Source organism: Bacillus vallismortis, from assembly GCF_004116955.1.
GTDB classification, from domain to species: Bacteria; Bacillota; Bacilli; order Bacillales; family Bacillaceae; genus Bacillus; species Bacillus vallismortis.
On sequence record NZ_CP026362.1, the window covers coordinates 3,685,343 to 3,743,013 of the forward strand.

Annotated in this window: 57 protein-coding genes and 5 pseudogenes (1 of these 62 cut by a window edge); 44 read left to right on the forward strand and 18 right to left on the reverse strand. The window is 44.1% G+C overall.

What is annotated here, in order from left to right:
* Nucleotides 1-461 carry the 5' portion of a gluconate operon transcriptional repressor GntR gene (gene gntR, locus BV11031_RS19515; protein WP_121641595.1) on the reverse strand. Its footprint begins 271 nt before the window's first position, so only the first 461 of its 732 coding nucleotides appear in the window; the start codon lies at nt 459-461; its stop codon lies off the left edge, out of view.
* A gap of 194 nt (nt 462-655) precedes the next feature.
* Here gntR and BV11031_RS19520 point away from each other — a divergent pair, with 194 nt between their 5' ends.
* Together BV11031_RS19520 and BV11031_RS19525 are read left to right on the forward strand one after the other, a co-directional pair.
* On the forward strand, nt 656-1,804 hold the full coding sequence (locus tag BV11031_RS19520) for a glycerate kinase (protein ID WP_129550888.1): 1,149 nt from the start codon (nt 656-658) through the stop codon (nt 1,802-1,804).
* A 93-nt stretch (nt 1,805-1,897) separates the two neighbouring features.
* Entirely contained in the window at nt 1,898-2,929 is a 1,032-nt protein-coding gene (locus tag BV11031_RS19525) for a polysaccharide pyruvyl transferase family protein (protein ID WP_129550889.1), read from the forward strand.
* A 38-nt stretch (nt 2,930-2,967) separates the two neighbouring features.
* On the opposite strand, the gene BV11031_RS19530 is transcribed toward BV11031_RS19525, so the two are convergent.
* The gene (locus BV11031_RS19530; RefSeq protein WP_129550890.1) at nt 2,968-4,545 is read right to left on the reverse strand and encodes a Na+/H+ antiporter; all 1,578 of its coding nucleotides are present in this window, start codon (nt 4,543-4,545) and stop codon (nt 2,968-2,970) included.
* Nucleotides 4,546-4,779: 234 nt separating this feature from the next.
* On the opposite strand from BV11031_RS19530, the gene BV11031_RS23090 reads away from it, so the two are divergent.
* A complete protein-coding gene (locus BV11031_RS23090) occupies nt 4,780-5,064 on the forward strand; it encodes a hypothetical protein (RefSeq protein WP_241739791.1) in 285 nt (94 codons plus the stop codon).
* A gap of 257 nt (nt 5,065-5,321) precedes the next feature.
* Here the strand turns inward: BV11031_RS23090 and BV11031_RS19540 are convergent, their stop codons facing one another.
* A complete protein-coding gene (locus BV11031_RS19540; RefSeq protein WP_129550891.1) occupies nt 5,322-6,392 on the reverse strand; it encodes an SDR family oxidoreductase in 1,071 nt (356 codons plus the stop codon).
* Between the two features lie 128 nt (nt 6,393-6,520).
* Between BV11031_RS19540 and yxaF the strand changes: the two genes are divergently transcribed.
* The 3 genes from yxaF (at nt 6,521) to BV11031_RS19555 (ending at nt 9,507) form a co-directional block, all read left to right on the forward strand.
* Complete coding sequence (gene yxaF / locus BV11031_RS19545) at nt 6,521-7,096, forward strand: transcriptional regulator YxaF (protein ID WP_129550892.1); 576 nt, start codon at nt 6,521-6,523, stop codon at nt 7,094-7,096.
* 81 nt (nt 7,097-7,177) lie between these two features.
* A complete protein-coding gene (locus BV11031_RS19550; RefSeq protein ID WP_129550893.1) occupies nt 7,178-8,191 on the forward strand; it encodes a quercetin 2,3-dioxygenase in 1,014 nt (337 codons plus the stop codon).
* Nucleotides 8,192-8,298: 107 nt separating this feature from the next.
* The gene (locus BV11031_RS19555) at nt 8,299-9,507 is read left to right on the forward strand and encodes a DUF418 domain-containing protein (RefSeq protein ID WP_129550894.1); all 1,209 of its coding nucleotides are present in this window, start codon (nt 8,299-8,301) and stop codon (nt 9,505-9,507) included.
* A gap of 30 nt (nt 9,508-9,537) precedes the next feature.
* Here the strand turns inward: BV11031_RS19555 and BV11031_RS19560 are convergent, their stop codons facing one another.
* Nucleotides 9,538-9,993, reverse strand: coding sequence for an RDD family protein (locus BV11031_RS19560; protein ID WP_129550895.1), 456 nt, complete (start codon nt 9,991-9,993; stop codon nt 9,538-9,540).
* 232 nt (nt 9,994-10,225) lie between these two features.
* Here BV11031_RS19560 and BV11031_RS19565 point away from each other — a divergent pair, with 232 nt between their 5' ends.
* The gene (locus tag BV11031_RS19565; RefSeq protein ID WP_129550896.1) at nt 10,226-10,642 is read left to right on the forward strand and encodes a DUF5391 family protein; all 417 of its coding nucleotides are present in this window, start codon (nt 10,226-10,228) and stop codon (nt 10,640-10,642) included.
* An 82-nt stretch (nt 10,643-10,724) separates the two neighbouring features.
* On the opposite strand, the gene BV11031_RS19570 is transcribed toward BV11031_RS19565, so the two are convergent.
* Together BV11031_RS19570 and BV11031_RS19575 are read right to left on the reverse strand one after the other, a co-directional pair.
* A complete protein-coding gene (locus BV11031_RS19570; protein ID WP_129550897.1) occupies nt 10,725-11,195 on the reverse strand; it encodes an RDD family protein in 471 nt (156 codons plus the stop codon).
* A gap of 204 nt (nt 11,196-11,399) precedes the next feature.
* Nucleotides 11,400-12,737: an aldehyde dehydrogenase family protein gene (locus BV11031_RS19575; RefSeq protein WP_129550898.1), complete on the reverse strand. Its 1,338-nt coding sequence runs from the start codon at nt 12,735-12,737 to the stop codon at nt 11,400-11,402.
* 141 nt (nt 12,738-12,878) lie between these two features.
* Between BV11031_RS19575 and BV11031_RS19580 the strand changes: the two genes are divergently transcribed.
* Nucleotides 12,879-14,021 (forward strand): TetR/AcrR family transcriptional regulator, encoded by a 1,143-nt coding sequence (locus BV11031_RS19580; protein WP_129550899.1) that lies wholly within the window; start codon nt 12,879-12,881, stop codon nt 14,019-14,021.
* A 700-nt stretch (nt 14,022-14,721) separates the two neighbouring features.
* Here the strand turns inward: BV11031_RS19580 and BV11031_RS19590 are convergent.
* The gene (locus BV11031_RS19590) at nt 14,722-15,543 is read right to left on the reverse strand and encodes an SDR family oxidoreductase (RefSeq protein ID WP_129550901.1); all 822 of its coding nucleotides are present in this window, start codon (nt 15,541-15,543) and stop codon (nt 14,722-14,724) included.
* A 117-nt stretch (nt 15,544-15,660) separates the two neighbouring features.
* On the opposite strand from BV11031_RS19590, the gene BV11031_RS19595 reads away from it, so the two are divergent.
* The gene (locus tag BV11031_RS19595; protein WP_129550902.1) at nt 15,661-15,915 is read left to right on the forward strand and encodes a hypothetical protein; all 255 of its coding nucleotides are present in this window, start codon (nt 15,661-15,663) and stop codon (nt 15,913-15,915) included.
* A gap of 164 nt (nt 15,916-16,079) precedes the next feature.
* Complete coding sequence (gene htpG / locus BV11031_RS19600) at nt 16,080-17,960, forward strand: molecular chaperone HtpG (protein ID WP_129550903.1); 1,881 nt, start codon at nt 16,080-16,082, stop codon at nt 17,958-17,960.
* Between the two features lie 37 nt (nt 17,961-17,997).
* Here htpG and BV11031_RS19605 read toward each other — a convergent pair whose 3' ends face one another.
* The 3 genes from BV11031_RS19605 to BV11031_RS19615 all read right to left on the reverse strand — a co-directional run bounded on the left by BV11031_RS19605 (nt 17,998) and on the right by BV11031_RS19615 (nt 20,695).
* Nucleotides 17,998-19,383, reverse strand: coding sequence for a sugar porter family MFS transporter (locus BV11031_RS19605; RefSeq protein ID WP_129550904.1), 1,386 nt, complete (start codon nt 19,381-19,383; stop codon nt 17,998-18,000).
* Between the two features lie 107 nt (nt 19,384-19,490).
* A complete protein-coding gene (locus BV11031_RS19610; protein WP_240467633.1) occupies nt 19,491-19,979 on the reverse strand; it encodes an HPP family protein in 489 nt (162 codons plus the stop codon).
* Between the two features lie 137 nt (nt 19,980-20,116).
* Complete coding sequence (locus BV11031_RS19615) at nt 20,117-20,695, reverse strand: CGNR zinc finger domain-containing protein (protein WP_129550905.1); 579 nt, start codon at nt 20,693-20,695, stop codon at nt 20,117-20,119.
* Between the two features lie 94 nt (nt 20,696-20,789).
* Between BV11031_RS19615 and BV11031_RS19620 the strand changes: the two genes are divergently transcribed.
* A complete protein-coding gene (locus BV11031_RS19620; protein WP_129550906.1) occupies nt 20,790-21,221 on the forward strand; it encodes a hypothetical protein in 432 nt (143 codons plus the stop codon).
* 128 nt (nt 21,222-21,349) lie between these two features.
* Here the strand turns inward: BV11031_RS19620 and BV11031_RS19625 are convergent, their stop codons facing one another.
* The 3 genes from BV11031_RS19625 to iolR all read right to left on the reverse strand — a co-directional run bounded on the left by BV11031_RS19625 (nt 21,350) and on the right by iolR (nt 23,644).
* Entirely contained in the window at nt 21,350-21,664 is a 315-nt protein-coding gene (locus tag BV11031_RS19625; protein WP_121641573.1) for a DUF2628 domain-containing protein, read from the reverse strand.
* A 237-nt stretch (nt 21,665-21,901) separates the two neighbouring features.
* Entirely contained in the window at nt 21,902-22,834 is a 933-nt protein-coding gene (locus BV11031_RS19630; RefSeq protein ID WP_129550907.1) for an aldo/keto reductase, read from the reverse strand.
* A 54-nt stretch (nt 22,835-22,888) separates the two neighbouring features.
* Complete coding sequence (gene iolR, locus BV11031_RS19635) at nt 22,889-23,644, reverse strand: myo-inositol utilization transcriptional regulator IolR (RefSeq protein WP_121641571.1); 756 nt, start codon at nt 23,642-23,644, stop codon at nt 22,889-22,891.
* 417 nt (nt 23,645-24,061) lie between these two features.
* Here iolR and iolA point away from each other — a divergent pair, with 417 nt between their 5' ends.
* The 10 genes from iolA to fba all read left to right on the forward strand — a co-directional run bounded on the left by iolA (nt 24,062) and on the right by fba (nt 35,366).
* Nucleotides 24,062-25,525: a methylmalonate-semialdehyde dehydrogenase gene (iolA, locus tag BV11031_RS19640; protein WP_121641570.1), complete on the forward strand. Its 1,464-nt coding sequence runs from the start codon at nt 24,062-24,064 to the stop codon at nt 25,523-25,525.
* A 74-nt stretch (nt 25,526-25,599) separates the two neighbouring features.
* Complete coding sequence (gene iolB, locus BV11031_RS19645; RefSeq protein ID WP_129550908.1) at nt 25,600-26,415, forward strand: 5-deoxy-glucuronate isomerase; 816 nt, start codon at nt 25,600-25,602, stop codon at nt 26,413-26,415.
* Between the two features lie 23 nt (nt 26,416-26,438).
* Nucleotides 26,439-27,416 (forward strand): 5-dehydro-2-deoxygluconokinase, encoded by a 978-nt coding sequence (iolC, locus tag BV11031_RS19650; protein WP_121641568.1) that lies wholly within the window; start codon nt 26,439-26,441, stop codon nt 27,414-27,416.
* Nucleotides 27,417-27,448: 32 nt separating this feature from the next.
* Entirely contained in the window at nt 27,449-29,362 is a 1,914-nt protein-coding gene (iolD, locus tag BV11031_RS19655) for a 3D-(3,5/4)-trihydroxycyclohexane-1,2-dione acylhydrolase (decyclizing) (RefSeq protein WP_129550909.1), read from the forward strand.
* A gap of 15 nt (nt 29,363-29,377) precedes the next feature.
* Nucleotides 29,378-30,271: a myo-inosose-2 dehydratase gene (gene iolE, locus BV11031_RS19660; protein ID WP_129550910.1), complete on the forward strand. Its 894-nt coding sequence runs from the start codon at nt 29,378-29,380 to the stop codon at nt 30,269-30,271.
* Between the two features lie 14 nt (nt 30,272-30,285).
* Nucleotides 30,286-31,602 carry an MFS transporter gene (locus tag BV11031_RS19665; protein ID WP_129550911.1) on the forward strand — a complete coding sequence of 439 codons (1,317 nt, stop codon included), beginning with the start codon at nt 30,286-30,288 and terminating at the stop codon, nt 31,600-31,602.
* 22 nt (nt 31,603-31,624) lie between these two features.
* Nucleotides 31,625-32,659, forward strand: coding sequence for a bifunctional inositol 2-dehydrogenase/D-chiro-inositol 1-dehydrogenase (gene iolG, locus BV11031_RS19670; RefSeq protein ID WP_129550912.1), 1,035 nt, complete (start codon nt 31,625-31,627; stop codon nt 32,657-32,659).
* Between the two features lie 20 nt (nt 32,660-32,679).
* On the forward strand, nt 32,680-33,549 hold the full coding sequence (locus BV11031_RS19675; protein WP_129550913.1) for a sugar phosphate isomerase/epimerase family protein: 870 nt from the start codon (nt 32,680-32,682) through the stop codon (nt 33,547-33,549).
* An 87-nt stretch (nt 33,550-33,636) separates the two neighbouring features.
* Nucleotides 33,637-34,473, forward strand: coding sequence for a 2-keto-myo-inositol isomerase (gene iolI, locus BV11031_RS19680; protein ID WP_129550914.1), 837 nt, complete (start codon nt 33,637-33,639; stop codon nt 34,471-34,473).
* 20 nt (nt 34,474-34,493) lie between these two features.
* Nucleotides 34,494-35,366 carry a class II fructose-1,6-bisphosphate aldolase gene (gene fba / locus BV11031_RS19685; RefSeq protein WP_129550915.1) on the forward strand — a complete coding sequence of 291 codons (873 nt, stop codon included), beginning with the start codon at nt 34,494-34,496 and terminating at the stop codon, nt 35,364-35,366.
* A gap of 43 nt (nt 35,367-35,409) precedes the next feature.
* On the opposite strand, the gene BV11031_RS19690 is transcribed toward fba, so the two are convergent.
* The gene (locus BV11031_RS19690; RefSeq protein ID WP_129550916.1) at nt 35,410-36,375 is read right to left on the reverse strand and encodes an iron-hydroxamate ABC transporter substrate-binding protein; all 966 of its coding nucleotides are present in this window, start codon (nt 36,373-36,375) and stop codon (nt 35,410-35,412) included.
* A 176-nt stretch (nt 36,376-36,551) separates the two neighbouring features.
* Here BV11031_RS19690 and BV11031_RS19695 point away from each other — a divergent pair, with 176 nt between their 5' ends.
* Nucleotides 36,552-36,950, forward strand: coding sequence for a hypothetical protein (locus BV11031_RS19695; protein ID WP_039074979.1), 399 nt, complete (start codon nt 36,552-36,554; stop codon nt 36,948-36,950).
* 42 nt (nt 36,951-36,992) lie between these two features.
* On the opposite strand, the gene BV11031_RS19700 is transcribed toward BV11031_RS19695, so the two are convergent.
* Complete coding sequence (locus tag BV11031_RS19700) at nt 36,993-37,346, reverse strand: hypothetical protein (protein WP_121643673.1); 354 nt, start codon at nt 37,344-37,346, stop codon at nt 36,993-36,995.
* A gap of 249 nt (nt 37,347-37,595) precedes the next feature.
* The gene (gene cotNE, locus BV11031_RS19705; RefSeq protein ID WP_129550917.1) at nt 37,596-37,964 is read right to left on the reverse strand and encodes an inner spore coat protein CotNE; all 369 of its coding nucleotides are present in this window, start codon (nt 37,962-37,964) and stop codon (nt 37,596-37,598) included.
* A gap of 114 nt (nt 37,965-38,078) precedes the next feature.
* Between cotNE and BV11031_RS19710 the strand changes: the two are divergent.
* The 3 genes and pseudogenes from BV11031_RS19710 (at nt 38,079) to yidA (ending at nt 39,890) form a co-directional block, all read left to right on the forward strand.
* Nucleotides 38,079-38,488: pseudogene (locus BV11031_RS19710) on the forward strand (DUF3255 family protein).
* Complete coding sequence (locus BV11031_RS19715; RefSeq protein ID WP_129550918.1) at nt 38,478-39,038, forward strand: hypothetical protein; 561 nt, start codon at nt 38,478-38,480, stop codon at nt 39,036-39,038. The pseudogene BV11031_RS19710 and the gene BV11031_RS19715 overlap by 11 nt, the downstream one beginning before the upstream one ends.
* A 39-nt stretch (nt 39,039-39,077) precedes the next feature.
* Entirely contained in the window at nt 39,078-39,890 is an 813-nt protein-coding gene (gene yidA / locus BV11031_RS19720) for a sugar-phosphatase (RefSeq protein WP_129550919.1), read from the forward strand.
* A 31-nt stretch (nt 39,891-39,921) separates the two neighbouring features.
* On the opposite strand, the gene BV11031_RS19725 is transcribed toward yidA, so the two are convergent.
* Together BV11031_RS19725 and BV11031_RS19730 are read right to left on the reverse strand one after the other, a co-directional pair.
* A complete protein-coding gene (locus BV11031_RS19725) occupies nt 39,922-40,899 on the reverse strand; it encodes a PA5033 family protein (protein WP_121643669.1) in 978 nt (325 codons plus the stop codon).
* A 19-nt stretch (nt 40,900-40,918) separates the two neighbouring features.
* Nucleotides 40,919-41,791 (reverse strand): PA5033 family protein, encoded by an 873-nt coding sequence (locus BV11031_RS19730; protein WP_129550920.1) that lies wholly within the window; start codon nt 41,789-41,791, stop codon nt 40,919-40,921.
* Between the two features lie 369 nt (nt 41,792-42,160).
* Here BV11031_RS19730 and BV11031_RS19735 point away from each other — a divergent pair, with 369 nt between their 5' ends.
* From BV11031_RS19735 to BV11031_RS19840, 19 genes and pseudogenes are all read left to right on the forward strand, one after another.
* A complete protein-coding gene (locus BV11031_RS19735; RefSeq protein ID WP_129550921.1) occupies nt 42,161-42,988 on the forward strand; it encodes a DUF1206 domain-containing protein in 828 nt (275 codons plus the stop codon).
* A gap of 134 nt (nt 42,989-43,122) precedes the next feature.
* A complete protein-coding gene (gene deoR / locus BV11031_RS19740; protein WP_121643666.1) occupies nt 43,123-44,064 on the forward strand; it encodes a DNA-binding transcriptional repressor DeoR in 942 nt (313 codons plus the stop codon).
* 105 nt (nt 44,065-44,169) lie between these two features.
* Nucleotides 44,170-44,841: a deoxyribose-phosphate aldolase gene (deoC, locus tag BV11031_RS19745; protein ID WP_039074988.1), complete on the forward strand. Its 672-nt coding sequence runs from the start codon at nt 44,170-44,172 to the stop codon at nt 44,839-44,841.
* Nucleotides 44,842-44,933: 92 nt separating this feature from the next.
* On the forward strand, nt 44,934-46,115 hold the full coding sequence (nupC, locus tag BV11031_RS19750) for a nucleoside permease NupC (protein ID WP_121643664.1): 1,182 nt from the start codon (nt 44,934-44,936) through the stop codon (nt 46,113-46,115).
* A 28-nt stretch (nt 46,116-46,143) separates the two neighbouring features.
* On the forward strand, nt 46,144-47,445 hold the full coding sequence (locus BV11031_RS19755; protein WP_129550922.1) for a pyrimidine-nucleoside phosphorylase: 1,302 nt from the start codon (nt 46,144-46,146) through the stop codon (nt 47,443-47,445).
* Between the two features lie 401 nt (nt 47,446-47,846).
* Nucleotides 47,847-48,047 carry a hypothetical protein gene (locus BV11031_RS19760; RefSeq protein ID WP_240467602.1) on the forward strand — a complete coding sequence of 67 codons (201 nt, stop codon included), beginning with the start codon at nt 47,847-47,849 and terminating at the stop codon, nt 48,045-48,047.
* A 73-nt stretch (nt 48,048-48,120) separates the two neighbouring features.
* The gene (gene abnB, locus BV11031_RS19765) at nt 48,121-49,539 is read left to right on the forward strand and encodes an arabinan endo-1,5-alpha-L-arabinosidase AbnB (protein WP_129550923.1); all 1,419 of its coding nucleotides are present in this window, start codon (nt 48,121-48,123) and stop codon (nt 49,537-49,539) included.
* A 305-nt stretch (nt 49,540-49,844) separates the two neighbouring features.
* Nucleotides 49,845-50,210, forward strand: a complete 366-nt coding sequence (locus tag BV11031_RS19770) for a YwqH-like family protein (protein WP_129550924.1) — start codon at nt 49,845-49,847, stop codon at nt 50,208-50,210.
* An 11-nt stretch (nt 50,211-50,221) separates the two neighbouring features.
* Nucleotides 50,222-50,491, forward strand: coding sequence for a YwqI/YxiC family protein (locus BV11031_RS19775; RefSeq protein ID WP_129550925.1), 270 nt, complete (start codon nt 50,222-50,224; stop codon nt 50,489-50,491).
* A 19-nt stretch (nt 50,492-50,510) separates the two neighbouring features.
* On the forward strand, nt 50,511-52,208 hold the full coding sequence (locus BV11031_RS19780) for a ribonuclease YeeF family protein (RefSeq protein ID WP_129550926.1): 1,698 nt from the start codon (nt 50,511-50,513) through the stop codon (nt 52,206-52,208).
* 13 nt (nt 52,209-52,221) lie between these two features.
* Complete coding sequence (locus tag BV11031_RS19785) at nt 52,222-52,491, forward strand: hypothetical protein (RefSeq protein ID WP_014665976.1); 270 nt, start codon at nt 52,222-52,224, stop codon at nt 52,489-52,491.
* Between the two features lie 324 nt (nt 52,492-52,815).
* Nucleotides 52,816-53,201 (forward strand): annotated as a pseudogene (locus tag BV11031_RS19795) (hypothetical protein).
* 311 nt (nt 53,202-53,512) lie between these two features.
* Nucleotides 53,513-53,804 (forward strand): annotated as a pseudogene (locus BV11031_RS19805) (contact-dependent growth inhibition system immunity protein).
* Nucleotides 53,794-53,988, forward strand: coding sequence for a hypothetical protein (locus tag BV11031_RS19810; protein WP_129550927.1), 195 nt, complete (start codon nt 53,794-53,796; stop codon nt 53,986-53,988). The pseudogene BV11031_RS19805 and the gene BV11031_RS19810 overlap by 11 nt, the downstream one beginning before the upstream one ends.
* A 10-nt stretch (nt 53,989-53,998) precedes the next feature.
* Nucleotides 53,999-54,331 (forward strand): Imm8 family immunity protein, encoded by a 333-nt coding sequence (locus BV11031_RS19815; RefSeq protein WP_206702276.1) that lies wholly within the window; start codon nt 53,999-54,001, stop codon nt 54,329-54,331.
* Nucleotides 54,332-54,637: 306 nt separating this feature from the next.
* Nucleotides 54,638-55,720 (forward strand): annotated as a pseudogene (locus BV11031_RS19820) (T7SS effector LXG polymorphic toxin); the annotation flags it as partial.
* 129 nt (nt 55,721-55,849) lie between these two features.
* Nucleotides 55,850-56,062, forward strand: a pseudogene (locus BV11031_RS19825) (HNH/endonuclease VII fold putative polymorphic toxin); the annotation flags it as partial.
* Nucleotides 56,063-56,075: 13 nt separating this feature from the next.
* Complete coding sequence (locus BV11031_RS19830) at nt 56,076-56,555, forward strand: hypothetical protein (protein ID WP_180298660.1); 480 nt, start codon at nt 56,076-56,078, stop codon at nt 56,553-56,555.
* Nucleotides 56,556-57,020: 465 nt separating this feature from the next.
* Nucleotides 57,021-57,533, forward strand: coding sequence for a DUF2247 family protein (locus BV11031_RS19840; protein ID WP_206702275.1), 513 nt, complete (start codon nt 57,021-57,023; stop codon nt 57,531-57,533).
* Nucleotides 57,534-57,671: the final 138 nt, after the last annotated feature.

Here is a 57,671-nt window from a genome sequence, read left to right on the forward strand (position 1 = left end):
TGGTCGATAGCTCGGATAATCGTTTCATGAAACAGCACGTCTTGAAATGAAAATTCATCTACGTCCTCGTATTTGATGGAGACTTTCATCATTTCAAGTATTTTACTGAGGTCCTTGACTAAGGGCTCAATGTCGATTTTGACAAGCCGTTCAAAGACAAATGTTTCTAATAGTAAACGCACATCATAAATTTCTGTGATTTCCTTCTCAGTTAACCCAATTGCGACCGCTCCCATTCGTTCTAAGCGGATGATTTTTTCGGATGCGAGTATTTTTAACGCTTCGCGAACCGGCGAACGGCTTACTGAAAACTCGGTGGCGATCGTATTTTCTGATAAAATGGTACCGCTTTCAATCAAACCTGAAATAATTCGCATTCTCAGCTCGTATGCGATACGAACACCGGTTGACGCTTTTGAGAGCCATTTTGCGGGATACAACAGGTCTTTGGAGTCTAGCATACATTCACCTTCCTCACTCAAGAAGTATACTTGTATACAAGTATGATAACGCGATTTTTTCATTTATGCAAACACTTTCATTTCTAATTTTTATTAAATTTTCACCATAATGGATGTCATGTATTTCCAAATCCGATATGATACATTGGAGATAGAACGTGTAAGTGAATCATGTATTGAAAGAGGCGATTTGAATGAAAATCATCATTGCACCGGATTCATTTAAGGAAAGCTTATCAGCTCTGGAGGCCGCTGATGCGATAGAAAGAGGTTTTCAATCGGTATTTCCTGGCGCCGATTACAGGAAACTGCCGATGGCGGATGGCGGAGAGGGCACCGTTCAGTCTCTGGTTGATGCCACAACCGGATGGATTAAAGAACAGGTTGTCACGGGGCCGCTGGGAGAACCGGTGGAAGCGTTTTTTGGCATGATGGGAGATGGGAAAACAGCAGTGATTGAAATGGCTGCCGCCTCAGGGCTTCATCTCGTGCCTGTTGAAAGGCGCAATCCGCTCGTCACGACAACAAGGGGGACGGGAGAATTAATGGCAGCGGCTCTTGACGCGGGCGCAGAGCATTTGATGATCGGGATCGGCGGAAGCGCAACGAATGACGGAGGAGCCGGGATGATTCAAGCGTTGGGCGGAAGGCTTCTTGATGAATCAGGCCGTGAGATTGGGCCCGGGGGCGGCGCGTTATCTCAACTCGCATCACTCGATATCAGCGAGCTTGATCCCAGATTGGAGAATGTCAAATTGGAGGTCGCCTGCGACGTGGACAATCCATTAACAGGGCCAAAAGGGGCTGCGGCTGTTTTCGGGCCGCAAAAAGGCGCGACAGAAGATATGGTGGATGTGCTGGATCAGAACTTGGCCCATTTCGCGGATGTGGCAGAAAAAGCGCTTGGGACAACATCCAGAGAAATAAAGGGCGCCGGCGCAGCAGGCGGTCTCGGGTGGAGCTTGCTGGCTTTTCTTGATGCTGATTTGAAAAGAGGCATTGATATTGTCCTGGAAGCGGTTGATTTTGCAGATGAAGTTCAGGATGCGGACCTTGTGATTACCGGTGAGGGGCGAATCGACAGCCAAACGATTTACGGGAAGACACCGATCGGCGTAGCCAAAGCGGCTAAATCATACGATGTGCCTGTCATTGGCATAGCGGGATCAGTCTCACGAGACAGTGATGCCGTCTATCAGCACGGAATTGATGCGCTTTTCAGCATCGTTCCCGGCGCCGTGCCTCTTGAAGACGCGGTTGAACATGCCGCAGAATACATGGAAAGAACGGCGCGGGACATTGCCGCAGCCATCAAATTGGCGAAAACGATGTTTCTGATATAGCCGGCGCACATGCCGATGCATAGCCACCCTCCTTTTGGGGTAGAGACAGTTAACTACACAATGAGGCAATCATCCCAGAAGGAGGACGACGACATGACGGTACAAGAAATCAAAGGTAAGAAACTCGTAAAAGGCATTGCGCCAAATGTAGAGCCAGAAGCCCTGTTACATGATAAACGAAAAGTATTTTTATTTGGTTCCCCGAGTTACACAAACATTGGAGACCAAGCGATTGCGTATGCGGAAGAGAAATTTATCAAAAATCATTTTCCGTATTATGAATATATTGAAATTATGGATTATGCGACAGATGAGGGCATTGAACTGGTGAAGGAGATCATCCGTGAAGACGATATTGTCTGCTTTACCGGCGGAGGCAATTTAGGAAACCTGTATCTCGATATTGAGGAAGACAGAAGGAAAGTCTTCTCGGCGTTTAAGGACTACAAATCGATTTCTCTGCCGCAATCTGTTTATTTTGAAGACACAGAGGAAGGAAATAAAGAAAAGAAAAAAACACAGGATGCGTATCATCAAAATCCTAACTTAACGATAGCCGCGCGTGAGACGCAAACACTGGATGTGGTGAAAGAGACCTTCGACTCCAATGTGATCTTTACCCCGGACATGGTGCTTTCCTTGGATATTGTGCCGAGAGAGCTTGAGCGGGACGGCGTTCTCTTTATTTTAAGAGCGGATAAGGAGAAAGTGACCGACGAAGATTTTATTTCACAGATGAGAAAATGGGCAAAAAAAACAACCTATACGGAGCGTACTGATACGGTGCTGGATACGGTTGACACCATCGATTACGCCGATCGCGAGAAGCATTTTATGGAGATGCTTGACCGCATCGGATCCAGCAAATTGGTGGTCACTGACCGCCTTCACGCGATGATTTTCTCGATTATCACCAAGACACCTTGCCTCGTCTTTGGGAACAGCTACGGCAAAGCCAAACATTCGTACCGTGATTGGCTCGAAAGCTTAAATTTCATTGAATACACGGATCAACAAGATATAAAGGAACTGGAGCGCATGATTGACCGGCTGCTTCAAGCAGAACCGAATGACGTTGATGTTTCGAAGGATTTTCAGCCGCTGATTGATTTTTTCAAATCATAAAAGAAAAAGCAGACTGATGGCAGTCTGCTTTTTTTGCGTTAGTGATCCTCTTCCAACCGAACGATTTCATCAATGATACGCGCTTGCTCTTGTTCAGCCACTTCGTTTGAGATAATATCTTCCTTTGATAAGTTCTCGATCGCTTGGTATTGGGCGTATAACGCATGTTTTTTCAAGATGGTTTGCTGTTTGTTTTTGAGTTCCGGATAGGCTTCGAATAATTGGTTTGTTTGTTGATGCAGCTGGCTGACCTCTTCTTTGTACTGGTCTGTCAGTTCCCTGGAGACAGCTTCGTGAATCAGCAAATTGTGTTTGACTTGCTGGACTTCCTGGATAGCGGTTTCTAGCCGGTGCCCCTTTGCAAGCAATGTCTCATATTCCTGATTGCCTTCTTCCTTTTGATTCACGCCTAATCGTTCCAGAAGCGGCTTGATCGTGAGCCCCTGAACAACAAGAGAGAACAAAACGACACTGAAGGCGAAAATCAGAATGTCTTCACGCCCCGGGAAGTCTCTCGGCAGGCTCAGTACGAGTGCAATAGACAGAGAGCCCTTCAGCCCGCCCCAATTGATGGTATGCTTCCATGTCACCGGAAATTTTTTGATAAAGGCCAGACTGATATAGACGGCGGCACTTCGGGCGATGAGCACAATGACAATGGCCATAATCGCCAAACCCCATTTGTCAGTCAGGTCAATTCTCGTGATTTCAAGTCCCACCATTAAAAAGACAAGGGAGTTCGCGAGCAAGGCGGCGACGTCCCAAAAGTTATTAATATTCAGCTTGGTCGTCGGGCTCATGCCGATTTTTGCCCCGTAATTGCCGAAAATAAGCGCGGCGACTACGACAGCGATTACGCCGGAAGCACCTGCCATTTCCGCCAATAAAAATGAACTGTAAAACAGAATGATACTAAAAATAATTTCTAAAGGATAATCATCAAAATACTTGGTGAGCTGGGAAAAGACAAATCCTAGAGCGCCTCCGATGATAAGGCCGAGAGAAATGACTTTGACAAACTCCCACAAGCCTAAACCAGCGCCTTGGATACCGAGATCCAAATAAGTCATCAAGTAAAAAGCGGAAATATTGAACAGCACAACCGCCAGCCCGTCATTGAACAGGCTTTCTCCTTCAACGACAATCGACAGCTTTTTCGGCGCGCCGACGCTTTTGAAAATGGACAGCACACTGACTGGGTCTGTCGCACTCATCAGCGCGGCAAACACAAATGCCGCCGGAATGGCTAAATGCATCAGCCACATGGAAGAAAAGCCGACGATCAGAAACGAGATGAGCGTGCCGCCGAAGGCCAGCGCTAGAACGGGACGCTTATTTTCTCGCAAATGGGAAAAGGGCAGCTTCAGCGCCGCTTCTCCTAATAAAGCCGGCAAGAACAGCGTAATGATGACGAAGTTAAAGACTTCGCCCTCAGTGATAAAATCTTTCAGCGGTTCAAAAAGCGGAATATGTACAAGTCCAATGATCGTTCCGACAATCACGAGCGCTATCGGATAAGGCTGCTTGCACTTCTTGGCAATCGCAGTGATCCCTGCTGCAATCATAACCAGCAAAAAACCGAGTTCGAAAATATGATGCAAATCTAAGTGCTCCATTAGAACCTCCTTTTGTGAATTGTAGAACTAACACATTACCCTCATTTTGTCATTTGTAATCATATCATATGTAAAACAGCCCTTTGCCAGTCTGCAGAAAAGCAAAAAAGCAGGCAAACGGCCGGCTTTGGTTGTTTATTCTATAAGCCAATGGAATTGACTATACTCACTCGATACATGGGAACGAACGTATCAAGTCTAGTATAATCATAAAATAAAAAAGGGTGAAAAACCATGTCGTTTTCCAAAAAAACACTTTTTGTTGGCGTAATTATAGTATTTTTAATAGGAATTGTTTACTTTCATCATAAAAATTCAAATTCTAATCAATCATCAGTTAAATCTTCTGGAGGGGATCATCGCGTGAACATAGATGAAAAAAATGAACAACAAAAGGCAGAAGAATACGCTGAAAACATGAAGCCAAAAATAAAGGAAAAACTGAAAAAAGACGATATCCATCATTTTGTTAATGGTATACATTTAATAACGATGTCTCAATCAGTCCAATGGGAATGATCGAACTAACAGGGTAGGTAAACAACAATCCTGAAAAATTCTCATTCGATGTCTCTTTGAGATATGGAACTGATAAAGTAGATTCCATAGGTTATGATAAAGACTTAGCGGACCGATTTGAAAACTGGGATGATTTTGATAAAGAGGTCAAAGAAGACTTTTTAAATAGTTTATCGAAAGAAGAACGAGAACAATATTTAAAAGACATAGGGGAATAAAATAAACAGGCAAAACGCCTGTTTATTTTTGTGATCGGTTTACTTTCTCCTCTTCGATATCCCCCAAGCCACCAGTCCGGCAACGACTGCAGCCGATACAATCGGTCGTTTTGTGGCTTTCGCGTAATAGCTTCTTGACCGCATCCATCCTTTGTTTGTGCCCCTGTCATGCATGCCGTATCCCGCTTCATAAAGCGCGCTTTCTTCACGCGGTTTGGACGGTCTTTCGGCATGCTGGCTGTGGTACATGATTTTTTCCATTAGTTTGTCGGTCAGCCGGGGGAAAAGAGCGCCCAGCATGGCGATGGCTTTTGCCTGTGATCCGATGTACATGTCGCGCTTCGGGTGTTCAGCTGCAAACAGGATGGCTTCGGCGACCGCTTCCGGCGGGTAGATCATCGAGCGGTAATGAGCCGGCTGTTTGTCGAGGTAGCTGTGAGCATGCTCGTTGTAGGGCGTGTCAATTCTGCCAGGATGGATGAGCGTAACCGAGACGGGTGCCTGTTCTTTTTCAAGCTCCATCCGGATGCTTTCCGTCCAGCCGTGAAGCGCAAATTTGGCTGACGCATATGTGGATTGAATGACAGTTCCTCTGTCGCCAAATAGGCTGCCTACATTGATGAGTGCGCCCGGTTCGCCTCTATTGGTATAGTGTTTGACTGCCGCTCTTGTACCGTAAACAGGCCCCCAGAAGTTTGTGTCGTACATGCGCTTCATGTCTTCAACAGTGACATCCATGGCGTGTCCGAAAATCGAGACGGCGGCATTGTTGACCCATGTGTCAAAACGGCCATATGTGCTGATCGCGGTTTCTGCGATGCGGTTCACGTCTTCCTCTTTTCCGACATCCGCTTTCACCCATATCGCTTCATGCCCTTTTTCCTCTAATTTTTCAGTGAGTTCCTTCAAAGCCTCATCATTTCGAGCTGCCGCCACAACCTTTGCGCCTTTTTCAGCTGCCATTCGTGCCGTGACAAGGCCGATCCCGCTCGTAGCGCCGGTAATGACGATCACTTGATCCTTGAGTTTTTTCAGTTTAAGCTTCGTTTTCATGCCTGTGTTTTGTTGTTCAAGTCTTTCTGTATTCGTGACTGAATAATCGTTTGTCATTGAGATCCCTCCTAGACGCTGTTTTTCTACATTTACCCTATCCGGGAGGGTCTTACCCTTTTTGACAATCACAGGGTTCTTTTTTATATTATATAAGTCGCTTTACCATACCTAGGAGGGAATGTTTTATGACTAGCAGAGGAGATTCACGTGAAAAAATTCTTCACACGGCGTCACGTCTGTTCCAGCTGCAAGGATATCACGCGACGGGTTTGAACCAGATTGTGAAAGAAAGCGGTGCTCCGAAGGGATCGCTTTATCACTTTTTCCCGAACGGCAAAGAAGAATTAGCGATTGAAGCGGTTACATATACAGGAAAACTGATTGAATATCTGATACAGCAAAGCATGGATGAAACCTCTGATCCAATAGAAGCGATTCAGCAATTTATCAAAAAAACAGCCAGCCAGTTTGACAATACACAAAGCATTCAAGGCCTTCCGGTTGGTTTGCTGGCGAGTGAGACTGCGTTAATCAGTGAACCGCTGCGGACGGTTTGCATGAAGGTGTTTAAAAGCTGGGAAGCTGGTTTTGCCAGAAAACTAATGGAAAACGGATTTGCAGAAGAAGAAGCAAATCAGCTCGGAATGCTGGTCAATACGATGATTGAGGGCGGTATCATGCTTTCGTTAACGAATAAAGACAAAACACCCCTTCTTCTCATCGCCGATCAAATTCCAGTGCTTGTGAGAAAAAAAGGGTAGCATTTTGTTATCCTTTCTCCTACAATTATATAGAACGGTCTAGTTATATATGAAGACTGGTTTAAACTGGAGGAACGATTGATGAAAACATTACGTGAACATTCATTGCCAAAAGAAAAAATGCCATATTTGCTCCGCAACGGAGAAGGCGAGCGCTATTTGTTCGGCAGACAGGTTGCCACGGTGATGGCGAATGGGAAGAGCACAGGCGATCTATTTGAGATCGTGCTGCTTTCCGGGGGAAAAGGAGATGCTTTTCCGCTCCACGTCCACAAGGACACACATGAAGGGATTCTCGTTTTGGACGGGAAGCTTGAGCTGACGATTGATGGAGAACGCTATTTATTAGTATCAGGCGATTATGCGAACATTCCAGCCGGAACACCGCACAGCTACCGGATGCAGAGCCACAGAACGCGACTGGTGTCTTACACGATGAAAGGAAATGTGGCGCACATGTATTCCGTGATTGGAAATCCATATGCTCACGTTGAACATCCGCCGCACGTAAGCGAAGAGGTGTCAAACGAGCGATTTGCAGAAGCAGCCGCTGAGGCGGACATTGCATTTCTGGATGAAGAGAAGCCTGCCGGTGCGGCGAAATTAGCGGAACGTACAGAGCTTCCGGATGGAGCTGTTCCATACGTGCTTGAGTCTGGAGAAGGCGACCGCCTATTGACGGGAGATCAGCTTCACCGCATAGTGGCTGCACAAAAAAATACAGAAGGCCAGTTTATCGTCGTCGTATCAGACGGCCCTAAAGGCGACCGAATCGTTGATCACTACCATGAACATCATACAGAAACATTTTATTGCCTAGAAGGGCAGATGACGATGTGGGCAAATGGCCAAGAAATCCAGCTGAGCCCTGGAGATTTTCTGCATGTTCCTGCGAATACGGTTCACTCCTATCGTTTGGATTCCCATTACACAAAGATGGTGGGCGTATTGGTTCCTGGCTTATTTGAACCGTTTTTCCGGACGCTAGGTGAGCCGTACGAAGGCCACATCTTCCCAAGTGAGCCTCGGGCTCTGCGCTTTGATCGTGTGTTGCAGAATATCGAAGCACTAGATTTAAAGGTAATGAAACCATAAAGATGACAAGATTGTAAGATTTCCATACCTGCCTGACATCTAAATCGATGTTTCCGCGCTCCTCTTTTTTATACCCTTAAGGTACAGAAAAAAGGAGCGTGATGGCTATGTCTTCATTACATCCGATTTCGGCAAATGAACGGATTGGCGTGCTTGATGTGCTAAGGGGAATAGCGATTTTCGGCATCTTATTTGTCAATCTGGCACATTTCAGTTATCCGGATATGTATTTGTCGATGCTTGGGAAAGAGAACTTTTTTACGGAAAAGTGGTCAAAAGCCGATTTTGCAGTAGCAGACATACTGACATTCTTCATCCAAACAAAGTGTATTTTATTGTTTTCCTTTTTATTTGGATTTGGCATGGTTGTTATGAGGGAGAGGACAGAAAGCAAAGGGAAACGATTTGTTCCGTTATATGCGAGAAGGTTAACGGCGCTTCTCTTTTTTGGGACGATTCATGCCCTTTTGATATGGGACGGTGACATTTTGATGGAATACGCCCTGCTCGGCTTTGTCCTGCTCTTATTTCGGAAAGCAACGCCGAAAACACTGTTGATATGGGCGGTCTCTTTGTATCTTTTGTTTACGGTCCCGTTCATTTTGGCAAACTTTTATCAATCTAATGGACAGGAAGGGGCAGAAGCTGCAGTTCACCAGGCACAGCAAGCGCTCCATGTTTACGGAAGCGGCAGCTTGAAGGAGATTGCGGAACAGCGGATTCGTGATCGTCTCGTTTACATGTCTTCGAATGGCATGCTTACGTATAACCCGATCAGCTTTTTCTTTGCATCCATTCCTTATTTCAGCATGTTTTTGCTGGGAGCTGCGGCGGCGAAGTCACGCTATTTGCACGAGCTCGGAAAGCATCGCAAAGGATTAAAAAGAGTGTGGATGGCTGGGTTAGTCATCGGCATCAGCGCCCATGTTGTGTACAGTGTAACGGATAGGGAAGTGTTTTTGCTGATTGGCGCGCCTTTTCTCATGTTTTTCTATATCACAACAGTTGTCTATCTTTATCATAAAACAAGAGTGAAAGCCGTGCTGCAATCTTTCTCCGCTGTTGGACGGATGGCACTTACCAATTATCTGATGCAGTCTATCGTGTGTACGTGGATATTCTATCATTACGGCTTGGGGCTGTACGGGAAAGTGTATCCTGCTGCTGGCGTATTTTTGACGATTGCGGTTTGTGCCGTTCAAACGGTCTTCAGCCATCTGTGGCTTCGTTTGTTTAAGATGGGGCCGTTTGAGTGGCTGTGGAGAAGCGCTGCGTATTTGTCGTGGCAGCCTATGGTAAAAAAAGCAAAAGTCTAGACTCCTATTGGCGTCTAGACTTTTTTTCTTTTATTTATACACGACACGTGTTTTGCAAATGATGTCATGCAGGCCTTTTTTCTCTCCAAAACCGATCATGATAAATCCAATATAAAAGATGATTCCAGATAAGATATAGGCGAAGTAACGGCCGATTGCCTGTCCGACAGAAACCCGTTCGCCTTGTTCATTGACCACTTTCAAGCCAAGAATTTTTTTGCCGAGTGTGCCCTGCATTTTAGAAGCTGTAAGCAGACCGTAATATAACACACAGATGATGAGCATGATCAGCATGGTAGGCAAAAATGCGAACGTCATGTATTTCACGAGATACTCCTCTTCTGTCATGTATGGGTCTGTTGCCACAGATCCAGCTATAAACACGCTATTGATAATAAATAGAATAATATAACTAGGAACAGATACAATAATGCCATCGATAAAATAAGCTAAAAAACGAATCCAAAATCCTGCTGGTTTTTCCATGTATTTTTCTCTCTCCTTTGAATTAATCTGGAATAGTATACTTTGAAAAAATAACATATGCAATATGATATGGTGATAAAATCCTGATATGCCTGAAAAATGAGTCTTTTATCCTCTGTTTTTTACTATATGAATATCCCGGTAAAATCTAAATTGATTGTATATTGAATTCACCAGCTGGATAACCCATAATAAAAAAGGATAATATTTCTATTCGAGGGGGAGGAGTTTGATGTCTAGAAAAAAAAGCGTGGCGATCATGACAGTCATTTCTGCTTTTCTTTTCTGCGCTATGATTGCTGCGGCTTCACTTTCGCCGCTGTCCGAAACGGGCGGGGCGGCCAATCAGTTCAACTCAGTCGGCATGTGGTCAGCTATTGGTATGGTCCTTGTGTTGTACTTCATTCCTTTTCTCATTTATATGCTTGGAGTAGATGCGATGAGGTATGTCATGGCGGTGCTTTGCGCCTTTGGGCTGCTGATTCACTTGTCTACGGCCGGTTTTATCTTGCTGTTTGGCCTATTCAGTGAAGATCTCCTTTCTGAGGTGATCTTTGTGATTGGAGTTTGTCTCGCTGCGGCAGCTGTCAATGTTATTTGGTTTGTGGCTGCATTTCGTTCAGATTCTAAAAAAGCTGCCATTTTCTAAACGAGTAGAGTGAACATGTCATAGCGGTCGCAAAAAATTAGAAATTCAGGCTGGCGAGGACAACTCGGCAGCCTGTGTTGGGTTAATCAATCCTATATTTATTTTGATAAATAACCTTTGTCCCGCAAATATAATCGTGCAATGCCAGTTTAGCGGGGAAGGCCGCCATGATGAAACCAATATACAGGATCCTTGACAATGCGTAGGCAAAGAAACGACCGAAGCTGTGCCAAAAAGAAATACGTTCACCATATTGATTGACAACGATGATGCCCATGAGTTTTTTTCCCAGTGTTGCTTGCATGTGTGATGAAGTCAGCACACTATAGTAAAGAATACAGGCGAGCAATATGATCGCAAAAAGGGGTATTGTACCAAATATCAACATATAGAATTGATATTGAGCTTCTGTCATATGTGTCCCTGCCGCATCAATGAGAGGCATTACAATAAGGACGTTAATAAGAGACATAATAAAAATGAATATCGATAGTATCAGTCCATCAATAATAGCGGCGGCTGCCCGTATCCAAAATCCAGCTGGTTTTTCCATGTATAAAATTCTCTCCTTTGAAGTTTTCTGGGATATTATACGTGAGGGGCTGTGTGGTTTCAATGAGATATACTAGAGGAATTTGGTCTTGTAGCGAAAACGGTATTTTATGACTATTCATTTCTTCTATTTTCCTTTTTTATTTAGGTTAATAGGGTGATAAAAAAGAGAATCTGCAAGATCATGCAGATTCTCTTCACATCATTATTTAACAGCTTGAATCAATACACCCTTCTCATGAGAAAATGCTTTGAATCCGTATACCCCATGATAGGAGCCGATTCCGCTTGTGTTGACGCCGCCGAATGGCAGGTTGACGTCGCTGAAGTGAACGACAACATCGTTGATGGCTGCGTTGCCTGAAGTCGTATGCTGAAGCACGTTGTCGATCAGGTCTTGGTTGTGGCTGAATACATAAAGCGCAAGCGGTTTATCGCGGTCATTTACGTAATCGATCACCTCGTCGATGTCTTCATAGTTCATCATCGGCAGGATTGGTGCGAAGATTTCCTCCTGCATGATTTTCATGTCAGGCGTGACGTTTTTCAAAACGGTCGGCGAGATCGTGCGGTCGCTGGCATCAAAGACACCGCCGAAGACGACTTCCGCCCCTTTTTCAATGGCGTCGTCGAACAGGTCTTTGACGCGGTTGAAGTTGCGGTCATTGACGATCTGCGTGAATTTGCTGCGGTCTGGGTTACGATCATCCTCCATAAATCCCGTGTTGACGATTGTTTGTAAAATCCCTGCGAACTTGTCCTGCACGTCTTTTTTAATGAACAAATAATCAGGTGCGATGCAGGTTTGGCCGGCGTTTACAAATTTTCCGACGGCGATCTTTTTCGCTGCGTCCATGAGATCGTATTCACTGTCAATGATTGTCGGGCTCTTGCCGCCAAGCTCAAGTGTGACAGATGCCAAGTGTTTGGCAGCCGCTGTCATGACGATTTTTCCGACATTTGTGCTTCCGGTAAAGAAAATGTGGTCGAACGGCTGCTCTAGTAGCTCGGTTGCCACCTCAACCTCTCCTTCAAAAATCGCGACTTCTTTTTCGTCAAAAGCGTCTCGAATGACTTTTGCGGCTATGTTGCTTGTGTTCATCGTAAAATCAGACAGCTTCACTATCGCGCTGTTACCGGCTGCAATCGAAGCAGCCAGCGGCGCCATCGTCAGCATAAACGGATAGTTCCACGGTCCGAGGATGAGTGTGACGCCTTTTGGCTCGTACAGGAGAATCCCATTCGCCTCGGGGCTTAACGATGAACCGACTTCTTTAGGTGCCATCCATTTCTCCAGATTGTTCATATTATCTCTAATCGCTTTTTTTGTTCCTTCGATTTCCGCTTTTTTGACCTCGTGATATGGTTTGCGGACGTCTTTGCGGATCGCTTCGATGATGTCTTCCTCATGGGCGATGACAGAATCTAAAAAGCGCTGAAGCTTTTCTCTGCGCTGTTCCGCTGTTGAAGCGCGCAATGCTTTTTGCTGTTTTTTCTGAAGCTGAAAGACACGCTGAATGTCGTCTTTAACTTGCTGTTCCATTGTAAAATCCCCCTCATTTGCTTTCTTCTATTCTCGGACCTATTATAAAGTGGTACCTTTTCTGTAAGAAAGACAACGGTGAACCATCTATACGTTACCGTACATATATAAATCATCTGTCTAATGATCGGAGGTGTCTCTTTGCCGGAATCTGCTGAGGCTCAAATCAAACAGGCGCTGCTGTCTCTACTGGAAGAAAAAGATATTCAACAGATTACAATGAAAGAAATTGCCGAGAAGGCCAAAGTGAGCCGCGGGACGCTCTACCTTTATTATGAAGATAAGTTTTCAATCATCGAGGACGTGATTGAAGACATGAAGGAGGGGCTGGGTCAAGCGCTATATAAGGCTTTCAAGCATATGGATACCCTCCATTTGAACAAAAAACGGCAAACGGTGCATCCGACCCTGTCCTTTGTTCACGAGCATCGATCCTTTTTCCGTACGATGATGAACAGAGAACATGTTCATCGTTTTTTTAAGGATGTGTTTCAGCAGGATATCCTGCTCGCTCCGATCCATGTGAACTTGACGCCGATCGAACGGGACATTTACGGACATTACCGGGCTTTGTACACGTACGCGATTATTCGGTATTGGCTGAATGAAGATGCGGGCGCGACTCCAGAAGCGATCAGCCAAAAGGTATGGGAGCTCGTTTCTCAGAAGCGGTTTTATTGGCTGTTTGGACAGGCTGTGGCAGGGGAACGGCAGGAGAACAAGCAAATCGACAGGCGGGTGGTGCGAACGAGAGAGGCGCTGCAGAAGGCTTTGCTGGACGTATTGGCGGAGAAAAAAGATTACGCAGCCATCACGATTTCGGATATTACCCGTAAAAGCAACCTCCGCCGCGCAACCTTTTATGATCACTATGCCAGTAAAGAGGAATTGCTGCAAACTATGATTCAGCAATCATGCGCGGAGATCATAGACCACCTGACGATTGCCTCCAGTCCGAGCGGGCTTTCCTTAGAGGAAGCGGAGGAGGCGCTTGCCAGCTTGCTTTCTGCTTTATCAAACATGCCTATTGTCCATTTTCTCAATCGGGACAGGGGCGTACCCCATGTGATAAGCGATATGTTCAAAGCGCTGGAATCGTTTTACCTGCATCAGCAGACTGACATTCATGCAGAGAAAAAACTTCACGCCTATTATGTATCCGCGATGATTATCGGGCTGATTTTGTATCGGCTTGATGAAGGAAGGGCGCATGCGCCGGAAGTGCTGGTGAGGGAATTTTTGCAGTTTTTGGATGTGAAGAAGTATAAGGTGGTCTTGCTGTAAACGAATCGAACTGGATATTAGCCCGGATACTCAGTCCGGGCTCTGTGTCGTTGTGTGACTTGGCTTGGTCTTTTGAATTTCTTTCTTTTCCTTCAAGGTGTACTTTAAAAAGAGAAGGGCCAAAAGAAATAGAGCAATGTTCACCAACCAAGATGTCCAGCTTGCAGTAGGGTCTAAAATTGAATTGAGCGAGTGAAGGATAGAAGAAAATGACAAAATGAGAAATAATAGTTTGTTTTCAGACATAAATGACGTACCTTTCTATATGGAAAATGTGATGTTTTAAACAATCAATAGCTGCCTCCACATTTTATCCTGCAAGATTTTATTTTAGTATTAATTTGAAGTTTCGGGGCTTTTAGCTCGCCTATATAAAAAAAGTGCAAAGTTAAAATAGATAAGATATAAAGCAAGATTAAAAATACCTAAATCAAAAAGGCAAGAAAGAGAAATGCTAATGAAGCCTCCTAAAATGATATAGATAAATAGCAATTTCATTCTAACAACTCCCAATAAATTCTAAATCCATTGTAGGATAGGATCGACAATATGTAAAATATATAGAGTAAGGCAGTCTGTTTTTTTCTGCAGGAGAGCGAAAAAAGATTGAGGAATGATGAAGAGGGAGCTTATCCTAGTGATTAAGGAAAAGCTCCCTTTTATGATTGATATTTGATCATTGATAATGCGCAGACTATGTTTATTTCGTTTCTTCCTTCCACTTCTCATCAATCAGCATCTTCCCAGGCCATGTGTACGCCATGATGCCGCCGTCTGCGGTGATGTCTTCGCCTGTGACGTATGAGCTGTCGTCAGAAGCGAGGAACAGCGCCACCGTTGCCATTTCCTTCGGCTGGCCGAGACGGCCGAGCGGCGTGATCCATTTGTTGGCTTCGCGGAATGTTTCGCCCATTTCCTGTTCCTTGGTGCCTGCTAATTTGTCAATCAACGGGGTTTCGATCGTTCCCGGTGAGATGGAATTGACGCGGATGCCGTCTCTTGCGTAATCAATTGCCATCGCTCTTGTCAGGTTGGTGATGCCGCCTTTTGCCGCGTTGTAGCCAGAGCGGTCGAGGTCAGCGGCCCGGCCTGACATGGAGGATGTATTGATGATGGAGCCTCCTTTTTCGAGCATGAGCGGAATCAGGTATTTGCTGCAAAGGAACGTGCCGCGCAGATCGACGGCGATAATGCGGTCAAACAGGTCAACGGGATATTCGTGCACTTTTCCGCCTTCCTGGTCAACCCCGGCGTTATTAAACAGAATATCAATTGTACCGCAGGTGTCTTTGATTTGATCAGCAAATGCTTTCACGCTGTTTTCATCTGACACATCAAGGAGAAAGGCGTCCGCCTGTCCTCCCTCTTGTCTGATCGCTTCAACTGTTTCTTCCATTTGATCTGCATTGATGTCTCCGATTATCACACGCGCGCCTTCATTGGCAAAAACCTTTGCCGTCGCTTGCCCAATGCCTGTCGCGGCGCCTGTGATGACTGCGGTTTTGTTTTCCAGTCTTCCCATGATACGAGTCCTCCTTTTTTTATTTGTCTTCCCGCTCTGTGCAGTGATAAACATGCGGGAAAACAACTGCCAACATATGTTAGAATGGGTTAGAAATTGTTGGGAGGTTTATATGTTTTGAAAGTACAGCATAAGAAGGAGCTCAAGTTTTATTGCTTCATCACAATTCCGTCTGCGTTTGTTGTGCTGACTGTCATCTCTTTTCTATTCAAAGAGATTACGTTTCCAGTTACAGCAAGCGCATTTCTGAATGCTTCATGGCATAATCTATTGTTTCTGATACCGTTCGGTTTGTTTTTCTATCCGGTGCATATATGGATGAAGCGGGAGTTTGGCCGCTGGAATGGCGCAGCCAAAAAGAGAGGGTCATGACCTCTCTTTTTTTGACAATAAATAGTGAAAGTGCTGCTAAATCATGTTAAATTTACATATATATGCATCTGGCAATCTAATTGACAATTGTCATCTTATATGATAAATAGATGCTGAAAAGAGTTTACCTAACACAACTACATATCAAAAAGGAGCGATCTAGAGTGGCAAAAAAAGAGTTTAAAGCAGAGTCCAAACGACTGCTGGATATGATGATTAACTCCATTTATACTCAAAAAGAAATTTTCCTGCGTGAGTTAATCTCCAATTCGAGTGATGCGATTGACAAAATCTATTACAAAGCGCTGACAGACGATGCGCTTACGTTTGATAAAGACAGTTACTACATAAAGGTCGCGGCTGACAAAGATGCGAGAACATTAACGATATCCGATACAGGAATCGGGATGACGAAGGACGAGCTTGAGCAGCATCTCGGCACAATTGCGAAAAGCGGTTCCCTTGCGTTTAAAAAGGAAAACGAGCTGAAAGACGGCCATGACATTATCGGCCAATTCGGTGTCGGTTTTTACGCGGCGTTTATGGTTGCCGATGTCGTGACGGTCATCAGTAAGGCGCTCGGCAGCGAAGAGGCGTATAAATGGGAGTCAGCGGGTGCAGACGGCTACACGATTGAACCGTGTGAAAAGGATTGTGTCGGTACAGACATCATCCTGACAATCAAAGAGAACACAGAAGATGACAGCTATGACGAGTTTTTGGAGGAATACCGTTTAAAAGCAATCATCAAAAAGTACTCCGATTTCATTCGCTATCCGATCAAAATGGATACAACCATTAATAAGCCGAAGGAAGACAGCGAGAATGAATTTGAAGAGGTGCAGGAAGAACAGACCGTCAACAGCATGGTGCCGATCTGGAGAAAAAACAAAAGCGAGCTGACAGATGAGGACTATGAAAAATTCTATGCTGAAAAGCATTACGGATTTGATAAACCGCTCTCACACGTTCATATCAGTGTGGACGGCGCCGTTCGCTACAACGCGATTCTATTTATCCCTGAAAACATGCCGTTTGACTATTATTCCAAGGAATATGAGAAAGGCTTGGAGCTGTATTCCAATGGCGTGCTGATCATGAACAAATGCGCGGACCTGCTTCCAGACCACTTCAGCTTCGTGAAGGGGATGGTCGATTCTGAGGATCTGTCACTGAACATTTCCAGGGAAATGCTGCAGCATGACCGCCAGCTGAAGCTGATCGCGAAAAACATCAGCAAAAAAATCAAAAGCGAGCTGCAAAGCCTGCTCAAAAAAGACCGTGAGAAATACGAGACATTCTACAAATCATTCGGCAGACAGCTGAAATTCGGCGTGTATAATGATTTTGGAGCGAATAAAGATCAATTGAAAGACCTCTTATTATTCTACTCTTCGAAAGAGAAAAAACTGGTCAGCCTAGATGAGTACGTATCGAGAATGCCTGAGGAACAGACATACATTTATTACGCGACCGGTGATTCCTACGATCGCATTGAGAAATTGCCGCAAACGGAAATGGTAGCGGACAAAGGATATGAAATCCTCTACTTCACTGAGGACATCGATGAGTTTGCGATTAAAATGCTGGCATCTTATCAGGAAAAAGAATTCAAATCCGTATCGAGCGGAGACCTTGGCATCGACACGGAGGAGGATCAAAAGCAGTCCGAGGAAGAGGAAAGCAAGTACAAAGATCTGTTTGAGGAAATGAAAAACATTTTGTCAGATAAAGTGAAAAACGTCAAAATCTCAAAACGCCTCAAATCACATCCGGTCTGCCTTGCTGCGGACGGCGAAGTGACAATCGAGATGGAAAAGGTGTTAAACGCGATGCCGGACAGCCAAAATGTACAGGCGGAAAAAGTGCTGGAAATCAACCCGAATCACGAGGTGTTCAATACGCTGCAAGACGCGTTTGAACAAGATAAAGAGAAGCTGAGCCTGTACACAAACCTTCTGTATAATCAGGCGCTTCTCATCGAAGGCCTGCCGATTCAGGATCCAGTGGAATTTACGAACAACATTTGCAAGGTTATGGTGTAACTAAGAAAGGAATCGCCCTCTGGGACGATTCCTTTTTTTATAATGTACGCTCATTCAGCACTTGGCTTTGCGTGCTGTTCTTCTTTTTAAACCGTTGTTTCAGGCTGGCTTCAATTTCCTCCAAGCTTTTCCCTTTGGTTTCAGGAACCATGTAGAAGGCGAAGAAAAATGATAGCAGGCAGATCACTGAAAAAATGGTAAAGACCCATGCGATGCCCATGGCGCTGAGCATCAGCGGGAAGACGAGCGACACGATCAGGTTGGTTGCTGATAAGACCAATGTTGTAAAGCCTGTTGCGGCCCCGCGCACTTTGGATGGGAAGAGCTCAGGCATCAGAACCCATACAACCGGTCCCCATGTTGCCTGATAAAATACGATATAGACGCCGAGAAACACGACAGTCAGCCACGCTGTTGATGTAGAGAGACCCAGTGTCAGGAGCACAGCTGCTAGTGCGGCCAAGCTCAGTGTAATGCCGACGCTTCCCCAGATCAGGAGCTTCTTGCGCCCGACACGGTCAATTAAGATCATGGCGGCGATACACATGATGACGTTGAGGATGCCGATCCCCATTGTGCCGAGTACTGATGCCGATGTGCCGAGACCGGCCTTCGTAAAGATAGTCGGCGCGTAGTAAATGACTGTGTTAATGCCGACGGCCTGCTGGAAAATGGCAAGACCGACGCCAATCAAAAGCATGGGGCGAATCCATTTTGCTTTCAGTAAGCCGAGTGTCGTTTCCTTTTTCTCTGCTTCCCCTTGCTTCATCTCCGCCAATTCCATTTCAATATTCTTGGGATCATGAGTGATGTTCATGATCCGTCTCGCTTCATCTTCACGCCCGCGTTTCACGAGCCATCTTGGTGATTCAGGCATAAATGCGATCCCGATTAATAAAAGCACGGCAGGTACGGCTGCCAGCCCTACCATCCAGCGCCACGCTTCAAATGGCGTGAACAGATAGTTTACGATATACGCTAATAAAATACCGGTAACAACCATTAAGTTGTTCATTGTACCGAGTGTCCCGCGAATTTTCGTTGGTGCCATTTCTGACAGGTACACGGGTACAAGCGCCGTTGAACCGCCGACGGCCAACCCGAGAACCACCCGAGACGCAATCAGCATGCCGATCGTTTGAGAAAACGCGCAAGCGAGCGCGCCAATAATGAAAATGATGGAAAGGACAAATACAACTTTTCTCCTGCCCCAGCGATCTGAGCATGTGCCGCTTAAAGCAGATCCGAAAATCGCGCCAAGAAGCAGCATACTGACGACCAGTCCCTCGGTCAATGTCGTTAGGGGAATGTCGTTGTTGATAAACAGCAGCGCTCCAGAGATGACGCCCGTATCGTAACCGTAAAGCAGCCCTCCTAAAGCGCCGAAAAAGTAGATCATATATTTCCTTATGTCTTTCTTCACAAATGTTCCCCCTCAGTTGTTGAGCCAATAAGCACCTCATATATGTTTAACAAAGTTAATAAATGAGTACCCTTTTCCTATCTGATTTGAAACATTTGTTTTGAACATTAAAGCCAAAATGCGGGATACTGGCGATTTTTGCGTAAGTTATTGATAACAAGAGCGATGATCACGATGATAACAGATCCAATAAGTACGGGAAATACTAAATAGCTCCAAGCATACGCCCCTTGAATGACAACAATCGGATCTGCACCGGCAGGAGGATGAGTGGTTTTGGTCAGCATCATCAAGCAAATGGCAAGCCCTGTGCCCAGTGCAAAGGTCCATGGATGGGCCCCGAATACCTCAAAGACAACAATCCCTGTAAGTGCAGAAATAAAATGGCCGCCAATCACATTTCTCGGCTGTGATAATGGAGCATTCCAAGCGCTGAATACGAGCACACAGCTTGCTCCAAAAGGTGCCATTAACCATAGGCTTGAGGTATAAGCGGTCAACGAGGAAAGCGCCAGTATAGTGATAAATCCTCCTATAAGCCCTGTCACAGCATCTTTGCCGTTTACCTGTAAAGGTGTTTTTCCTTTTCCTTTCATTTTCAAAAAGTAGTTGTTTTCCAAATGAATCCCTCCAGTATGTATAGAATAATAGTTGTAAATTAACCTGTCAATTTTGTTTTTAATGGTTAGTTTGTTTGTGGCAATAAAAAACCCATTCACTGGGGAACGGGTTTTCACTCATTATTGATCTTTTTCTGATGGCGCGAGACCTTTTGCCTGTTGCCGCATATTTTCATGGAGCACCATTTTCGCCTTCCTGTTTTATCAAGAAAGAGCAAAATGCATTTTTCGTTTGCGCACCGTTTCAGCTGTTGGATTTCTTTTGTATGAATCAGCGATAATGCGTCGTAAGCGATAAGCGATAAAATAGAGTGATCGAGTGTTCCATTCGGAATGCGGGCAAGCTTGTCCTCTATGAGTTGATAAGAAAATGGAGCGGCGGCAATTTGATCTTGCAGAAAAGAGATAAAAGCTTGGGAAGGTTCACTGCCCTCGGCGATACGCTCAAAGTGTTTTCTCAGCTCAGCGCGGAATTGATGAATCCGCTGCAACACGAGAGAACCGTGTTCTTGGACTTGCTGTAACGTAAAAGAATGGAGAAAAGGAGCTGTTTCTCCCATTTGGTCAAACCATTCCATCAAATGAGTTGCTGACTGGATGAGGTCGTGCCGTTTATCATAGCTTATGATTTCAGTATTCACGAGATCGAGAGAAAGGTTTTGTGTGATCAGAGGGAATTGAGTATTTGCCATTGTAATCATTCCTTTCAACATCATTGTAAGCGCCAAAAGCTTTTTCACGCAAGGATATGAGAAAAAGGAGGCTTTTCTATGTTGAAAAAAGCAAATGCTTAAGAAAACGTTTAGCAGCCAATTGGCTTTTTTGCCACATATCAGTATTCAGGAATTTCACCAGCCTGATTCAGAATCATTCGTTTTTTACTTAACAGCTGAACGACAAGAAGAGAGATCGGTGGAAGAAGTCTTTCATTTATTGATGGAGAGAGAAGCGTATGCGGAAGAAGGCTGGGAATGGAACAGAGCGGCGTTAGAGAAAAACAGAGATGCTGTAAGGACTAAAATACTGGAACCGGTGATAGAGCATGGGGTCTTTTCGGAAATCGATGGAGTTTCTGTTTTACAGCGAATTCTTGCTTTTGGCCATAAAGGCATTCAACTTGATGAGCAGCTGTTTACAGACGAAAGCAGACATGTCGTCATCTATGATGAATGGAATTTGTTCGTAGTGTTTGGATATGAAGGGACGACAGCTTATTGATATACGTGGTTTACAACAGCATAGAGAGATGTTCTTGTGATTGTCATATGCGAAATCGTTTTGGCTTGTTCTTCGATGAGGAACCGGCATGAAAAAACCTTACTCCTCATGGGGTAAGGTTTTCATTCTTATGCTGCAGGTGTGACGATTTGATTTCTTTCTAAAATCGCTTGGGATTCTTCGTTTGCCGGGCGGTATCCCTTTTCAATGAGTTCTTTTATGTAGAGCTTGTTATAAATAAATGAGAAAACAATGCCGCTGACCCAGCCGCCGATTCCTAACGTAAATGAGCCAAGAACGACAGAAATAATAAACATGATGGCAGCCCATTTTAAATCACCGCGGAATAACGCAGGGAAAAACCCGAAGAAGAAAGTCGTCCAGCTAAATCCGACTTTTACTTCCTTTGTCAGTCCGCCTTCATTTTTCAGCAAAACCTTCATCGTATTCAACCTCTTCTCTAAGATGATAGTTGTAAGCAGAATGAAAAAAATAAGACAATAGAAAGATTGCAATGTGCATTTTCTGCTCAACAATTCCTATCATACTATGACTTTAGGGAAAAAGTAACTTCAATTTTTAAAAAATGAAAAAAACGATTGTGTAAATCCATTTCAGTTTAAATATGGAAATTCATAATAAAATAAACCCGCCTTCAAACGTGAAGGCGGGTTTATTTATTATGAGAACAGCTTATCAATAAATGAAATATCTTCTTGAGAAAGCGTGACGTCGGCTGTTTTGATGTTATCAACCAGCTGATCGGCGCGTTTTGCTCCTGGGATTAAAATATCAATTTCCGGTCTTGCCAAATACCAAGCCAATACGATGTGCGGGATGTCAACGTTGTGCTTTTCGGCAATTGGCGCAAGCTTGTTGACCTTTCTGATATTTTCTTTGAAACGCTCGCCCTTGAAGTGTTCCTGTTCGTTTCGCAGGTCTCCTTCAGGGAACGTTGTATCTTCTGTATACTTTCCTGCCAGTAATCCTGATACAAGCGGGAAGTAAGGGATAAATGAAATATTATGCTCCTTCGTGTACGGGAAGAATGTCTTTTCCGCTTCACGGTTTAACAGGTTGTATTCGCCTTGCAAGACATCTACCAAGCCGCCTCTGTTAGCTTCTTTCAGCTGCTCTAAAGAGAAGTTGGATACACCGATGGAGCGGATTTTTCCGGCCTGCTTCATCTCATTCAGCGCGTTGACCGCTTCATCTTTCGGCGTATGTTCGTCCGGGAAGTGAATGTAGAACAAATCGATATAATCCGTATTCAAACGCTTCAGGCTTTCATCAACTGATTTCTTAAGGAATTCTGGTGAATTATCAAAGACAAAGTCATTTCCTTGTTTTCTGTGTGCCGCTTTCGTCGCGATGACCACATCTTCACGTTTGAATTCGCTTAGCACTTCACCAATTAATTCTTCGGAACGGCCAATCCCATAAATGTAAGCGGTGTCTAACATGGTCACGCCATTACGGATCGCCTCGCGCACCAATTCTTTTCCGGTTTCTTCATTCAGGTTCGGGTAGAGGTTATGTCCTCCGACAGCATTTGTTCCTAATCCGATAGGGAATACCTGCAAGTCTGATTTTCCGAGCGTAGCTTTTTTCATGATCTGCCTCCTAGAATAAAATGGATCAAAGACTCTCAACATCATTGTAACGTGTTAGGCCAGATGAATGCCGATTTGGTGCTCATTGCAGTACTGTGTGTACTCGTCATCTAATGGCTGGGATGTCACAATGCAATGTAGCCTGTCAAACGGCGCATACGTCAAAAGCGTTGATGTTCCGAATTTAGAATGGTCAGCCAATAAATACACTTCTTTTGCTTTTTCCGAAATCCTTTTTTTAATTTCGTACTCCAGCAGATCCGAATTCGTCAATCCGTGTGTCAGCGTTGTTCCGGTTGCGGACATAAACGCTTTGTTGATATTGTACTTATCAAGCATAGCCGGGTCGTCCATGCCGACAAAGGAGCGCGTTTTTCTCTTATAGTTGTTTCCGATAATGATTAAGTTGATATTCTTTAAAGCTGATGCCGCATTGATAATGTCCAAACTGTTGGTTAGAATGGTGACATTTTTGGAAGGATCAAGCGTATCGAGAATAGACTTTGTTGTTGTTCCTGAATCAATGAAGATTAAATCATGATCTTCAATAAAACGTGAAGCATAATGGGCGATTTTTGTTTTTTCATCTTGATGCTGAATGGTGCGATTTTCAAAAGGAACCAATGCGGTTTTTTCAATAGATGTTACGCCGCCGTATACTTTTTCAATCGCACCCTTTTCCGTTAGCTTGTTGATATCACGTCTGACTGTGTTTTTAGAGACATTAAACACTTGGCACAGCTCATCTAAGGAAACAGTGCCATGCGATAAAATGTACTCCTCCATTTCCTGAATCCGCATCAGTTTCATATAAATAAACTCCTTCTTGAATCTTTACGTAACATAAATATATAATAAAACCCAAGAGTTGATCAATAGTTGGTTAAAAAATGATAACATTGGTGTATATCTTTTGCAAGATTCGACGGGCTTCTCGTTACTCTATTTAGTAGTTAAAAGATTAGTATCATAAAAATAATGAAAAAATTTAGTGTTTATGATTGACTTATGGGTATTATGCGATTAGAATATAACCAAGAAATGACCAAAAAGTAACCTGTTTTGCATGAAATGGTTGCTTGTATCTAACATTGCATCGCCATTTATTTTTTTGGTTTTTATGAAAGCGTTTAATTCTTGGCTTGCTGAAACAGTGGATATTGATATGAATCTATCCTGAACCATCCATACAAGTGTATGTGTTTACTAATGAAGGAGGCAATAAGAATGGCAGAAATCAGAAAATTAAAAAACTATATCAACGGTGAATGGGTTGAAAGCAAAACAGATCAATACGAAGACGTTGTGAATCCGGCAACGAAAGAAGTGCTTTGCCAAGTGCCGATCTCTACAAAAGAGGATATTGAGTACGCTGCGCAAAAAGCGGCTGAGGCATTCCAAACATGGTCAAAAGTGGCGGTTCCGCGCCGTGCCAGAATTCTATTTAACTTCCAGCAGTTGCTTTCTCAGCATAGAGAAGAACTTGCTCATTTGATTACCATTGAAAATGGCAAGAACACAAAAGAAGCGCTGGGAGAAGTGGGACGCGGAATTGAAAACGTTGAGTTCGCGGCTGGAGCGCCTTCCCTGATGATGGGCGACTCGCTTGCTTCCATCGCAACGGACGTTGAAGCGGCAAACTACCGCTACCCAATCGGAGTAGTCGGCGGAATCGCGCCATTCAACTTCCCGATGATGGTTCCTTGCTGGATGTTCCCAATGGCAATCGCACTCGGAAACACATTTATTTTAAAACCATCTGAGCGGACGCCGCTGTTAACAGAGAAATTGGTTGAGCTGTTTGAAAAAGCGGGCCTTCCGAAAGGGGTATTCAACGTCGTATACGGTGCGCATGACGTGGTGAACGGCATCCTCGAGCATCCTGAAATTAAAGCGATTTCATTCGTAGGCTCCAAGCCGGTCGGCGAATACGTCTACAAAAAAGGAAGCGAAAACTTAAAACGCGTTCAATCTTTGACAGGAGCGAAGAACCATACGATTGTCCTGAACGATGCGAATCTCGATGATACGATCACAAACATCATCGGAGCAGCCTTTGGTTCTGCCGGTGAACGCTGCATGGCTTGTGCGGTTGTAACGGTTGAAGAAGGGATCGCTGATGAATTTATGGCGAAGCTTCAGGAAAAAGTGGCTGACATTAACATCGGAAACGGCCTTGATGACGGCGTATTCTTAGGACCGGTTATTCGCGAAGACAACAAGAAACGCACACTCAGCTATATCGAAAAAGGTTTGGAAGAAGGCGCGAGACTCGTATGTGACGGACGTGAAAATGTGTCTGACGAAGGCTACTTTGTCGGCCCGACGATCTTTGACAATGTCACGACAGAGATGACGATTTGGAAAGATGAAATTTTTGCTCCGGTCTTATCGGTTATCCGCGTGAAAAACCTGAAAGAAGCGATCGAAATTGCCAATAAGTCTGAGTTTGCGAACGGTGCCTGCCTGTTCACTTCCAACTCAAACGCAATCCGCTACTTCCGTGAAAACATCGATGCGGGAATGCTCGGGATCAACCTGGGTGTGCCGGCTCCAATGGCGTTCTTCCCATTCTCAGGCTGGAAGTCTTCATTCTTTGGAACGCTGCATGCGAACGGAAAAGACAGCGTCGACTTCTATACGCGTAAAAAAGTGGTAACGGCAAGATATCCAGCACCTGATTTCAACTAAATGACGAACAGCCGAACGGCGTCCATGTGCGCTGTTCGGGCTCATTCTTACAATAGAAAGAGGAGGGCTTCACTATGAGTTATTTATTGCGTAAGCCGCAGTCGAATGAAGGCTCGAATGGGGTCAAGCTGGTGCACGAAGTAACGAAATCCAATTCTGATCTCACCTATGTAGAGTTTAAAGTGGTAGATCTCGATTCCGGTTCCAGTTATGCAGAAGAGTTGGAAAAACAGGAAGTCTGTATTGTAGCGGTTACGGGGAAAATCACTGTGAGCGATCATGAGTCGACCTTTGAGAATATCGGCACACGTGAAAGCGTATTCGAACGGAAACCGACAGACAGCGTCTATATTTCTAATGACCGTTCATTTGAGATCACAGCGGTCAGCGACGCAAGAGTGGCGCTGTGCTATTCACCGTCGGAAAACCAGCTTCCGACAAAGCTGATCAAAGCGGAAGACACCGGAATTGAGCATCGCGGGAAGTTTTCAAACAAACGTACTGTTCACAACATTCTTCCGGACTCCAATCCTTCAGCTAACAGCCTTTTAGTAGTTGAAGTCTATACGGACAGCGGCAACTGGTCCAGCTATCCGCCACATAAACATGACCAAGACAACTTGCCGGAAGAATCTTTCTTAGAAGAAACGTACTATCATGAGGTAGATCCGGGACAGGGCTTTGTGTTTCAGCGTGTATACACAGATGACCGCTCCGTTGACGAGACAATGACCGCGGAAAATGAAAACGTTGTCATTGTTCCTGCGGGATACCACCCGGTAGGCGTTCCGGACGGATATACATCCTACTATTTAAATGTCATGGCAGGGCCGACGCGGAAATGGAAGTTTCATAACGAACCGGCGCATGAGTGGATTTTAGAACGCTAACAAGTGAGGAGTGGCTGTTTACGATGAAGTATATATTCAATGAAGAGAAGGCTTTTGATATTGTTGCCATCGGCCGGGCATGTATTGATTTGAACGCAGTGGAATACAACCGCCCAATGGAAGAAACGATGACGTTTTCGAAATACGTCGGCGGTTCACCTGCGAATATCGCAATCGGCAGCGCGAAGCTTGGCTTAAAAGCGGGATTCATCGGCAAAATTCCAGATGACCAGCATGGAAGATTCATAGAGTCCTATATGAGAAATACCGGTGTTGATACAACACAAATGATTGTGGATCAAGATGGCCATAAAGCGGGCCTTGCATTTACAGAAATCCTCAGCCCAGAAGAATGCAGCATCTTAATGTATCGCGATGATGTGGCGGATCTTTATCTTGAGCCTTCAGAGGTAAGCGAGGACTATATCGCAAATGCGAAAATGCTGCTTGTTTCCGGTACAGCGCTCGCCAAAAGCCCATCACGGGAAGCGGTGTTAAAAGCTGTTCAATACGCGAAAAAGCATCAGGTCAAAGTGGTGTTCGAGCTGGATTACCGCCCGTATACGTGGCAGTCAGCTGATGAAACAGCCGTTTACTATTCTTTGGTCGCCGAGCAGTCTGATGTCGTCATCGGCACACGCGATGAATTTGATGTAATGGAAAACCGCACAGGCGGAAGCAATGAGGAATCCGTCAACCATTTATTTGAGCATTCAGCCGACCTCGTTGTCATCAAACACGGCGTCGAAGGCTCTTACGCATACAGCAAATCCGGCGAGGTATTCCGCGCCCAAGCGTACAAGACAAAAGTGCTGAAAACCTTTGGAGCCGGTGATTCTTATGCATCAGCCTTCATCTATGGCCTTGTCAGCGGAAAAGATATCGAAACGGCATTGAAATACGGCAGCGCTTCAGCCTCCATTGTGGTGAGCAAGCACAGTTCGTCAGAAGCGATGCCGACTGCGGAAGAAATCGTACAGCTTATTGAAGCACAGTCATAATTGAAAAAGATCGAGTAAAGGTGGGATCGTTTGTGGGTCAGAAAATTCGCTTAACAACAGCACAAGCGCTGATTAAATTCTTAAACCAGCAGTACATCCATGTAGATGGAAGGGAAGAGCCTTTCGTTGAAGGGATTTTCACGATTTTTGGTCATGGAAACGTACTGGGGATCGGGCAGGCGCTTGAGCAGGATGCAGGCCATTTGAAAGTTTATCAAGGGAAAAATGAACAAGGAATGGCGCATGCCGCAATGGCGTACAGCAAGCAAATGCTGAGAAGAAAAATATATGCGGTCTCTACATCCGTCGGACCGGGAGCTGCCAACTTAGTGGCGGCGGCCGGCACTGCATTGGCAAACAATATCCCGGTTCTCTTAATTCCGGCAGATACATTTGCGACAAGACAGCCAGACCCTGTACTGCAGCAAATGGAGCAAGAATACAGTGCGGCGATTACAACAAACGATGCATTGAAACCTGTATCGAGATACTGGGACCGCATTACGCGCCCTGAGCAGCTGATGAGCAGTTTGCTGCGCGCGTTTGAAGTCATGACTGATCCGGCAAAAGCAGGTCCGGCAACGATTTGTATTTCTCAGGATGTTGAAGGGGAAGCGTACGACTTTGATGAAAGTTTCTTCGTCAAACGGGTTCACTATATTGATCGCATGCAGCCGAGCGAGCGCGAGCTTCAAGGTGCGGCGGAGCTGATCAAAGCCAGCAAGCATCCTGTGATCCTCGTCGGCGGAGGCGCAAAATACTCCGGTGCGCGCGATGAATTGGTCGCCATTTCTGAAGCGTATCACATTCCGTTAGTTGAAACGCAGGCAGGAAAGTCGACCGTTGAAGCTGATTTTGCGAACAACCTCGGCGGAATGGGCATCACAGGTACACTTGCGGCAAATAAAGCGGCCCGCCAAGCTGATTTGATTATCGGTATCGGCACAAGATACACGGATTTTGCGACATCCTCTAAGACCGCTTTTGATTTTGATAAAGCGAAGTTCCTGAACATCAATGTCAGCCGAATGCAGGCGTATAAACTCGATGCGTTCCAAGTGGTAGCGGATGCGAAAGTGACGCTTGGCAAACTGCACGGTCTGCTTGAAGGCTATAAGAGTGAATTCGGCTCAACGATCAAGGAGCTGAAGGACGAATGGCTCGCTGAACGCGAACGCCTCAGCAAAGTGACGTTTAAACGGGAAGCGTTTGATCCGGAAATCAAACATCATTTTTCTCAAGAGGTTCTAAATGAATACGCTGACGCGTTGAATACAGAGCTTCCGCAAACAACGGCATTGCTGACCATCAACGAGACGATTCCAGAGGACAGCGTGATCATCTGTTCAGCAGGCTCCCTTCCAGGAGATTTGCAGCGCCTGTGGCATTCTAATGTTCCGAATACGTATCATCTGGAATACGGGTATTCCTGCATGGGCTATGAAGTGTCCGGGACACTGGGCCTGAAACTGGCCCACCCTGACAGAGAGGTGTATTCCATTGTCGGAGACGGCAGCTTTCTAATGCTTCACTCCGAGCTGATTACGGCGATTCAGTACAACAAGAAAATCAATGTGCTGCTCTTTGATAACTCTGGTTTTGGATGTATCAACAACTTGCAAATGGATCATGGCAGCGGCAGCTACTATTGCGAGTTCCGCACAGATGACAACCAAATTTTGAATGTTGATTACGCAAAAGTTGCGGAGGGATACGGCGCGAAAACCTACCGTGCAAACACAGTAGAGGAGTTAAAAGCGGCGTTAGAGGATGCGAAGAAACAGGACGTATCAACGTTAATTGAAATGAAGGTTCTGCCAAAAACAATGACGGACGGCTATGACAGCTGGTGGCATGTCGGCGTGGCAGAAGTGTCTGAACAAGAAAGTGTTCAGAAGGCATACGAAGCAAAAGAGAAAATGCTGAATTCTGCGAAGCAGTATTAGGGGGGAGGCTCATCGATGGGCAAAGATAAGATCCTGTGGGGCATTGCTCCAATAGGGTGGCGGAATGATGATATTCCTGAAATCGGAGCGGGAAATACACTACAGCATTTGTTAAGTGATATTGTTGTCGCACGTTTTCAAGGCACGGAAGTCGGGGGCTTTTTCCCCGAACCTGCCATCCTGAACAAAGAGCTGAAACTTCGAAACTTAAGAATCGCAGGAAAATGGTTCAGCAGTTTTATCTTGCGTGATGGACTTGGTGAAGCGGCAGAAGCATTTACCCTGCATTGTGAGTATTTACAGCAAGTAAACGCGGACGTCGCTGTCGTTTCTGAACAAACTCACAGCGTACAAGGCTTAGAGAAAAACGTCTTCAAAGAGAAGCCGCACTTTACGGATAATGAATGGGAACGGCTTTGCGAAGGGCTGAATCATCTTGGCAAAATTGCCGACAAGCATGGCTTAAAGCTCGTCTATCACCATCACCTTGGCACTGGTGTCCAAAAGGCAGAAGAAGTCGATCGGCTGATGGAAGGAACAGACCCCGCGCATGTACACCTCCTTTATGATACAGGGCATGCGTATATTTCTGACGGTGACTACATGGGAATGCTTGAGAAGCATATCGGACGCATTAAGCATGTGCATTTTAAAGATGCCCGCCTGAATGTCATGGAACAATGCAGACTTGGAGGAGAATCGTTTCGGCAGTCATTTTTAAAAGGCATGTTTACGGTCCCCGGCGATGGGTGCATTGATTTTAGAGACGTATATCAGCTGCTGTTAAAGAACAATTATTCCGGATGGATTGTCGTTGAAGCTGAACAGGACCCCGATGTCGCAAACCCGCTTGAGTATGCATTAATCGCAAGAAACTATATTGATAAGCAGTTGTTGGATCTGGCTTAATGGGGACTGAATATATGGGACATACCAAAGCGGATTCAGCCTTCAATAAACGGACAATCGCAGCGGCATTGGCCAACTATATTGACGCGGGTTCCATAGTAGCTGGATCTGCTGGTTTATCGTTATGGGTCAGTTACCTCAAGTTATCTGATACACAGATCGGGCTCCTCGGCGCGCTAAGCGCAAATGCAATTTCAGCCGCTGTCGGCGCTTTGTTAGGCGGGTTTCTGGCAGATAAAATCGGACGGAAGGCTGTTTATACCAATAGCATGCTTGTTTATGCGCTAGGGATTTGTTTGGTTCTGTTCGGGGCTAATTTCCCCATGTTGTTAAGCGGTTACATGATTATCGGTTTATCAGTAGGAGCCGACATTACCGCATCATGGACAATTATCGCAGAAAATGCGCCAAAGAAAAATCGGGCCCGGCATTGCGGCGTCGCACAAGTCGCTTGGGCCGCGGGGGCTGTGGTTGTGCTGCTTCTCTCCGTACTGGTCGGTGATTTAGGCCTTCTGGGCAATAAAATTGTATTTGCCCATCTGCTTGTCATCGCGCTGATCACGTACGTGCTGAGAATCAGGCTTCCGGAGTCAGATGCCTGGCAGCCAAAAACACAGCCGGGACATTCGCAGGCAGGGAAGCCTGCCGTACTGAACAAAACATCGTATTTTGATTTGCTCAAGCCGATGTATCTGAAAAACATACTGTTCTTAATGGGTGTGTTTCTGGTTTGGAATCTAGCAGCCGGCGTGATGGGCTTCTTTATGCCATACATTTATCAGCAGGTCGGCGGTGTATCGCCCACTACGGCAAATCTTTTGCAAATGGGGCTGTTTATCTTCACAGGGTTAGGGGTCGCCTTGATCTTCATGCCCTTTGCTGACAAGTATAGAAAAACTGTTTTTGGAATCGCGGCCTTTATGGCGGTGATTGGATGGACACTGTTTCTGCTGCCGATTGAGGGCATGCCGATTCTGCTCCTGTTTATTGTTGTGATCGGCATCAATAACGGAGCCGGGCAGCAAGCAAACTATCAGTTATGGGCCAGTGAAATCTTTCCCACGCAGTATCGTGCATCTGCACAAGGGCTGATGTTTTTCCTCGTCCGTATTTCAATAGGGATTTGGAGCTTGTTTGTCCCAATGGTTATGACCAATTTCGGCATTGGAACAATGGCTGCAATTCTTCTCGGATGTGTGACGGCCAGTATGATCATCGGGCTTCTCTATGCGCCGAATACGTCTGGCAAGTCGCTTGAAGAAATTCAAGAGGAACTCTACGGCTCTCATCGGAGCCAGGTAAAGCAAGGAACAGAAAGCAAAATCATGTAACCAACAGAAGGAGTGGCTGTCAATGAGTTTACGTATTGGCGTAATTGGAACTGGAGCAATCGGAAGAGAACATATTAACCGGATCACGAACAAGCTGTCCGGCGCGGAAATCGTTGCTGTAACAGATGTGAATCAAGAAGCTGCACAAAAGGTCGTTGAGCAATACCAATTAAACGCGTCGGTTTATCCGAACGATGACAGCCTGCTTGCAGACGAAAATGTAGACGCTGTCTTAGTGACAAGCTGGGGCCCTGCGCATGAATCGAGCGTATTGAAAGCGATCAAAGCCCAAAAATACGTGTTCTGTGAAAAACCGCTCGCGACAACGGCTGAAGGATGCATGCGTATCGTCGAAGAGGAAATCAAAGTGGGCAAACGCCTTGTTCAAGTCGGTTTCATGCGCCGTTATGACAGCGGTTACGTACAGCTGAAGGAAGCGCTCGATAACCATGTCATCGGTGAGCCGCTTATGATTCACTGCGCGCACCGCAACCCAAGTGTTGCCGAAAATTACACAACGGATATGGCCGTTGTTGATACGCTTGTTCATGAAATTGATGTGCTGCACTGGCTCGTCAATGATGACTACGAGTCCGTTCAAGTCATCTATCCGAAAAAATCGAAAAATGCGCTTCCGCATTTAAAAGATCCGCAAATCGTAGTCATTGAAACAAAAGGCGGCATCGTTATCAATGCAGAAATCTATGTGAACTGTAAATACGGCTATGACATTCAATGTGAAATCGTCGGGGAAGACGGTGTCATCAAGCTCCCTGAACCATCAAGCATCAGCTTGAGAAAAGAAGGGAAATTCAGCACGGATATTCTGATGGATTGGCAGAGACGCTTTGTGGCTGCGTACGATGTGGAAATTCAAGACTTCATTGATTCGATTCAAAAGAAAGGCGAGGTTAGCGGACCGACGGCGTGGGACGGCTATATTGCCGCTGTTACGACTGACGCGTGTGTAAAAGCCCAGGAATCCGGACAAAAAGAAAAAGTTGATTTGAAGGAAAAGCCTGAATTCTATCAATCTTATACAACAGTTGAAAACTAAAATAATAGAGGAGTGAAAATATGAAATTAGCATTGGATCCATCGATGTATCGTGATGATTTAACGTTGGAGGAAATGGTATATAAAACGGCGGAGCTTGGCTATGAATATATTGAGCTGTCGCCTCGCGAGGATTTTTGTCCATTCTATAAATATCCGAAGGTTGATTCAGCAAAAATCAAACAATTAAAGCGGCTTTTAAAGGATACAGGTGTTAAGCTTTCATCTCTCCTCCCTCTTTACCACTGGGCGGGTCCTGATGAAGATCGCCGCCAGGCTGCGGTGCGCAATTGGAAAAGGGCGATCGAAATTGCGGTTGAACTTGAAGTGGAATTGATGAACAGTGAGTTCAGCGGTTCAAAATATGATCCTTTAACAAGTGAAGAAAAATTTATCAAATCGATGGATGAGCTTCTGCCAGTCTTTGAAAAAGAAGGCGTTAAACTCAATCTTCAAGCCCATCCATACGATTTTATCGAAACGCACAAAGGCGCGATGGATATGATCCGCGCGCTAGACAAGGATTGGATCAATCTTGTCTACTCGACTGCGCATACGTTCTTCTATGATGACGGCAAAGGCGACATCGAGACCATGTTTGACGAAGCCGGCGACCGCCTTACACATGTTTTATTTGCGGATACCTATAATCACAAAGCGGCTCATGGCCTGCGCTATATCGTCAACCCGCCTGACGCCAAAGTAACGGTTCATCAGCATCTAGACATTGGCCAAGGCGAAGTTGATTTTGATACGATTTTCAGAAAGATGAGAGAAATGAAGTTCGATGGAATTGCGACCAACGCCGTATTTGCTTGGGTTGACAAAAGAGCGGATGAATCAAGCCGTTTTATGCTTCAAAAAATGAAAGAAGAATTAGGTCTGGCATAAGCTGAGCATGGAGTTCGGCGGGATAGGATAAAGCAGCCTTCCTGCCGAACTCCCTTCATATCTAAAACGCAGATGGGGGAGTCTGACATGAAACTTTGTTTTAATGAAGCAACAACATTGGAAAACTCAAATCTTAAACAGGATGTAGAACTATGCGAAAAGCACGGCTATGATTATATTGAAATTCGCACAATGGATAAGCTGCCAGAGTACTTAAAAGACCATACATTGGACGATCTGGCGAAGTGTTTTCAAACCCATCACATCAAACCGCTTGCTTTAAACGCACTCGTTTTCTTCAACAACCGTGATGAAAAGGGGCACAATGAGATCATCGCTGAATTTAAAGACATGATGGAAACGTGCAAAACCCTCGGTGTGAAATATGTCGTGGCTGTTCCGCTTGTGACTGAGCAGAAAATTGTAAAAGAAGAGATCAAAAAGAGCAGTGTAGAGGTGCTGACTGAGCTCTCAGATATCGCGGAGCCGTACGGCGTAAAAATCGCGTTCGAATTTGTCGGCCACCCGCAATGTACGGTCAATACGTTTGAACAGGCATACGACATCATAAACACAGTCGACCGGGACAATGTCGGGCTTGTCCTTGACAGTTTCCATTTCCATGCGATGGGGTCAAATATCGAGAGCTTAAAGCAGGCGGACGGAAAGAAAATTTTCATCTACCATATCGACGATACCGAAGATTTCCCAATCGGCTTTTTAACGGATGAGGATCGTGTGTGGCCTGGCCAAGGGGCGATTGACTTAGATGCCCACTTATCAGCCCTCAAAGAAATCGGGTTCTCTGATGTTGTATCGGTTGAGCTCTTCCGTCCCGAATACTATAAGCTGAGTGCCGAGGAAGCTATTCAAACAGCGAAAAAAACAACGGTTGATGTTGTTTCAAAATACTTCAAGATGTAATGGATAAAGGAGGGGTGAACATGGCTTTTGTATCGATGAAAGAGCTTCTTGAAGATGCAAAGCGGGAGCATTACGCAATCGGCCAGTTTAATATCAACGGCCTGCAGTGGACGAAGGCGATTTTACAGGCTGCGGAGGATGAACAGTCGCCTGTCATTGCAGCGGCGTCGGACCGGCTGATCGACTATTTGGGCGGATTCAAAACCGTAGCCGCGATGGTCAATACGCTGATGGAAGAATTGTCAATTACCGTTCCCGTTGTCCTTCACCTTGATCATGGGAGCAGTGTGGAGCGCTGCAAACAAGCCATTGACGCAGGGTTTAGCTCGGTGATGATTGACGGGTCACATTCGCCGATTGATCAGAACATCACCATGACGAAAGAGGTAGCGGACTATGCGAAGCTTCACGGTGTGTCAGTGGAGGCTGAAGTCGGCACAGTAGGCGGCATGGAGGACGGCCTTGTGGGCGGTGTCAAATACGCTGATCTTCATGAATGCCAGCGTCTCGTGGAAGAAACCAATATTGACGCCCTGGCGGCTGCGCTCGGATCAGTACATGGTAAGTATCAAGGTGAGCCCAAACTCGGCTTCAAAGAGATGGAGGAAATCGCTAAGATCACGAACATTCCGCTTGTTCTTCACGGCGCCTCGGGAATTCCGGCTGATCAAATCGCACGAACAATCCAGCTTGGCCACGCGAAGATCAACATCAATACAGAATGTATGGTGGCATGGGCAGAAAAAACGCGCTTCATGTTCGAGAACAATCCTGACTTATATGAACCCCGCGCTTATATGACCCCGGGAATCGACGCGGTAAAAGAAACAGTGAAAAGCAAAATGAGAGAATTCGGCTCAGCGGGAAAAGCCGCTAGACAGCAAGTCAGCTGAAGAAAAAGCACTCACGTCAGCGTGAGTGCTTTTGTCATGCCATTTATTCTTGGTTTTCTTTCTCGCGCTTCACCAGCATATCAGCAATCAAATCAACCTGTTTGCTGACGGAGATCGGGTCGTACGGGTAGAATGTGTCAAAATCGTTGATGAACACACGGTTATGTTTGACAGCGTCTAGGTTTTTCCAGATAGCGGATTCCTTTAGCTTATCGAGTGTGTTGCTTTCGCCTTTCGGATTGTAGTCCGTAATGAACATATAATCTGCGGCATACTCAGGAATAACCTCTTGAGAGAGCTGTTTCATCTCTCCTTTTTTAATGACATCCTGTTCGATTTTTTCAGGCGCTTTTAACCCAAGCGCGTTGTATACAGCTTGGCCGCCGCGTCCGCCATTATCATTAAACACCCAGAATTCGCCCTTGTCCGTGTTTTCATATATGCCGAAGGTTGCATCCTTGTCGATGACGCCGGCCACTTTCTTTTTGGCTGCTTCCGCTTTTTTGTTAAAGTCAGCAATAAATGATGCTGCTTCATCTTTCGCTCCGGCGATATCTCCGAACATGCTGACCGTATCCTGCACGTTTTTCGCTGTGTTATAAGGAACGACAACAGTTGGAGCGATTTTCTTTAATTGATCGACATTCTCTTCATTCATGACAACAATTAAGTCAGGCTGAAGCTCCATCACTTTTTCAACGCTGATAGGATCACCGATATTCTTCACATCTTTTAGCTTTGATGTTAAAAACGGATTATCAAATGACCATGAGCCTGAGCCGACCACATTCGCTCCGACAGACAGCAGTTCCCCAGCATAAAAATCAGTGACAATGCGTTTCGGATGTGCCGGAATGTTGACGTTCCCTTTTGTTGATTTGTATGTTCTCATTCCTGTCTTTTCGGTATCTGAATCACTTGAGCTTCCTTTCGAAGCCGTACCGCTGCAAGCGCTGGCAAACATAAGAAGCAGCACCAGCATGCCCACGAGCAATATGTTCTTTTTCATCAAGAACCCCCCAATATGTACGGTAATTTTATTAGTAATGATTATCATTATCAATTAATAATATAGCAAGAAACCAGTTCCCCGTCTATCTCTATTTTAGGGAGAGAAAGTTTTTTCGTTTACAGATGACGCGGTATGCTTAATCAATTATTATAGGTAAATGGGAGGGGGAAAATATGGGAATCACAAAAAGAGGTGCCGCGTGGGAGTGGCTGAATAGCTGGTGGATGCTGTTTATTTTCATGCCTTTTGCCATAACCAGTTTTTTTGCTTTTTTATTTATTGGCATCAAGGTCAGAAATAGAAAGTGGATCATGTATGGAATCATTTATTTTTTCGTATTTGCATTTGGTTTTGTGCTGCCCGATGAACCAGGAATTTTTGTTGTTCTCCCATTATGGGCTGTGACGATTATTCATGGTTTTAAAGTGCGTCCGCTGTATCTGATTCAGCTAGATGTCTACAAAGACAATGTGGAGGCACGGGCCTTTGCTGAGGCAAGAAGTGAAGCCGAGAGCAGATTTCATGCTCCGAAGCAGTCTATTCAGGATATACATATTCGCAAAGAACGGTAAGAAAAAGCTCAACACGAACAGGGTGTTGAGCTTTTTCTATGGTTACTGCTGATAGGAATGCTGCTGGAATGACGTGTTTTGGCCGAATGGAAGTGTAGAAACATTCGTATTCATCACGCTGGATTGTCCAGTGAGTTCCTGCTGCATTTGGTTGCACATATTGACAACTTGCTGGCATTTTTGAATGGCCGTGTCATGTCCGTGCAGCGCTTGCTGAATGGTATGTGCAGCTTGTTGTTCGTGGTTTAGAATTTGCTGCAGCATTTGGATGTTTTGCTGTTCCTGATGAAGCATTTGGCGATATTGCTGGCTGCTTTGCTGTGTTTGCTGAATAAGCTGCTGAGCAGTCTGGCGGGCTTGGTTCAGCTGCTGCAAGCCGTGTTGTGTATTATGCATGAGTTATCCCTCCATGTGATCGATTGACGTGAGTCGGTATTATCATGCAACCTGAATGAAAAGAAATTCCTCAAACGAGAAACTACAATTATTTTCCTCAGTTTTTCTTTCTTTGAACACAGCCGATAAGAATTGTATACTTTGTACAAACCCTTTTTATGTAAATGCTCCGCTATTTATACCGCATGAATGGCGGAAAACGAAGCCCTGAAATGAGGGATTCGTCTTCCGCTTTTTTCTTTGCCCGCTTCAAAAACCACCTTCACCCGCGGTAAATGGGATATTCAGCCTGTTTTCTACCGTACGGAGGCGCTGATTGAGCCGATTTAAGCGGCGGGTATGGCGTTCAATGGCTTGGCTTAACTGACTGACCTGTTCGGCCATCCGGGCAATTTCCCGATTTTGGCGCCGGTCTTCATTTGTGAGCCGTGTTAATTCCCTTGTTTGTTGTTCATTCTGCCGTTCAAGAGCTGCAACTCTTCTTTCTAATGCCGGCGGCTGTCTGTCTATGGGGTGTGGGTTGTATACATCCTGCCGCGGATGAGGATTGTATTCATAGTGGCTATAGTAAGGTTCCTGCTGAGGCGGCTGCGGGCCGTAATATGGATAAGGGTACATGTGATCAATCTCCTTACAAAATGTAATGTATGGGTGAATTCCTTATAACTTATGTAGTCATTGGCACAGTGCCACGGCATTCGCCCAACAAGGAGAGAAAGGACGGTGATCGCCATGAGAAAAAACTGTGTCATGTTACTAGCGGCTTTATGTTTCATGATAGGGGGCTGCCAGCGCAAAAGGAGGAAACGCCGTTTTATTACGGAACGTGGAATGAGGGACTAACCCCAGGATCTATGGTTGGCGTGAGGTCAGCAACGGTTACGTTTACCAAAGACGAGGTGTTGGAGACGGAAATGATAAAAGGAAGAGGAGAGGTGCAGCTGCCTTCTAAGGCGTACAAGGTGTTGTCCCAGAGCACTGACGGGTCCATTGAGATTCAGTATCTCGGCTCCTATTATCCGATCAAAAGCACGCTGAAGAGGGGAGAAAACGAGACGTTGATTTGGGAGCAAAATGGCCAGACAAAAACGATGACGAGAATGGAATCAAAGACAGGCAAGGAGGAGACATATGAGAAATAAAAAAGCTGAAAGCCTGGTGTTAACAGGACTTATCTTACATATCATACAGTGGATTTTGATATTATGGGCTTTTCTCAAGATAAAACATTTATTTAGTGACTATACGATCTATAACCCACATGTCATCAGCGGATCTATGCAATCCTTATCGTTTATCCAAATGATGCGCGCTATGATGTACTCAGGGGCTTTCGTCAATTATATTTTGTTTTTTGCGCTTGCCTTTCTTATTTATTCTGTCGTGTTGCATGCCATCTTGATTGTGATGGAGTTGGCCGCTTACATCATGATTAGACGGAATCCTGCATCATCATGGTCAGTCTTTTTGGCGGCGGCAGGTGTGAAGCTCGCCATCTTGAATATAACCGGCATTCCTTTTTTAGCTGCCGGCTTCCTGTTGATGAAACAGAAAAAAGCAGAAAATGGCGAAATGGAGACAGAAAGAAAGCGGAAACCGCGCACGCGCATCCGAAGACAAGGCCGGCGTCTCAATAGAATCAGGAGAAAATCATCTCTTCCAGTTGAATATCAAAAAGAAAAAACGATATGATGGGACTATAGCCTGAAAACGACACGAAGGAGATGCAGGATGTACAAACTAATTGCAATTGATATGGACGGAACACTTTTAAATGATCATCATGAAGTAACAGAGGAGGTCCGCAACGCGCTTAACGCGGCAAAAGCGGAAGGCGTTAAAATTGTGCTTTGCACCGGCCGGCCTATCGGGGGCGTGCGGAGATATTTAGATGAACTGAATCTAATTGAAGAAGGTGACTATGTCATCGCGTATAACGGAGCGCTTGTTCAAAATACGCATACAAATGAAGTGGTCACGGAGCTGTCTCTCGGATATGATGATTTGACTTCATTATATGACCTGAGCATAGAGCTGAAGACGCCGATGCATTTCTTTGACTCATCTAACCTGTATACGCCTAACCGGGATATCAGCGAATTTACCGTATACGAATCCTATGTGACACAAGTGCCGCTTCACTACCGAAAAGTTGACGAAATGCCAAAAGACATCCTCATCCCGAAAGTGATGTTTATTGATAAACCGGAGAACTTAAGCCACGTCATTACATCGATTCCTACAGACGTGAGAGAAAAATACACGATGGTTAGAAGCGCGCCTTTCTTTTATGAAATTCTGCACCCTGAAGCCAGCAAAGGAAATGCTGTACGCCAGCTGGCGGAGCTGCTTGAAATTGAACAGGCCGAAGTCATGTCGATTGGCGACAACGGGAACGACCTGACAATGATTGAATGGGCGGGCTGCGGCGTTGCCATGGCAAACGCCATTCCGGAAATATTGGAGGCAGCAAACTTTCAAACGCGCTCCAATAATGAACACGGCGTTGCCCATGCGATTCACGAGCTTGTGTTGGCGAAATAATGAATCCAGCCTTTTAGGAGGCTGGATTTTTTTATCGGGGCTTTATTGTTCCTGTCCGGTCTGTAATGACCTGCAGTCCTTTCTGCGGAATGGAGATTAAGATTTCTTTTCCGGCGATGCCATCAATATTAAGGACGTCAGCGATTGACCATGCTCCTCCTCCCAAGACATAATTTTTGCCTGTTCCTTGATGGTCTTTCACAAGATAGACAGAGTCTTGTGTTTTGAGAATGATTTCTTCACCGGGTTTGCCGTCTGTATCCGCCGTATCATAGAACGTCCAAGAGAGGTATGGCACATCATAGGACTTGAAGTTTTTTTTCGTATCATTGAAGACATATAGCTTGTTGCCGACGGTGACCACAAGCTCAGCGCCTGCCCTTCCATCGGTATCCGCCGCTTTGACAACATTCCAAAATCCCCAGTTGCCCGATGGCACGGTATGCTCTCTGGCAGATTTTAAACGGTCATTCACGATCATAATTTTATTGCGTTCAATGATGACGAGTTCATTTCCAGCCTGTCCGTCAGTATCGATTACATTTGTAATCGCCCAGTTTCCGTATGGTACTGAATAGGTTTTGACGGTGCGATCCACATGGTTGATCACATATACACCATTAAATGGAGCTACAGTGCTTTTGGCCAGCGGCTTCACCGTTTGCGGCTGTTCAGGGACAGCGGGATCAGGGTCGGGAACAGGCTGCGGAGCCTTTGGCGGCCATTTCACCTCACCGCTGCTGACCACGACCAATTCTGCACCGGCTTTTCCGTCCAAATCAGCGCCGCCTGCGACATGCCAGCCAGCACTTGGAATTTTGTATGAGGCCGTTTTCCCGTCAGAGCTGGCAACCAATATAGAATCCACAGTATTGTAAACAGCCTCTAATCGCCCATCTCCGTTCAGATCCCAAGAGCCGATGTATACTTTCTGCCCGGCGGCTTCGGCATGCAGATTTAGAGAAGAAAAAAGGAAGAACACTAGAACAAATAGCCAGCATTTTTTCATGTCCTCTCAGCTCCATTTCTTATTTTTTGACATCGGCAATCAAGCCAATCCGGTCCGTAATCATTTTTTGCGGAGAGTTGGGAATGTCAATGAGGACCTCTGCCCCGGGAAGACCATCAATATCAGTAATGGTTTTCACATTCCAAACGCCGTTTTGCCGGATGAAGTAGTCTTTCTTTGCACCGCCGTTGCGAAAAATGTGAATGTAATTGCCTTTCGAAACAACGACATCGGCACCGTTATCACCATTTGTATCTGCAACCCCTTCGATTTTCCATGGCTGTGTCGATACAGATACTGGATAAGTGGCAACCCGGCGGCCGCTGTCGTATATGATTTTTAGGTCATTTCCTGCTTTTACGGCGATTTCACTGCCTGTTTTTTTATCGATATCCGCAATCCCACCTATATTCCATACGCCGTTAGTCACCATGCGATACTCACGGACGTTGTTCGCCCTATCATCAATGATTTTGACATAGTCACCTGCTTTAACAATCACTTCATCTCCCTCATTGCTGTTTGTATTGGCTGTTCCTGCAACGTCCCAAGGGCCGTTTGTGATCTGGTATTCTCTCACATATTTGCCGGCATAATGAATCACTTGGGCATGATTTCCCGCCTTCACAATCAATTCAGCACCCGGCTTGCCGTTCGTATCAGCTACAGCTGAAAGCTCCCATACCGGATTTGAAATCGAAAATGTTGTTGATATATTTCTCTCGTTGACGACCTCTATCGCATTTCCGTTATACGAAAATACTTGCTCCAGTTTCCCATCACCATTTAGATCCCAGGAACCTAAATAATTTCGAATGGGCGTAGCTGCTGCAGAGGTCTGTAAAAAGAAAAAGGAAACCATCACCATCAATATCGAGCATTTTTTTCTCATAAATGTATCTCCTCATCTTTTATTTGGAAAACAATTCAAAATAGTACATTCTGCGCTCTAGACTCTATCCCTCTTCTATTGAGAAAATGTCAATCTTTTGACATATCGGTTTAAGGCTTTTGGCCATCTCTTTTGATTCATCATCTTCCAATGCTGGCCATGAGTGTCGCAGTTGTGGTAAGCACAGCTATCCCCGTTTTGATGCAGAATGAAAAAAATAGCGGCTAGAAACATTGAAAAACCAGCTTGCGGGATCATGGCTGCCGGAGTGGCTTCCTCCTCAGCCGATGATAGCTGAGGCAGAGGCTGTTTCAACTCTGTTCAATCGGGAATGTTACAGTAATGATTCTGTGAAAGAGGGTTGGGCACATGGCCGTGAAAGACGAGTGCATGTCTAAAATCAAACAAGAAACCAAGCCTTGGATCAAGAGGTGCGGGAGGCTTGGTTACTTTGCATTTGGCGGCGTTTTTATCCTGCTCGGGATCTTAGCGTGTATGACGGCAGCTGGAGCGGGAAGCGCGAAAGATTCGAGCGGAGCGCTCCACATGTTATCACGCATGCCGTATGGACCGATCTTGCTTTTGCTCATTGGCGTCGGTCTCACCGGCTATGTGATATGGATGGTGTTGAGCGCGTTCAAAGACACAGAGGGACACGGAACAAGCAGACGCGGGCTGTCGCGGAGGATGGGAAATCTTTTTAGCGCCGCTGTATACGGAACCATTGCTTGGAAAGCCTTGCGTTTTGTATTTGCCCAAGGGGGAGGAAGCACGTCGGAACAGACGTGGTCCGCTTATGTATTGGCACAGCCGTTTGGCCAATGGCTCACAGGGCTTACGGGTGCGGGTTTTGTCCTATTTGCGATCGTTCAATTTGTGAAGGGCATCCGGGCTTCATTTATGAAAGAATTCGATACATCAAAAATGAACAAACAGATGATATGCATCGCGAAAAACACCGGGCGCGCAGGCAATATCGCCCGAGCCATTATTTTCTCGGCCATCGGCTATTTTCTTATTAAGACAGCCATGACCGCTGACCCTGATGATACAAGAGGCTTTGACGGCGCGCTCGCCGAACTCGCACAGCAGCCGCATGGCAAATGGATTCTATCTATGTTGGCGTTCGGGCTGATTTTATATGGAATATACGCCATTATGAAAGGCATTTATCAGTATATGACATGGAAGAAGTGAGCTCTGGACAGGTCCGCGTTCAGAGCGTTTTTCAATTTCTCTGAAATCAGGTGGATGAAAGCCAGCGTCAGCCTGTATAATAAAAGCAAATCGAAAGCAGTTTCATCATGAACTGATCCACAGGGAGGTGCGGAATGGATCGGGAAAAACAACAATTAAGCATAGAAGCGGCAAGGCTCTACTATCAGTCTGATTACAGTCAGCAGCAAATTGCTGAGCAGCTCAACATTTCAAGGCCGACCGTTTCCCGGCTGCTGCAATATGCAAAGGCAAAAGGGTTTGTCCAGATTCGCGTCATGGACCCTTTTGAGGATTTGGATGCGCTCGGTTCCATGCTTGAAGAAAAGTACGGGCTTCTCGAGGCGCATGTTGTGTTTTCTCCGACACCCGATTATGCAGGAATTACACATGACCTAAGCCGCTATGGTGCAGAATATATGCATGAAACGGTGAAAGACGGCGACATTGTCGGTGTCAGCTGGGGAACCACCATGTATCAAATCGCGCAAAACATGCAGCCGAAGGAGGTAAAAGGCGTCGAGGTCGTCCAGCTGAAAGGCGGCATCAGCCACTCCCGGGTGAACACGTATTCTGCTGAAACGATTCAGCTGTTTGCAGAGGCTTTTCAAACGATGCCGCGCTATCTCCCGCTTCCCGTCGTATTTGATCATGCGGATGTAAAGCAAATGGTGGAGAACGACCGACATATCGAACGGATTATCGAGATGGGCAAGCAGGCGAATATCGCTCTCTTCACGGTGGGAACGGTCCGTGACGAAGCGCTGTTATTCCGGCTCGGGTATTTTAATGAAGAAGAGAAGGCCCTTTTGAAAAGGCAAGCTGTCGGGGATATCTGTTCACGCTTTTTTGATGCAGAAGGGAATATTTGCAGCAGCGCCATCAATGACCGGACCATTGGCGTCGAGCTTGAAGACCTCAGGCAGAAGGAACGCTCCATTTTAGTGGCCGGCGGGAGCAGAAAAGTGTCCTCCATACACGGGGCGTTGACAGGAAAATACGCCAACGTTTTAATCATCGACCAGCATACCGCAAGGGCGCTTGTTCATGATTTGTGACATATGCTAACTGTTCGCTGAACAAAATTTCAATTACCAATTTACATATGTTCAAAAGTCGGTTATGCTAAAAAATATCTTAACAAAAAAGGAAGTGTGGGACGGATGTCATTAGCTAACATAATTGATCATACAGCTTTGAAACCGCATACACAAAAAGCGGAAATTCTAACATTAATCGAAGAAGCGAAAACATACAAATTTGCTTCTGTATGTGTCAACCCGACATGGGTGCAGCTTGCTGCAAAAGAGCTTGAGGGAACTGGAGTTGACGTTTGTACGGTCATCGGCTTCCCGCTCGGTGCCAGCACAACTGAAACAAAAGCGTTCGAAACAAAAGACGCGATTTCAAAAGGCGCCACTGAAGTGGACATGGTCATTAACATTGCCGCTTTGAAAGACAAAGAAGATGATATGGTTGAAGCGGACATCCGCGGTGTGGTGGAAGCTGCAGCCGGAAAAGCGCTTGTCAAAGTCATTATCGAAACATGCCTTCTGACTGATGAAGAAAAAGAGCGTGCATGCCGTTTAGCGGTTTCTGCGGGAGCGGATTTCGTGAAAACATCAACAGGCTTCTCAACAGGCGGTGCAACGAAGGAAGATATCGCCTTAATGCGCAAAACAGTAGGTCCTGATATCGGCGTGAAAGCGTCCGGCGGCATCAGAACGAAAGAAGATGTTGACACAATGGTCGAGGCGGGAGCGAGCCGAATCGGCGCTAGCGCAGGCGTTTCCATTGTAAAAGGGGAACATGCATCTGGCGGAGACAACTATTAAGAAGCTGACGGAAGGCCGATTGCTTTCCGTTACTCTTCTATTATTCACGGGGAAATAATATTGTAAGCGAATACAGATAAAGGAGAACACATATGAAGTATTTGATTGGGATTATCGGTTTAATCGTGTTTTTAGGCCTTGCATGGATCGCAAGCAGCGGGAAAAAGAGAATTAAGATCCGCCCAATTGTTGTTATGCTCATTTTGCAATTTATACTCGGCTACATTCTCCTCAATACCGGTGTAGGGAATTTCCTTGTAGGAGGATTTGCAAAAGGATTCAATTACCTGCTTGGATACGCGGCAGAGGGAATCAACTTTGTGTTTGGCGGTCTGGTGAATGCGGACCAAACGACATTCTTTATGAATGTTCTCTTGCCGATTGTGTTTATTTCCGCTCTGATTGGGATTTTGCAAAAATGGAAAATACTCCCGTTCATTATTAGATATATCGGACTTGCTCTCAGCAAGATAAACGGTATGGGAAGACTGGAATCGTATAACGCAGTCGCTTCTGCTATTTTAGGGCAATCTGAAGTATTTATCTCCTTGAAGAAAGAACTCGGTCTTTTAAATCAGCAGCGCATGTACACGCTTTGCGCCTCTGCGATGTCAACCGTATCCATGTCAATCGTCGGCGCGTATATGACGATGCTGGAGCCGGAATATGTTGTAACGGCGCTGGTCTTGAACTTATTTGGCGGTTTCATTATTGCTACTATTATTAATCCTTACGATGTGGAAGAAGAAGAGGATATGCTGCGTGTTGAAGAGGAAGAAAAGCAATCCTTCTTCGAAGTGCTCGGAGAATACATCCTTGATGGCTTCAAGGTAGCGGTTGTTGTCGCTGCGATGCTGATTGGATTTGTTGCGATCATTGCCTTGATTAACGGTATTTTTAATGCAGTATTCGGTATTTCCTTCCAAGACATTCTTGGATATGTGTTTGCTCCATTCGCTTTTCTTGTGGGGATCCCATGGAATGAAGCTGTTAATGCGGGAAGCATTATGGCAACAAAAATGGTATCTAATGAATTTGTCGCCATGACGACATTAACGCAAAACGGATTCGAATTCAGCGGCCGAACAACAGCGATCGTATCGGTATTCCTTGTGTCATTTGCGAACTTCTCCTCAATCGGGATCATCGCCGGTGCCGTAAAAGGACTGAATGAAAAACAAGGAAATGTTGTTGCTCGTTTCGGCTTGAAATTATTATACGGCGCAACGCTTGTCAGCTTTTTATCAGCGGCAATTGTGGGCTTGATTTACTGAACATAATCGAAAAGGATCGGTGACCATAATGAGAATGGTAGACATCATCATCAAAAAACAAAACGGAAAAGAACTCACCACAGAGGAAATTCAATTTTTCGTGAACGGCTATACGAACGGAAGCATTCCTGATTATCAGGCAAGCGCGCTTGCCATGGCGATTTTTTTCCAGGATATGAGTGACCGCGAGCGTGCGGACTTGACGATGGCTATGGTGAACTCCGGTGAAACGATTGATCTTTCTGCCATTGAAGGGATTAAAGTGGATAAACACTCCACCGGCGGCGTCGGCGACACGACAACACTCGTTCTCGCCCCGCTTGTTGCGGCTCTTGATGTGCCGGTAGCCAAAATGTCAGGACGCGGCCTCGGCCATACGGGCGGAACGATTGATAAATTAGAGGCCATTGACGGGTTTCACGTGGAACTGTCGAAGGACGAATTTATTAAGCTCGTGAACCGCGACAAGGTTGCCGTCATCGGCCAAAGCGGCAACTTGACGCCGGCTGATAAAAAACTGTACGCGCTGCGTGATGTAACGGGAACGGTTAATTCCATCCCGCTCATCGCAAGCTCGATTATGAGCAAGAAAATCGCTGCCGGAGCGGACGCCATCGTACTCGACGTCAAAACGGGAGCGGGCGCCTTCATGAAAACGGACGAAGACGCCGCTGAACTCGCCAAAGCGATGGTGCGTATCGGAAATAACGTCGGCCGCCAAACCATGGCAGTCATTTCCGACATGTCCCAGCCGCTCGGCTTTGCGATCGGAAATGCGCTCGAAGTCAAAGAAGCGATTGACACGCTCAAAGGCGAGGGTCCTGAAGATCTTCATGAGCTAGTTTTAACGCTCGGTAGCCAAATGGTTGTACTTGCGAAAAAAGCCAATACATTAGACGAGGCGAGAGCGAAGCTGGAAGAAGTCATGAAAAACGGCAAAGCGCTGGAGAAATTCAAGGACTTCCTGAAAAACCAAGGCGGCGACAGCTCGATTGTTGACGATCCGTCTAAGCTTCCGCAGGCTGCCTATCAAATTGATGTGCCTGCCAAAGAAGCCGGTTTCGTCTCCGAAATCGTCGCGGACGAAATCGGCGTCGCAGCCATGCTGTTAGGTGCTGGACGTGCCACAAAAGAAGACGAAATCGATTTAGCCGTCGGCATCATGCTCCGCAAAAAGGTCGGCGACAAGGTAGAAAAAGGTGAACCGCTCGTCACGCTTTACGCCAACCGTGAGAACGTCGATGAAGTCATGGCGAAAGTCTATGATAACATTCGCATCGCAGCGGAAGCGAAGGCGCCGAAGCTGATTCATACGTTGATTACGGAATAATCATAAAGCACATCCCATCCTGAGTGGGGTGTGCTGTTTTGATTGTCTTTGTATTCCCTCTCGGCTGTTTTTTTGAAAAGATGGGATCAAAAGTGAGGACGATGCAAGAAGGCATAAGAGGTTAAAGCGGTGTGCGAAAACAGATCCTTTACTTTCTCTCTTTTTTAAGATTCTCTTTCTAAAGTTAGTACTCGCATTCTCATCTATATAGGGAGGTAAGGACCCCCGATTGTTTAAGCGACCGAGCTTAATGAAATCTAGGGTATGGCCAAGTCAAGTGAAACCGTAACGATCAGTCAGGTATGATAATAAAAAATGTCACGAAAAGGGAACTGATCCAGAAGAAAGCCGCTTTATTATAATCTATGACGTGGCAAGACCGGCCAAAGCGTTTGACACATGTGGATGGAAAAATAGAAAACAAGAAAGAAGGAAAAATGGCAAAAGGGTTGAATTATGAAGTAGAGGATATGCAAGCAGCAGTCCTGCATCAAGCAGGTAGCGAGACCATCAATCTCTCCCTGGATATCATGAACATCATAGTAAGAGAACAGTGGGAAATCACTTACCCGTTTGAATATGAAAACATCCGGTCTTTATAAACGGGCCGGGGTTTCTTCATAGAAAAATGTAAGCGCTTTAAATTTTAATAAAAAAGTGAGGCGAATTGTGTAAATGTTCAATCGATTATTCGGTGTATGTTTTCTTGCAGCCCTTATCATGGCCTTCACCCTGCCAAACTCCGCGTATGCACAAAAGGCAGAAAAACCCGTATTTACAGAAGTCAGTGTCCATGACCCTTCCGTCATTGAGACAAACGGCACCTTTTATGTTTTTGGATCTCATCTTGCTTCAGCAAAAACAAATAACCTCATGCAATGGCAGCAGCTGACCACTAGTGTAAGCAACACCAATCCTCTGATTCCGAATGTCTACGAAGAATTAAAAGATACCTTCGAATGGGCGCAATCCGATACCTTGTGGGCGGCTGACGTCAGACAGCTGGCGGACGGCAAATACTACATGTACTACAACGCCTGCCGCGGCGATTCGCCAAGATCCGCCATGGGGGTTGCCGTCGCTGATCACATTGAAGGCCCTTACAAAAACAAAGGCATCTTTTTGAAATCAGGCATGGAAGGCACAAGTGACGATGGAACACCGTATGACGCGACCAAACATCCGAATGTTGTCGATCCGCATACCTTCTTTGATAAAGACGGCAAGCTGTGGATGGTGTATGGATCTTACTCTGGCGGCATTTTCATTCTAGAAATGAATCCGAAAACGGGCTTTCCGCTTCCTGGTCAGGGATATGGCAAAAAACTGCTCGGCGGCAACCACAGCAGAATTGAAGGCCCGTATGTTCTCTACAATCCAGACACCAAGTACTACTACTTATACCTATCATATGGCGGTCTCGACGCAACAGGCGGCTACAACATCCGTGTGGTCCGCTCCAAAAAACCGGACGGTCCATACTATGACGCAGAAGGCAACCCAATGATTGACGTCCGCGGCAAAGAAGGCACAGTCTTCGACGACCGCTCGATCGAACCATACGGTGTCAAACTGATGGGCAGCTATTCGTTTGAGACAGAAAATGAAAAAGGAACAGGATACGTCTCGCCAGGCCACAACTCGGCATATTATGACGAAAAAACCGGACGTTCCTATTTACTCTTCCACACCCGCTTCCCGGGCAGAGGTGAAGAACACCAGGTCAGAGTCCATCAAATGTTCATGAACAAAGACGGGTGGCCGGTAACAGCGCCATATCGCTATGCGGGTGAAACGCTGAAAGATGTAAAACAAAAAGACATCACAGGAACCTACAAGCTCATCCAGCACGGAAAAGACATCTCAGCCGACATCAAAAAAACCATTAGCATCCAGCTCAACAAAAACCGCACCATTTCCGGGGAAATGACCGGAACATGGAAGAAAACCGGAAAAAACACAGCCGAAATCACGTTAGCCGGCAAGAAATATAGCGGAGTGTTTTTACGGCAGTGGGATTCGGTGAGAGAGAAGAACGTGATGACGTTTAGTGTGCTGAATGGCAGTGGTGAAGCTGTTTGGGGAACTAAATAAGATGGAGAAACGCCTTCGTAGGAGGGCGTTTTTTTATCCGCTTTATTGACTATAAGCAACAGTCCAAAGGAAGAAAAAACAGAGGGTCAGTAAGGAATAAAGACCTAAATAAAAAGTCCTCTCTATTCTAATTATTCTCCTTGTAAAATCATCAAAAGTGAGTTTTTAGCATTTTTGAACTAACCACTCCTCCTCTAAGACAAAACTTTACACCTATTCATCCAATATGACCCTTCATGTAATATGAAAATAGTCTGTATTGTAAAGAATTAACACAGTTTGATAGAAACATGAGGTGTTGCGGCATGCATAGTGAAATGTTGTTACATTCGGTAAAAGCCGACTTATATGATAAGCAGGAACAGATCCATCAGTTAAAGCGAGTGCTACATGAAATCAGACAAATCAAACACGATTTTTCCAAAGTTCAGCACTTCATCCACCATCCGCACCTTGACCGGAATGCATGGAGAGGAAAACATGCTGAGCGGTTTGAAGATATTCGTGACGGAATGAACAAAACGTATGATCAAATCAAAAGCCAACAGGTCAGCGGAATCATGAAAAGCATAGAAGGGAAAATCAATTCATTAGAGGAAGACGTCTATTCCATAAGACGTCAAATCACAAAAATAGAGCATGAAATAAAAATTGAAAAACATAGAAAGTGAGGTGAGCACAAATGGCACAGGAAATCAAAATGGTGTATGGCACAGTGAAGCAAGGGCTTTCTCAGCTCAAGAATTCAGCTGAACTCAAATCCTCCGTGCCCGGCCATATCTCAGGCAAAAACCATTTAAACGTTGTGAAGTCCATCGAGCAATTAAATAAGGACATCAAAAAGCTCACTGAAGCATATGCGTCCGTTCTGGCCAAGCATATCGCACAAACGGAAAGCGCGGTAAACGCCATGAAGGAAACGGACGAGAACGTATCATCTTCCATGAAATAAAGCGCGGGAGGACAAGGGATTGAAAACATTAGATGTCCACGCTCTTCACGAGGGTATTCAGCATACAATTGAGAAACTGGACAAGCAAAAACAGCAGCTGGAGAAGCTGGAAAAAAGCGTTGAGCATCTGGCAGGCATGAAGGATGCGTTAAAAGGAAAAGGCGGAGATGCGATCCGAACCTTCTACGAGGAGTGCCACAAGCCCTTTCTCCTTTTCTTCGGCATGTTTATCGACGAATACAAAAAAGTGCTGAAACAAACACAGCATGCGATTTCCTCTGTAGAATCTGACTCCCACGGCATAATTGCGGAGGCTTTTCTCTCACAAGATGCAAGACACGGGGTCAAGCATGCAAGAGAAGTGACAGAACAGCTCACAGACGCAGTCAATCGTCAGACATCGACCATTGGCCACATCATCAGCCTGCCAACAGTCAATGACTCCTTTTTTCAGATGGAAACAGAACAGGCTGAACGGATTATTACAGACACCCTGCATAAGCTCATTCGATTTGAAGGCCAGCAAACCTACGTGCTAGAATCAGCAAAAACAGATTTTCAAACGATGAAAAAATACATAGATCAGCTCGAAGCGATGTACACCGGCCCGGAAATCGGAATCACAGGCTACAAAAGCGGCTCCATCCTGAAATCGCAGGAAGAAGAAAACATCAACCAAACCTTCGGCGCCATTAACCCGCAAATGAAGCAGGCGGTTGATTCACCGATGGAGATGATGTTGAAGAAGCTGGAGAAACATAAGCAGTCCAACGTTGATACCGTGATGAAAGATGGCAAACAACAGAAGATCGAGCGTGAGATTCATGCTGATGACAGTAACTTAACGGTATTACAGAAAGAAGCAGCAGCCCATCCGAAAGTGTATAATGACATACGGGTGATAGATGATAAACTGTATAATCATAAAGGATTAAAAAAGATAGATACGATTGAAGTGATTGACGAGTTAGAAAGTGATACTGCAAGCATTGACTACGTCGGCGGTAAATATTTTGTATATGAAAACGGGCAAATTGTGAGAGAATTCTATGCTGGAGGGAAAAAGCGGCTAGAAGAAGTTTCTTACATTCCAGAGGATAAAGTAGGTGGAGCTAAGCCGCTTGATTCGTTTCTTTCCGGAACTCAGTATGAATTTGTTGAGTGGGTAAGTCCTCAGGGTGCTGTTAAAAAATTGGCGGTGCGAGGCGGGAAGCGTGTAGTAACCAAAGTGGCTAAACATGTTGTGGAGAAGGAAAGTAAGGGTGAAGTTAAGAAGGTAGTTTCTAAGAAAGCTGGTAAGTATTCCACAAGTATCGATCATAAAGTTAAGGAAATCGAGATGCAAAATTTACCAAAGTGGGTCGGTGAGTCGTTTACTGATAGTAATTATAGAACTGTAATTACAAAGGAGAATATCAATTTTTATAGAACCTTTGGGGGGAGTGCAAGAGTTAATGGTTCATTTGTTACTACTAGACCTGCTGGGAATAGAATCAATGCGAAAATAAATACAGCTTTAGTGCCAGATTGGAAAAATTCAAGAGAGTTTGAAGCAGTAATAGAAGTCCCTAAAGGACAAATACTAAATATTGGTAGGGTTGAAAAGCAATATACAAAAACAGGAACATTATTAAAAGGTGAAGGAGACCAAATACTTCTGCCGCAAGGGTGGCCATCAGAATGGATAAAGGAGATAAGAAAAGTTCCAAGCCGATAAGGAGGATAATAAGTTGAATAGCAAAGAAAAATTAACCATACAAGTAGAAAAAGTAATAAGTAAACTGGAAAGTGATTATAATAGTGAAATAAATAATGGTATATATCAACTGTTATATAAAAGATATCAAAATGCATTAGATATATTGGAGAAAAATAAAGATATTAGGGAAATTAACATTATTGGTGGGGTTAGGGGTTATATGGATAGTTTTAATGACTATGAAAATCCATTACTTGAGGAATTGTATAAAGCGGAAAAAATATTAAAAGAGTTATTGTAATTTAATTACGAAAAAAATTACTAAAAGAATATCAAGATGATGAAACAATAGTCTACAAATTCGAGCCTAACAAAAAAAAATATGGGTAAAATCGAATAACTAGAAGGTTCTCATCGTTAGAGGAGATTCTTGATAAAGATTTTCTGTCAACATTTTATTTTGATCGAGCTGCACAAAGATTAGCAGTTTATTTAGTAAGAGAAAGAGGATATTTCCAGAAAAAACAGTTTTTGAGTTTTAGCTTATAATAAAACCTTGATTGGCAAAACGCCTTTCAAGGTTTTAATCTGCGTTCAATATAATAAGAAACAAAGAGGTTCTCCTATGATATATAATGCATTTGTTAAAGGACTTGATCCACATATAGAAGAGGAAGTGATTCTCAAAATAGAAGGGATAGAATTTACAGGTTTTTCTTCTGTCTGTCCTTATGAAATTGAAGTGGGGAAAAAATATCCTGTGTTAGTTGGTTTTACGATTTTGGATGAGTTAGTTATTCGTGAAATTAAAGAAAAACAAAAGAATTAGAACGGATTGATTTGGGATATCAGTATTATATTAGTGGAATTTTGCAAGAGAATTCAATTGATGCAGGAATCGTTCTTACTGATGAAGATGAGTATTTTTCTGAATATCCTTATTTGATTGGGGAACATGTTGAGATAAAGGTTGATAGGATAAGCATAGAATTTTTAAGAGACTCTGTTTAAATATAAAGTGAAGAAGATAGATGAGAAATTTTTATTGAGAAAAATAAATGAATCGTTACTAATCTTTCAGATTTTTTTGTCCCTAGCAGGAATATCTTTAACTATCATGACAATCTGGTTAGCAAACGCCAATGAATTCACGATATAGAGTTGTATGTGATTTCTGGTTTTTCATATGGTGTATTTTTCTTTTTGTTCCCTTTTGGTATTTATATATTCAGGAAAAGAATACTTGATTTATTAGATGAAGAATGATTTAAACATTTTAGCAAACCCTCCTTAAAAGGAGAGAGATGACATGTTATTGATCAATAAGCAAGCAAGGTGACCCTGTTTTTCAATTTTGGGCTGGAACATTCCATCATGATATTGAATCTCCCGATGACGCTTTACAAGAGTTATTAACAGAGGAAAGTAAAGAGTATTTGGAGATGTTATTGTCTTTTTAACGGATTTTATTGAAAGTGAGCATTCAGACAATGAGAAAAATGATTACATTCAATCTAGCGCAGATGGCGTGTATTTCCTGCGATTAATTTAGAACCAATTAAATGGCTAAAAAATGTAATGGAACAAATAAAAGAATCTTTAAGTGAAAATTAAAACGATGACGATTATTAACCTTGATTGGAAAAATGCCTTTCAAGGTTTTTTAATAACAATAATTTTTAGATTGCAATATAAACCAAAGGAAAAAATGTGGAGAGCTAACTTCACTGAAAATGAAATTACTGTTGTAGGATCAAAAACAGAATTAAGAAATGTACATGTAGATATTTTAGATTAAAAGGTGGGATATGATTATTTTAGAAATTAAAGCTTTAACTAAGGACTATGAAAATTGGGGTGAAGATGCTGATGATTTCTACGTTTCATTTGAACTTGACGTAGGATTGCCTGATATACCAGGCGCTTCTGATTTATTTACTTTTAATATTATTAGCCCTAAAAGATTGGATAAGATACTTGTAAGTACAAAAATTGAATTAGGTCATGGATATATCATAATGAGAGATTTTAATATAAAAACTGTCAATTCTACTGTAGAGACTATCATGAATAAATGTAAAGACGATGACTATGATAAGTATATGAATAATTTAGCTCAATACTTTAAATTACAAGGATAATACAAAAAAAGTTGTTGGCTAGTCGCTTATAGTTATACTAAAAGAATATGAATATATCGGAACTGTAAGCAATTTCGGATTTAATACACATGTTATATGATAAACAACTAGAGGTTTTTCATGTTAGAAGAGATTCCTGATTATAAAAGTCTCAATTCATAACTGTTTTAATTAAATGGTTTTCAGGACTCTTGCTTTGCTTCCTAGTGAGTAGCTTTAGAGTAGTATAGTGGTAACTGTTTTACCTTGATTGGCAAAGTGCCTTTCAAGGTTTTTTAATAAAAATAATCTTTTATAAATCTAATCTTTTATAAATCTAATCATAAACCATTTCTCCTTTTCTTCGGCATGTTTATCGACGAATACAAAAAAGTGCTGAAACAAACGCAGCATGCGATTTCCTCTGTAGAATCTGACTCCCATGGCATGATAGCGGAGGCTTTTCTCTTACACGATGCAAGACACGGGGTCAAGCATGCACGAGAAGTGACAGAACAGCTCACACACGCAGTCAATCGCCAGACATCAGCCATTGGCCACATCGTCAGCCTGCCGACAGTTAAGGATACCTTTTTTCAAATGGAAACAGAACAGGCTGAACGGCTGATTTCGGATACCTTGAATAAGCTCTTTCACTTTGACGGCCAGCAAACCCAGGCATTAGAAACAGCCAAAACAGATTTTCAAACGATGAAAAAATACATAGATCAGCTCGAAACGATGTACACCGGCCCAAAAATCGGAATCACAGGCTACAAAAGCGGCTCCATCCTGAAATCGCAGGAAGAAGAAAACATCAACCAAACCTTCGGCGCCATTAACCCGCAAATGAAGCAGGCGATTGATTCACCGATGGAGATGATGTTGAAGAAGCTAGACGAGAAAGAAAAGTCTAAAGTCGATGCAGTTGTCAAAACGGGCCATTCTAAAAAGGTAAATGAAAATATCATTATTATTAATGGTAAAGTGTATAATACGAGTGAACATGTAGAACATGTAAAAACTGATTTCTCAAATGCAGAGGTTAAGCAAGTTGTTTATAATGATACACTTTACAATGTATACATATCAGGTAATAACATGAAACTTGAACCTGTCGTCTCGCTTTCGGACATCAAAGTGGATGAGAGTGGATATGTGAAGATCTTAGAGACAGCTGTAGATCTTACCGGCGTGAATGATCTTTTTAAGGCCGTCACGGGCAGAGACCCTATAACAGGCAAAAAAGTCACAGGAAATGACCGTATTGTTGCCTCCATAAACTCAGTACCATTTGCTAAAATAGCTAAGTTAGAAAAGTTAAGAGATATTAATAAACTAATTGATGATGGGAAAAAGGCGAAGAAGGCTAAGGAAGTTAAAAACGTTTCTAAAAATACGGGGAATCTTAATAGAAAAGAGGCATTTAACAATGCGAAGGATTTAGCAGGTGTACCTAGGTGCCAACAACCTACACGTCAATGGCAAGTCGGAGATAATATCAATAAAAAGGGTGGCGACTTTAAAAATTACGAGTACAGTTCAAACCCAACTCATCACGGGCGTTACTATGAATACGATACCCCTCAAGGAAAAAGGGTTATTGTAGAGCATATAAATGATGGAAGACTGCATTCACATGCAGGAAAACCAAAAGACGGTGCTAATCCATTTGAGTATGATTTTAAGAAAGAAAGATACTCTAATATTTATGGTCCGAATGGAGACCATCACATTTATTATAATAGATAAAGAGGTAATAGTGATGTCATATCAAAATGAAAAGATACTAAAGAAAATAGCATTGATGAATGCTAAAAAAACTTTAAATCAATTATCATATATAGAGCTTATTGACTTTGAAGATTATGATTCACAGTGGTTGAAATTATTTGAATTTCCATTGAAACAATTCCGTAGGATAGATTCTGAACCAACATATTCTAAACCTATTGGAGATACTATTAGTTTTATATCTTGGTTTGAAAGTTCTTTGGATTTTCTAAAGGAAAATAAAGAATGGGTTATTCTGGTACCAAATTGTCAATTTCCAGTATGGGCTAATGTTAGAGTGTTCGATATTACAAAAGCAATTGAAGAGCTTTGGGAAACATCAGAAAATCGTGATATAATATTAGCTGATAAGTCGACGGGAAGTATTGCTCAAATTTTTGCAGAAGAAAAAAATTATGAGATTCATGTTGGAAAATGTGATATCACAAACATAGACAAGAAAAATAATTAACTTTTTTATTACTACCTTGATTGGCTAAATGCCTTTCGAGGTTTTTCACAATTATCATCTTTTTCTAGCAAACAAATAAAAAAGTAAGGGGCGGTTTATAATTTTTACTACTTATAATGAATATGATTTATTAGAACTGTTTGATAGTGAGCCAGTCAGCGTGTCGAGCGATCCCCTTGCAGAAGTGTTCATGTACTCTATTCAGGATATGAAAGGCTTTAAACTGATTCTTACAATGGATGTGTACGCTTTGAAGTGCAATTTAAGTCTTACCTTTAATGAGTTGATCGTTTTGGAATCTAAGTTGGTAAATGTTACTCAATTAAAGAGGTGTAATTCTGATCTATTCATATATATTCATAACGAACTAAAGGTAAAAGTTAAATTTAACAAGCAACTTGGGGTAATTTTTATTTAATAGTGAAATATATGGGAATGAAATAAAAAATTCGAGGATGTTAGAAATTGAAAATCACCTTAAATACTTTCAAAGTACATCATGTAAATTATGATTGGAAAACGCTTTATGTTGGATTGAAGCAGGGTTGGATAAACAAAATGGAAGTCATGAATTATGCTGTTGAATATTTGGTGGACCATCCCAATGTACAACAAGAAGAAATTCTAGAACTGGCTTGGGCAGACAAGGATAATATTGAAGAAACCATTTTAAATATAATACGAGTTGAAATAGATAGTTTTTATGCTGTTGAAAAAAGAAAATGGAGATACGTTATTCTTCTTGAAATAAAATTAAAGTACACTGATCATGTTGAGCTCTTGAGCAAGCTTGCAGAAGTGTACGCAGATATGAATTACCCTGAAGATATGGAGGGTTTTATTTATTATCAGCCTTCTAATGATGCAGGCAATCCGCATTTACATTCCTATGAGAAAAATATAAATAGATTATGCAATTTGTTTCAAGACTTTTTAGTAAAAGAAAAACAATATATACAAAATGGCTTACCGCTATAACTAAAACAGTCCTTAATAAGCAATTCTCTTAGTCAATACCAAAAATGAAAGCGTTGACATAAAATAAACCTAGTGCTAAAGTATACCTACAAACAAATACATCGACCCGTCAGGATTGTTACTGCGAAAGCAGGCAAA

Coding starts and splice junctions, on each gene's coding strand:
- BV11031_RS23090 (WP_241739791.1), top strand. CDS start 4,780: ATGTCGTTTTCCAAAAAAACACTTTTTGTTGGCGTAATTATAGTATTT.
- BV11031_RS19755 (WP_129550922.1), top strand. CDS start 46,144: ATGAGAATGGTAGACATCATCATCAAAAAACAAAACGGAAAAGAACTC.
- BV11031_RS19570 (WP_129550897.1), bottom strand. CDS start 11,195: ATGGAAAAACCAGCTGGATTTTGGATACGGGCAGCCGCCGCTATTATT.
- nupC (WP_121643664.1), top strand. CDS start 44,934: ATGAAGTATTTGATTGGGATTATCGGTTTAATCGTGTTTTTAGGCCTT.
- yxaF (WP_129550892.1), top strand. CDS start 6,521: ATGACTAGCAGAGGAGATTCACGTGAAAAAATTCTTCACACGGCGTCA.
- BV11031_RS19775 (WP_129550925.1), top strand. CDS start 50,222: ATGGCACAGGAAATCAAAATGGTGTATGGCACAGTGAAGCAAGGGCTT.
- BV11031_RS19770 (WP_129550924.1), top strand. CDS start 49,845: ATGCATAGTGAAATGTTGTTACATTCGGTAAAAGCCGACTTATATGAT.
- BV11031_RS19665 (WP_129550911.1), top strand. CDS start 30,286: ATGGGACATACCAAAGCGGATTCAGCCTTCAATAAACGGACAATCGCA.
- BV11031_RS19550 (WP_129550893.1), top strand. CDS start 7,178: ATGAAAACATTACGTGAACATTCATTGCCAAAAGAAAAAATGCCATAT.
- BV11031_RS19590 (WP_129550901.1), bottom strand. CDS start 15,543: ATGGGAAGACTGGAAAACAAAACCGCAGTCATCACAGGCGCCGCGACA.
- iolI (WP_129550914.1), top strand. CDS start 33,637: ATGAAACTTTGTTTTAATGAAGCAACAACATTGGAAAACTCAAATCTT.
- abnB (WP_129550923.1), top strand. CDS start 48,121: ATGTTCAATCGATTATTCGGTGTATGTTTTCTTGCAGCCCTTATCATG.
- BV11031_RS19560 (WP_129550895.1), bottom strand. CDS start 9,993: ATGGAAAAACCAGCAGGATTTTGGATTCGTTTTTTAGCTTATTTTATC.
- deoR (WP_121643666.1), top strand. CDS start 43,123: ATGGATCGGGAAAAACAACAATTAAGCATAGAAGCGGCAAGGCTCTAC.
- BV11031_RS19540 (WP_129550891.1), bottom strand. CDS start 6,392: ATGACAAACGATTATTCAGTCACGAATACAGAAAGACTTGAACAACAA.
- BV11031_RS19815 (WP_206702276.1), top strand. CDS start 53,999: ATGATTATTTTAGAAATTAAAGCTTTAACTAAGGACTATGAAAATTGG.
- BV11031_RS19575 (WP_129550898.1), bottom strand. CDS start 12,737: ATGGAACAGCAAGTTAAAGACGACATTCAGCGTGTCTTTCAGCTTCAG.
- BV11031_RS19830 (WP_180298660.1), top strand. CDS start 56,076: ATGTCATATCAAAATGAAAAGATACTAAAGAAAATAGCATTGATGAAT.
- BV11031_RS19730 (WP_129550920.1), bottom strand. CDS start 41,791: ATGAGAAAAAAATGCTCGATATTGATGGTGATGGTTTCCTTTTTCTTT.
- BV11031_RS19700 (WP_121643673.1), bottom strand. CDS start 37,346: ATGCATAATACACAACACGGCTTGCAGCAGCTGAACCAAGCCCGCCAG.
- deoC (WP_039074988.1), top strand. CDS start 44,170: ATGTCATTAGCTAACATAATTGATCATACAGCTTTGAAACCGCATACA.
- BV11031_RS19735 (WP_129550921.1), top strand. CDS start 42,161: ATGGCCGTGAAAGACGAGTGCATGTCTAAAATCAAACAAGAAACCAAG.
- iolR (WP_121641571.1), bottom strand. CDS start 23,644: ATGAAACTGATGCGGATTCAGGAAATGGAGGAGTACATTTTATCGCAT.
- BV11031_RS19610 (WP_240467633.1), bottom strand. CDS start 19,979: ATGAAAGGAAAAGGAAAAACACCTTTACAGGTAAACGGCAAAGATGCT.
- iolC (WP_121641568.1), top strand. CDS start 26,439: ATGAAGTATATATTCAATGAAGAGAAGGCTTTTGATATTGTTGCCATC.
- yidA (WP_129550919.1), top strand. CDS start 39,078: ATGTACAAACTAATTGCAATTGATATGGACGGAACACTTTTAAATGAT.
- cotNE (WP_129550917.1), bottom strand. CDS start 37,964: ATGTACCCTTATCCATATTACGGCCCGCAGCCGCCTCAGCAGGAACCT.
- fba (WP_129550915.1), top strand. CDS start 34,494: ATGGCTTTTGTATCGATGAAAGAGCTTCTTGAAGATGCAAAGCGGGAG.
- BV11031_RS19725 (WP_121643669.1), bottom strand. CDS start 40,899: ATGAAAAAATGCTGGCTATTTGTTCTAGTGTTCTTCCTTTTTTCTTCT.
- iolG (WP_129550912.1), top strand. CDS start 31,625: ATGAGTTTACGTATTGGCGTAATTGGAACTGGAGCAATCGGAAGAGAA.
- BV11031_RS19565 (WP_129550896.1), top strand. CDS start 10,226: ATGTCTAGAAAAAAAAGCGTGGCGATCATGACAGTCATTTCTGCTTTT.
- BV11031_RS19690 (WP_129550916.1), bottom strand. CDS start 36,375: ATGAAAAAGAACATATTGCTCGTGGGCATGCTGGTGCTGCTTCTTATG.
- iolA (WP_121641570.1), top strand. CDS start 24,062: ATGGCAGAAATCAGAAAATTAAAAAACTATATCAACGGTGAATGGGTT.
- BV11031_RS19615 (WP_129550905.1), bottom strand. CDS start 20,695: ATGGCAAATACTCAATTCCCTCTGATCACACAAAACCTTTCTCTCGAT.
- iolB (WP_129550908.1), top strand. CDS start 25,600: ATGAGTTATTTATTGCGTAAGCCGCAGTCGAATGAAGGCTCGAATGGG.
- BV11031_RS19530 (WP_129550890.1), bottom strand. CDS start 4,545: ATGGAGCACTTAGATTTGCATCATATTTTCGAACTCGGTTTTTTGCTG.
- BV11031_RS19715 (WP_129550918.1), top strand. CDS start 38,478: ATGAGAAATAAAAAAGCTGAAAGCCTGGTGTTAACAGGACTTATCTTA.
- BV11031_RS19630 (WP_129550907.1), bottom strand. CDS start 22,834: ATGAAAAAAGCTACGCTCGGAAAATCAGACTTGCAGGTATTCCCTATC.
- BV11031_RS19520 (WP_129550888.1), top strand. CDS start 656: ATGAAAATCATCATTGCACCGGATTCATTTAAGGAAAGCTTATCAGCT.
- iolE (WP_129550910.1), top strand. CDS start 29,378: ATGGGCAAAGATAAGATCCTGTGGGGCATTGCTCCAATAGGGTGGCGG.
- BV11031_RS19620 (WP_129550906.1), top strand. CDS start 20,790: ATGCTTAAGAAAACGTTTAGCAGCCAATTGGCTTTTTTGCCACATATC.
- BV11031_RS19555 (WP_129550894.1), top strand. CDS start 8,299: ATGTCTTCATTACATCCGATTTCGGCAAATGAACGGATTGGCGTGCTT.
- BV11031_RS19675 (WP_129550913.1), top strand. CDS start 32,680: ATGAAATTAGCATTGGATCCATCGATGTATCGTGATGATTTAACGTTG.
- BV11031_RS19695 (WP_039074979.1), top strand. CDS start 36,552: ATGGGAATCACAAAAAGAGGTGCCGCGTGGGAGTGGCTGAATAGCTGG.
- BV11031_RS19525 (WP_129550889.1), top strand. CDS start 1,898: ATGACGGTACAAGAAATCAAAGGTAAGAAACTCGTAAAAGGCATTGCG.
- BV11031_RS19625 (WP_121641573.1), bottom strand. CDS start 21,664: ATGAAGGTTTTGCTGAAAAATGAAGGCGGACTGACAAAGGAAGTAAAA.